This window comes from Flaviaestuariibacter terrae (assembly GCF_054777635.1).
This window is the reverse complement of record NZ_BAAHAL010000008.1, coordinates 1,873,450-1,921,422: the sequence shown is the minus strand read 5'-3', so window position 1 is coordinate 1,921,422 and position 47,973 is coordinate 1,873,450. Positions and strand designations below refer to the sequence as shown.

At 54.6% G+C, this 47,973-nt stretch carries 43 protein-coding genes and 1 tRNA gene (1 of these 44 only partly in view); 14 read left to right on the top strand and 30 right to left on the bottom strand.

Going from position 1 to position 47,973, the window contains the following annotated elements:
• From ACYU7Z_RS16355 to ACYU7Z_RS16345, 3 genes are all read right to left on the bottom strand, one after another.
• The coding region (locus ACYU7Z_RS16355) for a DUF7948 domain-containing protein (protein ID WP_460572402.1) at positions 1-2,713 on the bottom strand (2,713 nt) is incomplete at its 3' end.
• A gap of 52 nt (positions 2,714-2,765) precedes the next feature.
• Positions 2,766-4,850, bottom strand: a complete 2,085-nt coding sequence (gene recG, locus ACYU7Z_RS16350) for an ATP-dependent DNA helicase RecG (protein ID WP_460572416.1) — start codon at positions 4,848-4,850, stop codon at positions 2,766-2,768.
• 498 nt (positions 4,851-5,348) lie between these two features.
• Positions 5,349-6,491: a glycosyltransferase family 2 protein gene (locus ACYU7Z_RS16345; protein WP_460572400.1), complete on the bottom strand. Its 1,143-nt coding sequence runs from the start codon at positions 6,489-6,491 to the stop codon at positions 5,349-5,351.
• A 69-nt stretch (positions 6,492-6,560) separates the two neighbouring features.
• On the opposite strand from ACYU7Z_RS16345, the gene ACYU7Z_RS16340 reads away from it, so the two are divergent.
• The 3 genes from ACYU7Z_RS16340 to ACYU7Z_RS16330 all read left to right on the top strand — a co-directional run bounded on the left by ACYU7Z_RS16340 (position 6,561) and on the right by ACYU7Z_RS16330 (position 7,800).
• Positions 6,561-6,633, top strand: a tRNA-Thr gene (locus tag ACYU7Z_RS16340).
• 213 nt (positions 6,634-6,846) lie between these two features.
• Positions 6,847-7,254: a response regulator gene (locus ACYU7Z_RS16335; RefSeq protein ID WP_460572398.1), complete on the top strand. Its 408-nt coding sequence runs from the start codon at positions 6,847-6,849 to the stop codon at positions 7,252-7,254.
• A 225-nt stretch (positions 7,255-7,479) separates the two neighbouring features.
• Positions 7,480-7,800: a hypothetical protein gene (locus tag ACYU7Z_RS16330; protein WP_460572396.1), complete on the top strand. Its 321-nt coding sequence runs from the start codon at positions 7,480-7,482 to the stop codon at positions 7,798-7,800.
• A gap of 2 nt (positions 7,801-7,802) precedes the next feature.
• Here the strand turns inward: ACYU7Z_RS16330 and ACYU7Z_RS16325 are convergent, their stop codons facing one another.
• Positions 7,803-8,369 carry an HD domain-containing protein gene (locus ACYU7Z_RS16325; RefSeq protein WP_460572394.1) on the bottom strand — a complete coding sequence of 189 codons (567 nt, stop codon included), beginning with the start codon at positions 8,367-8,369 and terminating at the stop codon, positions 7,803-7,805.
• A gap of 215 nt (positions 8,370-8,584) precedes the next feature.
• On the opposite strand from ACYU7Z_RS16325, the gene ACYU7Z_RS16320 reads away from it, so the two are divergent.
• Together ACYU7Z_RS16320 and ACYU7Z_RS16315 are read left to right on the top strand one after the other, a co-directional pair.
• Positions 8,585-10,279, top strand: coding sequence for a sensor histidine kinase (locus ACYU7Z_RS16320; protein WP_460572392.1), 1,695 nt, complete (start codon positions 8,585-8,587; stop codon positions 10,277-10,279).
• A gap of 108 nt (positions 10,280-10,387) precedes the next feature.
• Entirely contained in the window at positions 10,388-11,320 is a 933-nt protein-coding gene (locus tag ACYU7Z_RS16315) for a hydrogen peroxide-inducible genes activator (RefSeq protein ID WP_460572390.1), read from the top strand.
• Positions 11,321-11,332: 12 nt separating this feature from the next.
• Here ACYU7Z_RS16315 and ACYU7Z_RS16310 read toward each other — a convergent pair whose 3' ends face one another.
• From ACYU7Z_RS16310 to ACYU7Z_RS16300, 3 genes are read right to left on the bottom strand one after another with little or no spacing between them, the layout of a single operon-like run.
• Positions 11,333-12,769 carry an MATE family efflux transporter gene (locus tag ACYU7Z_RS16310; RefSeq protein ID WP_460572388.1) on the bottom strand — a complete coding sequence of 479 codons (1,437 nt, stop codon included), beginning with the start codon at positions 12,767-12,769 and terminating at the stop codon, positions 11,333-11,335.
• A gap of 29 nt (positions 12,770-12,798) precedes the next feature.
• On the bottom strand, positions 12,799-13,740 hold the full coding sequence (locus tag ACYU7Z_RS16305) for an NADP-dependent oxidoreductase (protein WP_460572386.1): 942 nt from the start codon (positions 13,738-13,740) through the stop codon (positions 12,799-12,801).
• Complete coding sequence (locus tag ACYU7Z_RS16300) at positions 13,737-14,756, bottom strand: LLM class flavin-dependent oxidoreductase (protein ID WP_460572384.1); 1,020 nt, start codon at positions 14,754-14,756, stop codon at positions 13,737-13,739. Before ACYU7Z_RS16300 ends, ACYU7Z_RS16305 begins: the two co-directional genes overlap by 4 nt.
• A gap of 180 nt (positions 14,757-14,936) precedes the next feature.
• Here ACYU7Z_RS16300 and ACYU7Z_RS16295 point away from each other — a divergent pair, with 180 nt between their 5' ends.
• Positions 14,937-15,392, top strand: coding sequence for a hypothetical protein (locus tag ACYU7Z_RS16295; protein WP_460572382.1), 456 nt, complete (start codon positions 14,937-14,939; stop codon positions 15,390-15,392).
• A gap of 1,028 nt (positions 15,393-16,420) precedes the next feature.
• On the opposite strand, the gene ACYU7Z_RS16290 is transcribed toward ACYU7Z_RS16295, so the two are convergent.
• From ACYU7Z_RS16290 to ACYU7Z_RS16280, 3 genes are read right to left on the bottom strand one after another with little or no spacing between them, the layout of a single operon-like run.
• Positions 16,421-16,699: a hypothetical protein gene (locus tag ACYU7Z_RS16290; RefSeq protein WP_460572380.1), complete on the bottom strand. Its 279-nt coding sequence runs from the start codon at positions 16,697-16,699 to the stop codon at positions 16,421-16,423.
• 33 nt (positions 16,700-16,732) lie between these two features.
• The gene (locus ACYU7Z_RS16285) at positions 16,733-17,350 is read right to left on the bottom strand and encodes a hypothetical protein (protein ID WP_460572378.1); all 618 of its coding nucleotides are present in this window, start codon (positions 17,348-17,350) and stop codon (positions 16,733-16,735) included.
• Positions 17,347-17,970 (bottom strand): hypothetical protein, encoded by a 624-nt coding sequence (locus ACYU7Z_RS16280; RefSeq protein WP_460572377.1) that lies wholly within the window; start codon positions 17,968-17,970, stop codon positions 17,347-17,349. The genes ACYU7Z_RS16285 and ACYU7Z_RS16280 overlap by 4 nt, the downstream gene beginning before the upstream one ends.
• 326 nt (positions 17,971-18,296) lie before the next feature.
• On the opposite strand from ACYU7Z_RS16280, the gene ACYU7Z_RS16275 reads away from it, so the two are divergent.
• The 3 genes from ACYU7Z_RS16275 (at position 18,297) to ACYU7Z_RS16265 (ending at position 22,061) form a co-directional block, all read left to right on the top strand.
• Complete coding sequence (locus ACYU7Z_RS16275) at positions 18,297-19,625, top strand: DEAD/DEAH box helicase (RefSeq protein ID WP_460572375.1); 1,329 nt, start codon at positions 18,297-18,299, stop codon at positions 19,623-19,625.
• Between the two features lie 394 nt (positions 19,626-20,019).
• Complete coding sequence (locus ACYU7Z_RS16270) at positions 20,020-21,009, top strand: aldo/keto reductase (RefSeq protein WP_460572373.1); 990 nt, start codon at positions 20,020-20,022, stop codon at positions 21,007-21,009.
• Between the two features lie 23 nt (positions 21,010-21,032).
• On the top strand, positions 21,033-22,061 hold the full coding sequence (locus tag ACYU7Z_RS16265; protein WP_460572371.1) for an LLM class flavin-dependent oxidoreductase: 1,029 nt from the start codon (positions 21,033-21,035) through the stop codon (positions 22,059-22,061).
• Between the two features lie 37 nt (positions 22,062-22,098).
• On the opposite strand, the gene ACYU7Z_RS16260 is transcribed toward ACYU7Z_RS16265, so the two are convergent.
• Positions 22,099-24,588, bottom strand: a complete 2,490-nt coding sequence (locus ACYU7Z_RS16260; RefSeq protein ID WP_460572369.1) for an ATP-binding protein — start codon at positions 24,586-24,588, stop codon at positions 22,099-22,101.
• A gap of 127 nt (positions 24,589-24,715) precedes the next feature.
• Here ACYU7Z_RS16260 and ACYU7Z_RS16255 point away from each other — a divergent pair, with 127 nt between their 5' ends.
• The 3 genes from ACYU7Z_RS16255 (at position 24,716) to ACYU7Z_RS16245 (ending at position 27,174) form a co-directional block, all read left to right on the top strand.
• Complete coding sequence (locus ACYU7Z_RS16255) at positions 24,716-25,522, top strand: alpha/beta fold hydrolase (protein ID WP_460572367.1); 807 nt, start codon at positions 24,716-24,718, stop codon at positions 25,520-25,522.
• Complete coding sequence (locus ACYU7Z_RS16250; RefSeq protein WP_460572366.1) at positions 25,522-26,766, top strand: ATP-binding protein; 1,245 nt, start codon at positions 25,522-25,524, stop codon at positions 26,764-26,766. Before ACYU7Z_RS16255 ends, ACYU7Z_RS16250 begins: the two co-directional genes overlap by 1 nt.
• Before the next feature lie 261 nt (positions 26,767-27,027).
• Complete coding sequence (locus tag ACYU7Z_RS16245; RefSeq protein WP_460572365.1) at positions 27,028-27,174, top strand: hypothetical protein; 147 nt, start codon at positions 27,028-27,030, stop codon at positions 27,172-27,174.
• A gap of 176 nt (positions 27,175-27,350) precedes the next feature.
• Here ACYU7Z_RS16245 and ACYU7Z_RS16240 read toward each other — a convergent pair whose 3' ends face one another.
• The 4 genes from ACYU7Z_RS16240 to ACYU7Z_RS16225 form a co-directional block, all read right to left on the bottom strand.
• Positions 27,351-28,469, bottom strand: a complete 1,119-nt coding sequence (locus tag ACYU7Z_RS16240) for an acyltransferase family protein (RefSeq protein WP_460572364.1) — start codon at positions 28,467-28,469, stop codon at positions 27,351-27,353.
• 418 nt (positions 28,470-28,887) lie between these two features.
• Positions 28,888-30,189, bottom strand: coding sequence for a PIN-like domain-containing protein (locus ACYU7Z_RS16235; protein ID WP_460572363.1), 1,302 nt, complete (start codon positions 30,187-30,189; stop codon positions 28,888-28,890).
• Positions 30,190-30,222: 33 nt separating this feature from the next.
• Complete coding sequence (locus tag ACYU7Z_RS16230; RefSeq protein WP_460572362.1) at positions 30,223-30,969, bottom strand: DUF6602 domain-containing protein; 747 nt, start codon at positions 30,967-30,969, stop codon at positions 30,223-30,225.
• A gap of 166 nt (positions 30,970-31,135) precedes the next feature.
• Positions 31,136-32,785, bottom strand: coding sequence for a class I SAM-dependent methyltransferase (locus ACYU7Z_RS16225; protein WP_460572361.1), 1,650 nt, complete (start codon positions 32,783-32,785; stop codon positions 31,136-31,138).
• Between the two features lie 289 nt (positions 32,786-33,074).
• On the opposite strand from ACYU7Z_RS16225, the gene ACYU7Z_RS16220 reads away from it, so the two are divergent.
• Positions 33,075-33,791, top strand: coding sequence for a hypothetical protein (locus tag ACYU7Z_RS16220; RefSeq protein WP_460572360.1), 717 nt, complete (start codon positions 33,075-33,077; stop codon positions 33,789-33,791).
• A gap of 60 nt (positions 33,792-33,851) precedes the next feature.
• Here the strand turns inward: ACYU7Z_RS16220 and ACYU7Z_RS16215 are convergent, their stop codons facing one another.
• Complete coding sequence (locus ACYU7Z_RS16215) at positions 33,852-34,985, bottom strand: hypothetical protein (RefSeq protein ID WP_460572359.1); 1,134 nt, start codon at positions 34,983-34,985, stop codon at positions 33,852-33,854.
• Positions 34,986-35,033: 48 nt separating this feature from the next.
• Here ACYU7Z_RS16215 and ACYU7Z_RS16210 point away from each other — a divergent pair, with 48 nt between their 5' ends.
• On the top strand, positions 35,034-35,258 hold the full coding sequence (locus ACYU7Z_RS16210) for a helix-turn-helix domain-containing protein (RefSeq protein WP_460572358.1): 225 nt from the start codon (positions 35,034-35,036) through the stop codon (positions 35,256-35,258).
• A gap of 5 nt (positions 35,259-35,263) precedes the next feature.
• Here ACYU7Z_RS16210 and ACYU7Z_RS16205 read toward each other — a convergent pair whose 3' ends face one another.
• The 14 genes from ACYU7Z_RS16205 to ACYU7Z_RS16140 all read right to left on the bottom strand — a co-directional run.
• A complete protein-coding gene (locus tag ACYU7Z_RS16205; RefSeq protein WP_460572357.1) occupies positions 35,264-36,334 on the bottom strand; it encodes a hypothetical protein in 1,071 nt (356 codons plus the stop codon).
• Positions 36,335-36,344: 10 nt separating this feature from the next.
• The gene (locus tag ACYU7Z_RS16200; protein WP_460572356.1) at positions 36,345-36,587 is read right to left on the bottom strand and encodes a helix-turn-helix domain-containing protein; all 243 of its coding nucleotides are present in this window, start codon (positions 36,585-36,587) and stop codon (positions 36,345-36,347) included.
• Positions 36,588-36,944: 357 nt separating this feature from the next.
• On the bottom strand, positions 36,945-38,087 hold the full coding sequence (locus ACYU7Z_RS16195) for a tyrosine-type recombinase/integrase (protein WP_460572355.1): 1,143 nt from the start codon (positions 38,085-38,087) through the stop codon (positions 36,945-36,947).
• Positions 38,088-38,279: 192 nt separating this feature from the next.
• Positions 38,280-39,134, bottom strand: a complete 855-nt coding sequence (locus tag ACYU7Z_RS16190; RefSeq protein WP_460572354.1) for an SMODS-associated NUDIX domain-containing protein — start codon at positions 39,132-39,134, stop codon at positions 38,280-38,282.
• Positions 39,131-40,021 (bottom strand): AAA family ATPase, encoded by an 891-nt coding sequence (locus tag ACYU7Z_RS16185; protein ID WP_460572353.1) that lies wholly within the window; start codon positions 40,019-40,021, stop codon positions 39,131-39,133. Before ACYU7Z_RS16185 ends, ACYU7Z_RS16190 begins: the two co-directional genes overlap by 4 nt.
• A 2-nt stretch (positions 40,022-40,023) precedes the next feature.
• Positions 40,024-40,530 carry an HORMA-1 domain-containing protein gene (locus tag ACYU7Z_RS16180; protein ID WP_460572352.1) on the bottom strand — a complete coding sequence of 169 codons (507 nt, stop codon included), beginning with the start codon at positions 40,528-40,530 and terminating at the stop codon, positions 40,024-40,026.
• Complete coding sequence (locus ACYU7Z_RS16175) at positions 40,530-41,504, bottom strand: CBASS oligonucleotide cyclase (protein ID WP_460572351.1); 975 nt, start codon at positions 41,502-41,504, stop codon at positions 40,530-40,532. Before ACYU7Z_RS16175 ends, ACYU7Z_RS16180 begins: the two co-directional genes overlap by 1 nt.
• A gap of 169 nt (positions 41,505-41,673) precedes the next feature.
• Positions 41,674-42,072, bottom strand: coding sequence for a MerR family transcriptional regulator (locus ACYU7Z_RS16170; protein ID WP_460572350.1), 399 nt, complete (start codon positions 42,070-42,072; stop codon positions 41,674-41,676).
• 242 nt (positions 42,073-42,314) lie between these two features.
• Positions 42,315-43,700, bottom strand: coding sequence for a tRNA modification GTPase (gene mnmE / locus ACYU7Z_RS16165; protein WP_460572349.1), 1,386 nt, complete (start codon positions 43,698-43,700; stop codon positions 42,315-42,317).
• A 331-nt stretch (positions 43,701-44,031) separates the two neighbouring features.
• On the bottom strand, positions 44,032-44,838 hold the full coding sequence (locus ACYU7Z_RS16160; protein ID WP_460572347.1) for an energy transducer TonB: 807 nt from the start codon (positions 44,836-44,838) through the stop codon (positions 44,032-44,034).
• A 63-nt stretch (positions 44,839-44,901) separates the two neighbouring features.
• Positions 44,902-45,462, bottom strand: a complete 561-nt coding sequence (locus tag ACYU7Z_RS16155; RefSeq protein ID WP_460572345.1) for an ExbD/TolR family protein — start codon at positions 45,460-45,462, stop codon at positions 44,902-44,904.
• 33 nt (positions 45,463-45,495) lie between these two features.
• On the bottom strand, positions 45,496-46,155 hold the full coding sequence (locus ACYU7Z_RS16150; protein WP_460572343.1) for an ExbD/TolR family protein: 660 nt from the start codon (positions 46,153-46,155) through the stop codon (positions 45,496-45,498).
• Positions 46,156-46,218: 63 nt separating this feature from the next.
• Entirely contained in the window at positions 46,219-47,079 is an 861-nt protein-coding gene (locus tag ACYU7Z_RS16145; RefSeq protein ID WP_460572341.1) for a MotA/TolQ/ExbB proton channel family protein, read from the bottom strand.
• 162 nt (positions 47,080-47,241) lie between these two features.
• Positions 47,242-47,973, bottom strand: partial view of an ABC transporter permease gene (locus tag ACYU7Z_RS16140; protein ID WP_460572340.1) — the 3' portion only. Its footprint extends 549 nt past the window's final position; the window shows 732 of its 1,281 coding nt (coding positions 550-1,281); the start codon falls outside the window, past its right edge — the gene reads right to left on this strand; the stop codon is at positions 47,242-47,244.

Genomic DNA, 47,973 nt, shown 5'->3' with positions numbered 1-47,973 from the left:
GCACCCGGTAGCTGCCCGGGCGCGGGAAGGAGTGGGTGAAGGTGCCCGCCCCGGAGGAGAAGCTCAGGTTCTCATCCAGGAACTGCCACAGGAAGGTGCTGCCGGTAAAGGGATGGCCGGGCTGGGGGATGGTGGTATTGGTAAACTCGAACTTGAGCGAGTCGCAGGGATTGAGCTTGCGGAACACGAAGTCGGGTGTGGCCTTCACTACCCCTACACGGATGTTGACGTACGAGGTATCGCGCACGTTGCAGCTGTTGGGGTCTACGGCAATGAGGCGCGCCCGGAAGGTGCCGGCGCTGGTATAGGTATAGCTCGAGCTGGGGTCGGTCGTGGTCTGGTCGGTCACGCCATCGCCGTTGAAGTCCCACTCGTAGGTCACCGCGTTAGCCACCGTGTCGCGGAACTGCACCGTCAGCGGCAGGCAGCCCGCCGTATCGCGCACCACCCCGTTGATCGACGACTGGATCCCCGCCGCAAGGCCCGCCAGGTTCAACGCAATCTTGATCATGCCCAGGTTGCAGCCGCCCGATGGGTTGGTGGGCGACCAGGAGCCGGGCGTTGCGGGCCAGTATGGGTGGGGCGATCCCATGCAATTGGCGCAGGTTGCCTGATAGATAACACCGTTCGCATCGAAGCGGCTCGTTCCGCCATCCACGTGGTCGGGGAAGTTGTTGGGGGCATTCTCACCAAAGAAGGATCCGTAGAGTTGGGCCGTCGCATTCTTCTTCAGTACGAAGAAGTAGAAATCCTTACCGTCCGTTTGGCCGGGCGATGTATAGGGAGGATTCATTACCACGGCATCCGGTGTAACCGGGAGTCCCAATGTACCCGACGAGCCAAAGCCGCCGGCAATACCGCCCCAGCCCGATACATATACGTTTTCGCAGCGATCTACCAGAAAGGCTGTCGGTGAAATGTTGACGTCGCCCGCGTTGGTAGTACCGAATGATGTAGAGTAGACAAAGCCGCTGAGGTCGGGCTGCAGCTTGGCAATGAACTGCCGCGAGTTGGGCACATGGTAAGGAATGTCGCTGGGATAGGGCTCCCAGTTGCCGAGCGTCTGGCCCATCACATAGGGAAAGCCGCCGCGGTCAAACTGCACGCCGTAGATCTGGTCGTACTGCGGCGTCCCGATAAAGGTCGTGCGCACCAGTGTACCGTTGTTATACTGTGCTACGAAGCCATCTGCGTCGCCGTGGTTTGTGGGCGAGAAAGAGTTGCTGCTCTGTGGAAGCGTGCTGCTCTTGGTGCCACCGGCTACGAAAAGGTTGCCGTTGATCGGGCTCAGGGCCAGCACGTAGGCCGCATCATCGGCAGCGCCGCCGAGGTAGGTTGCCCACAGCACGTCGGTCATCGAGGGGTTCACCTTCACCACCACGGCATCCTGCGCGCCGGCGAGGGTCGATCCGTTGGTTACAGGGAAGTTGCTGGAGTGGGTGCAGGTGGCCACGTAGGCATTGCCGGCCCCGTCGAGGATGACCTCGCTGCGGCCATCGTCCCCGTAATTATACTGGAGCGAGTTGCGGCTTCGCACCGAAGAGATATTAACGCAGTCGTCTTCCGACCCGGCAATGCGGATGCCGCCGATAAGGCCGCTGCCGCTGGCATTGAGCTTCACCAGGAACAGGTCGAAGCCACCCGGAGTGCCCTTCGTAACCGAGGCGGGGAAGTTGGCCGAATTGGTGCGGCCTGCCACGACGAGGTTGCCAGCGGGATCGCAAAAAAGGCTATGGGGCTGCTCGTCGGCCGAGCCACCGATGTAGGTGGCATACACGCGGTTCGACCCGTCGGGGGTCAGCTTGATGATGCCGATATCCCAGCGGCCGCCGGCATGCGATTCTTGGAAGGCGCCCGAGTTGGTAGGAAAGCCCGCGCCGTCTACGATACCGCCACCGAAGAAAGACCCGTCGGGGCCATAGGTTGCGGTAAAGCCCCACATGGTGGGCGCACTGCTTCCGGCGAAGGTGGCAAATACAATGGTCGGGTCGATCACCAGCACTTTCTTCTCATCATAGCCACTAACGCGGAAGCTGAGGGTGCTGTCCTTGAGGCGGTAGCTGCAGCTCACCGTTTGCCGGCCGGCATCGCCATACTGGTAGGCGTAGGGCGGCAGCTCCTGCACGGTGCCCACGGAGGTGGCGATGGACAAAGCCTTCTCGCTGAGCGAAAGGCCATTGGTATAGCTGTAGCGGAGCGCAATGACATTCGGGTTGCCGCCGGGTTGCACGATGAAGTCATACTTGAGGCGACCGTTCTCCGAATAGTAGCGCAGGTCGATGTTGGGATAGAGATTGCGGACCGTCACGCCCTGGAACTCGCGGCAGGCGGAGCCCCAGCGGGCCGGGTCGTTGCCCTGGATGAAATTGACAAGGCCGGGCAGCGGCTTATCTGCTTCGAATACAGGCGCCGGGTTGGCACCGAGAAAATCCGCGTGGTATACATGCGATTTTACCAAAACGTTGTCGGCTCCTTTCTCGTTGCGGTGCAGCATGTCGAGTGCGCGCACAAGGTCTGCGTTATCGCGTTGGAGTACTGTGAATCCTCCGTTGCGGAGGAAAAAAGAACCCGCGGGCACCTCGGCGCGGTAACGCACAACGGAGTTCCACTGGCCTTTGTTCTCAGTAAAGGAAAGGGGCCGGTTGTTTTGTGTCCGGGCTGCCAGGGTAAGCAGGAAGCACAAGGCGGACAGTATGGTCTTCTTCAGGTTCAAGTCTCTCGTAAATTAAAACAGAATATACGTATGCAGTATTGCGCGCGAACTGTTAAGAAATGCGGCTCCACGGAGTTTTTCCCATCAGGGACAAAAGGTACTGTTTCAATCGCACATGTTCGGCCGACTCCAGTTCCGGATCTTCTTCCACCAACTGTTCGGCAAAGGCCTTGGCCGCGTCGAGAACGGTTTTGTCTTTGACAAGGTCTGCCAGCCGAAAGTTTAACGAACCGCTCTGACGGGTTCCTTCAATCTCTCCCGGACCGCGTAGCTCCAGATCTTTTTCTGCAATTTCAAAACCACTGTTCGTGGCGCACATGATCTTGATGCGTTCCCGCGCGTCATTGCTCAACTTGGGGCCTGTCATCAGGACACAGTAGCTTTTTTCGGCGCCCCGGCCCACCCGGCCACGCAGCTGGTGAAGCTGGGAAAGTCCAAATTTTTCCGCACTTTCAATAACCATCACCGAGGCATTCGGTACGTTCACGCCCACCTCGATCACCGTGGTGCTCACTATGATGTGCGTATCGCCCTGGACGAAGCGCTGCATGTTGGCGTCCTTCACCTCGGGTGTCTGCCGGCCATGCACCATGCTGATGCGGTAGCGCGGCTCGGGAAAGAAGGCCTTTACATTTTCATAGCCCTGCATCAGGCTTTCGTAGTCCACCTTTTCGCTTTCTTCGATGAGCGGGAAGATCACATATGCCTGCCGTCCCTTTTCGAGCTCGGAGCGGATGAACTCCATCACGCGCGAGCGCTGGTCGTCGAGGCGGTGCACCGTATGTACGGGCAGGCGCCCCGGCGGGAGTTCGTCCATCACGCTGCAATCGAGATCGCCGTAAGCCGTCATCGCCAGCGTCCGCGGAATCGGTGTTGCAGTCATCACGAGCACATGCGGCGGCAGCGCCGCTTTCTTCCAGAGACGCGCGCGCTGAGCCACACCGAAGCGGTGCTGCTCGTCGACGATCGCGAGCCCGAGGTTCTGGAACTGCACCACCTCCTCGATCAGCGCATGGGTCCCGATCAAGATACGTACAGAGCCCCCTGCCAGTTCGCTCAGGATCTTTTTTCTTTCGGCGGTCTTTGTGCTACCCGTAAGAATACGGACCGGCAGACCCATAGGCGCCAGCAATTCGGTGAGGCCCTTGTAGTGTTGCTGGGCGAGGATCTCGGTGGGCGCCATCAGGCAGGCCTGGTAGCCATTGTCGTTGGCCAGCAGCATCGCCAGCAGGGCCACGATGGTCTTGCCCGAGCCGACGTCGCCCTGCAGCAGGCGGTTCATCTGGTGGCCCGAGGCGGTATCGGTGCGGATCTCCTTGAGCACGCGCTTCTGGGCACCGGTAAGCGAGAAGGGAAGATGCTCCCGGTAAAACGTATTGAACAGCTCACCCACCTGGTCGAACACGACCCCGCGCGACAGGCGGTGCCGCTCCGAGCGTGTGCGGGCAAGACGTACCTGTGCGATAAAGAGCTCCTCGAACTTGAGGCGCCGCAGTGCGTGGGTGCATTCCTTCGGGTTGCGGGGAAAGTGGATGCCGCGGTAGGCCGCGTAGCGTCCGAGCAGCTTTCCTTTTTCGAGGATGTAATCCGGAATATTTTCGGGAAGCTCCGATGGAGGCAGGATATCGATCAGGGCCTGCACCAGCTTGCCGATGGGCCGCGCGCCAAGGCCGCGGCTTTTGAGTTTTTCGGTGGTGGAGTATACGGGCTCCAGTGTGTCGGGGACGGCGCCGGGGTTAAAGGCTTCGATCTCGGGGTGCACGAGCTGGGGCTTACCCATGAAGAACGACAGCTTGCCGAACACCGAGTACTGCGCGCCCTCGCGGAGCAGCTTCTCCACCCAGCTGAGTCCCTTGAACCAGGTGAGCTCGATGGTCCCGGTCTCGTCGCGGAGATAGGCCTGTAGGCGGCGGCCCGACTTCTCCCCTGTTGTTTCTTTATAGGTCAGGAACCCGCGCACCTGCACATAGTCGAGTGAGGGGTTGAGATCGATGACGGAGGTAAAACGCGTGCGGTCGACATGACGATACGGGAAATGATGCAGCAGGTCGCCGAAGGTGAAGATGCCCAGCTCTTTTTTGAGCAGGTCGGCCTTCTGCGGTCCCACGCCCTTCAGGTATTCGATAGGGCTTCCCAGTATGTTCGTGATGGTGGCGATGGCGGCGGTGTTTTCGTAAAATTAAGGCAGAGCAGTGTTCGGGAACCTCGCGCAGACCAAGTTTAAGCAGGTTTTTGGGAACGCAAAGACAATAAGAAAACACTTGGAGCGCGAAGAAAGCAGTGGGCGCGACGGTAGCTATCTATGGACGGCCAAGCCTCTATTGCATCGACGAGACTACCCTTCGTAGACAAAGCGTCTCGCGTGGCGAGACATCCGCGAAGGGCGAACTAACGAATCTGGAATCGCACCGATCGGCGCCTGCGTAAACTTTTCAATTGAGTCCTGTATGTCATCTTTCAGCAACGCTTCGCTATGTTCCGCGCAGCGGAACGCTTGACTTACGATGAGGCCATCGAGGAAAGGACCCGGAAATCCGGGACATCCGGCCCATCGGCCACTCCTCTGCGCCCTTCCCAAAACTCCGCGCCCAGCTATTTTCTTCTGGTCTTGGCGTAAAAAAGTATCGAACGAACCTCAGCGCGCTTTTTCCCAGAGGACGCTCTGCTTCCCCTTTTTGTAGCGCCACCAGCCGGCGAGCAGGCAGGCATTCATGAACAGGAAATAAAAGGGCACGGTGCTGAGAAAAAACGCGCGGTTGTATCGGAGCAGCAATGCACCGGTGGCGGCGAGGCCGTAAGCCAGCAGCTGTCCGTACCAGAGCCAGTCGTAGATCGGGGCCGGCTGCGTCCAGGCAAGCAGCGCGTTGAGAACAAAAAGCAGCGGCAGCGCCGGCGGGCAGAAGGCCCAGCGAAGCCAGCGGCGCACCAGGAACTGGAAGGCAAGCGCCGGGTAGCGGAACAGCCGGCGCCACGAAAGCCGATCGAGCAATTGGAAGGCACCGGCGCCGATACGCACCTTGCGCCGGCGCTCGTCGGCGAGGGAGGCCGAGGGTGCCTCAAGCGCGTAGGCGGCGGGCTCGTAGGCAATCCGGTAACCCTGCATCCCTACGTGCAGCGACAGGGCGAGGTCGTCGAGGATGCTATCTTCGGGAAGCGCCGTGAAGAGCGAGCGCCGGAGCGCAAACAACTCGCCGGCGGCTCCCACCACGCTATAGAAAGCGGCGTCGAGGCGCTTCAGGAACGATTCGTAGTGCCAGTACCAGCCTTCGGCGAAACCCATTCCCGAACTATGCTGCACACGCTTCTCCCCTGCCACCGCGCCCACGCGCGCGTCGGCAAAGTGACGCAGCAGGAGCTTTAATGCCTGGGGCGCGAGCTCGGTGTTGGCATCGCTGAAAACCACGAGGGGCGTTTGTACTGAAAGCATCGCCCGGTTGAGCGCCGCGGTCTTGCCGCGCCGCGCGGGATCGTGCAGAACGCTGATGCCGGGATAGTTGCGCCATGCTTCGTCCGAGCCGTCGTCGGAGCCGTCGGTAACGAGGAGTACATGGAGCCGCCCCGGCGGGTAATCGAGGGCGAGGCTGTTTTGGATCTTGGCCGGAAGCTGGCGGCCTTCGTTGTAGGCGGCAATCACAAGCGTAACATCGGGCCAGTCGGAAAGCTGCGGCGAACGCCTTCGGCGAAGCAACAGAAAGGGCCACAGCAACAGGGGATAGCCCACGTAGGCGAAGAAGACTCCCGCGAGCAGGAGCCAGAAAAGAGCCACGGCCAATCCCATACGCCGACGAAGATAGTTTACGGTTTACAGTTTGCCATTTTCCGGAAAATCCTACATTTGCAATCCCACGCCAACTTAGCTCAGCTGGTAGAGCGATTCATTCGTAATGAATAGGTCGTCAGTTCGAATCTGATAGTTGGCTCGCAGGACCCCAGGCAACCGGGGTCCTTCTTTTTTCCGGTCGGTTTGGAATACGGGTACCCTCACGGAAATCGGGTCCTGCCATCGATCCGACCTCGCCCGCGCAAATCCATTCCGACGATTTACCCGTACCTCCCGACGCAGTGAAAAGAAGGAGAAACTTTTTTTACCCGCAAGTACCCGAACCTATATTAGCAGCTCAAATCCTCAGCCCTTGAACAAGCCTACCCTGATCTTGTATGCCGATGATGACGTGGATGACCGGGAAATGCTTCAGCAGGTTTTCGCGGAGTGCTCCGGCAACCCGTTTCTTGCGTTTTCAACCGGTGATGACCTTATCGAATACCTGCAGGGCCATGTAAACGACGTGTGCGTGGTGATCCTCGACATAAACATGCCGCCGAAATCAGGGACCGAAACGCTGGCCGAAATACGGCAGGATCCGAAATTCAGCAGGCTGCCCATTGTTATTTATACAACTGCCAGCTCGCCGCTCGCGAAGAAATCCATCGACGCGCTGGATGCGTTGACGATGACAAAAGCGAGCTCACACCAGGGCATGGTCGAATCCGCCAGGAAAATACTGGCCTATTGCGAATCGTTCCGGCCGACGAGGCTGTAAGCAGGAAAAGCCTGCAGGACTTCCTGTTTTGCGCGTTGTTAGCCGTGCATCCGCCGCCCCATTGTGGTTGATGGCGATTCCCATTTGTTGCAGCTTGCTCGCATTAGAGGCAGGGCGTGTTAAACGTTACCCGGCAAGCCGATTGGAGACCGAACCGACTATGATGGCGACGGCGGAACGTGGGGCCAGCCCGGGCTTCCGGGCCGCAACCGCTATGCGGCGCACGTGCAGCGCAGCACCACGGCTACCAATAATCCCAACCGCCAATTCATTGCAGAAAAAAAAGCAGCCCCCAGCGCTGCCTTTTCTATGCGCTTTGTTCACTGGAATACTATTTGCCCCTTAGGATGCCGAATGAATTACCAGCACATGAAAGCCAGGATTCGCTTTAAGACGAAAGAAGAACTGCGGGAATACCTGAATGAGATCGGAGTTCCGGAACACACGTTTGGCCGCATTGATACGGACGCCACCTTTGGCGAATTCACCGAAGCACAGCTCGAACTGGCGCGCAACGCCTTCAACGCCGAGATCGAAGAGGATTAGCTTTAGCCACGCCCGCGCTTCGGCAGGGCATCGATTCCCCGGCGCACGAATTCCTGCGCCTCCTTCCGCAACGCCGGGTCGCCCGCGCCCATCAGGGCCAGCAGCTTGCGGCACTCGCGCAGGTACCTGGGCGCAAAGCCGGGATCGTCGGCCACGATCTCACGGGTATTGTCCAGGATGTCGGCATACTTGACTGTTTGTGCTTCCGCGCTGATGCTGCTCATCCGCTCAGCCTCGGCTTCCTTACGGCGCCTGCGGTTCCACTTGGGAAAGGCGGCGTGGGTATACACATCGGTAAGCTCCACGACCAGTTCCAGGATATGGCCGGCCTCTTCGGGAGAAAAGAGCGACCGTAGAAATACAAGCAGCTCCTCCGGTATAACGGGCGTGTCCTCCAGCACGTCGTGGAGCAGCGCAGCAGCCAGTATGGCACGAGGCGCCCCGACACCGGCGAGCCGCTCCATAACGCGCAGCGGGTGCACGATGTAGCGGTCAGCGCCGTACTTGCGTAGCTGCGTTCCGTGCGCCCTGTCGGCGAAGTCGCGAACCTGTTCCAGCAGTGTATCCATTTCCGGTTCCGTATTTCTACGGGCGAACACCTGCCCCACCGGGGATATAGGGGGGCTGTGTGCGCCGGTTTCTTTGCCGGAATGCGCCGAAATACCATGCCAGCCCGTCCGTGGCGGCCGGAGGCGCGGGGAGCATGGCCGGAAAAAAGAGGAGCTGGGAATGACCCGGCCGTAGTAACTTACGCAATAACTCTGCTACCCTTAACACACACGACTTGGAAACATCGACCCCCCATTCCATCTTCGAACTGCTGCTCGAATCCGGGAAAACCATTTCCTCCGAGATCGAGCTGGAAACGGTAGTTCAACGTGTCACCGACATCGGCACCGAGCTTTCGGGCGCCCAGTTCGGTGCTTTCTTTTATAACGTCGTTGACGCCTCCGGCGAGTCGCTGGTGCTGTATACGATATCCGGGGCGCCCCGGGAAGCCTTTTCCCGCTTCCCGATGCCGCGCAACACCAAGATCTTCGAGCCGACCTTCCTCGCCCGCGGTACCGTTCGCTTCGACGACGTCACCAAAGTGCCCCAATACGGCCAGAACCCGCCCTACCACGGCATGCCCGAGGGACATCTACCGGTTCGGAGCTACCTGGCCGTTCCGGTTGTAAACCCGTTTACCCGCGAAGCCATCGGCGGCCTTTTCTTCGGACATCCAGAGGTGGGTGTATTCACCGAAGCTTCGGAAAAGCTCATCGAAGGCATGGCCATCCAGGCCGCCATCGCCATGAGCAATGCGCGCCTCTTCGAGGAGAAGCGGCGCATGGAGCGCAACCTCCAGGAAGAGCGCGACCAGTACCGTGCCATCTTCGACGCGAGCTCCGACTCGATGATCATCTACAACGAAAGCGGGATCATCGTCGAGGCCAACCCCTCGGCCTGCCGGATCTTCGGCTACAGCTACGAGGACCTCATCGGGCAACCGGCCGAGCGGCTTTTTGCCAACCCCCATGATTTCACGCAACTGAAAAATACGGCCCTCGCCGGCCACCGCTATTCGGGCCGCAATACGCGGATCCGCCGCGACGGTTCCTTCTTCGACGTTGAATACCATGGCTCCCGCTTTATCTACCGCGGCCGCCCGCACGTGCTTTCCGTATCCCGCGACATCACCGAGCAACTGCGGCACCAGGAAGAATTGCGCCAGCAGGAACTGAAAACGCTCGCCCTTCTTGAAAGCAAAGTGCAGGAGCGCACCTCCGAGCTCGAGCAACGCAACTACGATCTGCTCCAGTTCGCCTCGATCGCTTCGCACGACCTGAAGGAGCCGGTGCGGAAGATCTCGATGTTCAGCCAGATGCTCGAGGAAAAGCTCGGCGAAACGCTCGAGCCAGGCACCGCGCGCTACCTCGCGAGCATCGTTACCTCGTCGCGGCGCATGCTGCGCCTTATCGACGACCTGCTGGCCTTCTCGCGCCTGTCGCACGCCGAGCTCGCCTTCGAGCCCGTCGACCTCAACGCGTTGCTGACCCGCATCCAGGAAGACCTCGAGCTGCCCATCCGGGAGAAGGCGGCGCAGCTGCATATCGGCAAGCTTCCCACGATCGATGGCATCCCGCTGCAACTCGGACAGGTGTTCCAGAACCTCATCGCCAACTCGCTCAAATTCGTGCCCGAGGGGCGACATCCGGAGATCCGCCTCGAAGCCGGGCGCCGCTCCGGAATCCGCGGCCCGGAATGGGTGCTCCACTACTCCGACAACGGCATCGGCTTCCGCCCCGACCAGGCCGTAAAGATCTTCGAGGTATTCCAGCGGCTGCATACCCGCGAGAAATACGAAGGCACCGGCGTTGGCCTCGCCATCGTCAAGCGGATCATCGACCGGCACCACGGGCATATCAGCGCCACCGGCGCCCAAGGAGCGGGGGCGCAGTTCGAGATCGTGCTGCCGGAAAAACAGGCGGAGCAATAACCGAAAGGTTCAGCTGGTTCAGGAGATTCAGGACGTTTAGCGGGTCACGGAGTTATTGACAGGACCGATATACCCGCCTGCGCAATCGACATGGGTTATATTTGCGCTATGACCCTGCAGCAACTCGAATACATTGTCGCCGTGGATACGCACCGCCATTTCGTGACGGCCGCGGAGCATTGCCATGTCACGCAGGCAACGCTCAGCATGATGATCAAGAAGCTGGAAGAGGAGCTCGGCGTGAAGATCTTCGACCGGAGCCGGCAGCCGGTGACACCAACCCCGCTCGGCACCGAGATACTGGCCGGCGCGCGCCGCACGCTCGACGAGGCCCGCCAGGTGCAGGAACTCGTACACGCGGTGCGCGACGAGGTGAGCGGCACGGTGCGCATCGGCGTTATTCCCACGCTCGCTCCCTTTCTTACCCCGCGCTTTCTGCCGGCGCTGCTCAGCGCGCACAGCGGACTGCAGGTGAAGATGGCCGAGGCGCACACCGACGAGCTCGTGGCGCGTTTGCAGGCGAACACCATCGACATTGCCATCCTCGCAACACCACTCGGCGTTGACGGGCTCAGGGAGCAGCCGTTGTTTTACGAGCGCTTCTACCTCTACGCCGGCAGCGACGAGCCCATCCTGAAAAAGCCGTCGGTATCGCCGGCCGACATCGGGCGGAGCCGCCTGTGGCTACTGGAGAAGGGCCACTGCCTCCGCGCCCAGGCCCTGCAGCTTTGCGCGCTGCAGCAGCACGACGACGAGCGCCTCGCGTTTGAAACCGGCAGCCTCGAGATGCTGCTCCGCCTCGTCGACGCGCAGGGTGGCCTGACGATCGTACCCGAGCTGGCCATCGACGGCCTGACGCCCCAGCAACAAAAGAACATTCGCCCCTTCCGCAACCCCGCACCCGTGCGCGAGATCAGCCTTGTAACGGCGCAGCACTATGCCCGCCGCAAAATCGTATCGGTATTAGCGGCGCTCGTAAAAGCCCACCTCCCGGAAAGCCTGCACGAGCGCTACCGCAAGCAGGTGCTGGCACCCGTATAACTACGGGATGGGCTAGCGCCCCCCTTCCTCTGCGTAGATCTCGTTCACCACGCGCCGCTCCAGCTCCGCATCCCCGTTCGTCAGGCGCTTGTTCTTCCAGCTGCCGCGCGCAAACACGGCGAGGCTTACCAGGGCAATGACCACGTTGGCCGCCGGGAATGCATACCACAGGCCATGCAGCCCCAGCGTTGAATGCTTCGACAGCACGTAGGCCAGCGGGAACTGCAGCACCCACTGCGAAGCCATGGTAAGCAGCATGGGAATGATCATGTTGCCCGAGGCGCGGAACACACCCGAGATACAAAGCTGCAGCCCCAGGAAGCCCCAGGCCGGCGCCATGGTGCGCAGGAAGACGCTCGCTTCGCGGATCACGTTTTGGTCTTCGGGAACGAAAAATGTAGCGAAGGAGCGCGCGAGAAGAAATACAAGCACGCCGAAGACCGTCATCCCGATAAAGCCCATCTTCGCGCCGAGCCGCGCCGCCTGGGCGGCGCGCTCCACGCGCCCGGCGCCGATGTTTTGACCCACCAGGGTGGAGATCGCCATCGATAGTCCCATCGCCGGGATCATCACGAGCTGCAACACGTTGGAGCCGACACCATAAGCCGCCATGGCCAGTGTGCCGAAGGAGGCCAGCAGGAAGGTCATCATCATGATCCCAAGCGCCCGCATCGACTGCTCGATCGAAGCCGGGAAGCCAAGCGCGAAGGCGCGCCGTATGTACGACCACTCGGGGCGGAAGTCGCGCCAGCGCAGGTGAATGCCCTGCTTCCCGCGAAAGAGGATCGCGATGCCGATCAGGGCGGCCAGTGTTTGGGTGATGAAGGTCGCTACGGCCGCGCCCATAACACCGAGCGCGGGTATCGGCCCCCAGCCGAAGATCAGCGGCGGGTCGAGCGCGAAGTTGAGTACGACGGTGCCCAGCACGATCCACACGGGAAGCCCGGGCCGCCCGACGCCGCGCATAAAGGACTGGAACACGAAGAAGGTAAAGTTGAAGGCAAGCCCCGCGAAGGATACGCGCATAAAGCCGAGCGCGCCGTCGTACACATCGGGCGCCACGCCCATCAGCCGGAGCAGGTACGGTGCCCCGGCGAAGCCGATGCCACCGAGCAGTGCCGAAACAAGGAGCACCATGAGCAGCGTTTGCGCCGCCACGTGGTTGACCATCGCAGCGTTGCCGGCGCCGGCATACTGCGCGATCAGCGTGGAGCCGGCGATCGCGAGACCGGCGCCCAGGGCAATGAGGAGAAACGACACCGGTGTGCTCACCGACACCGCGGCCACGGCAGCGCCGCCAATGCGGCCTACCCAGAAAGCATCGATCAGCTGGTAGGCAGCCTGCAGCACGTTGGCCAGCACGATCGGCACGGCCAGCCGCAGCAGCACGGGCGCAATGGGGCCTTCGAGCAAATGACGCGTCGGGCCGGAGGCGGGTGGAGTGTCCATGCCGCAGGAAGCAAAAAAACAGGACCAGCCTAAAACGTCAGCACCACTTTGCCCCGCGTGTGCCCCGTTTCCACTTGGGCATGTGCGGCCGCCATCGCATCAAACGGGAAGCGGTGCTCGATCACCGGGCGGAGGTGCCCCGCTTCGAGAAGACGCGCCAGGTCGCGCATATCGGCACCGCTTGATTGCACTAGGTAGTTCTCGGCGCGCAGCCCGCGTCTTTCGGCTTCGGAGGCTACGGGTTCCTTGGCGCCGCCCACGATCGATACGAGCAGGCCACCGGGCCGCAGCACGTCGAGCGAGCGAAGGGCCGTATCGCCGCCAATGGGGTCGAGCACGAGGTCAATATCGGTAACGGCCTTGCTGAAATCCCGGGCATGGTAGTCGATGACTTCTGCGGCGCCGAGCTGCCGTACAAGCGTATGGTTGGCACCCGAGGCGGTGCCGATAACATAGGCCCCGATCTGCTTCGCGATCTGCACGGCAAAATGCCCGACGCCGCCGGCGGCCGCATGCACGAGCACCCGTTGTCCGGCGCGAAGCCCGCCGCGGTGCACAAGCACCTGCCAGGCTGTAAGCGCGGCCAGCGTGGTCGCCGCAGCTTCTTCCGTAGAAATACCGTCCGGGATCCTGGCGAGCTGGTCGGCGGGTGCGGTGACATGTTCCGCATAGGCGCGTCCGGAGCCGGGAAAGTTGACCATCCCGAACACGCGGTCGCCCTTCGCCCAATCGGTTACGCCGGGCCCGACTTCTTCGACGGTGCCGGCTACGTCCCAGCCGAGTATCGCCGGCGGCGCCTCCTGGAGCTTGCTGAAAAAGGCGCCCCCCTTGCGGGTCTTGATATCAACCGGGTTGACGCTTATCGCTTCTGCGCGGATCAACACTTCCCCCGCGGCAGGCCGGGGCCGGTTGATTTCCTTGTAGTGCAGCACGCTGGCATCGCCGGGCTGCCCGAGAACGATTGCTTTCATATATCGGCAAATGTTTTTGTTTGAAACAGGGGCGCGACCAGCTCGAGGGAATGAGCGCGCGCATCGAGATCATAAATATGCGCCGTCAGCATCAGCTCGTCGACGCCGGTTTCCGAAACGAAGTCGGCCAACCCGCCGGCAACCGTATTTCTACTGCCCACAAACGAATAGTGCGCGAACTGCCGCACGGCCGCTTCCTCGGCAGGCGTCCACAAGCCTTCCATTGAGTCCACGGGTGGCGACAGCGGGCGGCGCTTGTTGCGGATAAGCCCGAGCACGAGCTCGTAGTAGGAAGTGGCGAGTCGCCCCGCTTCCTCGTCGCTGTCGGCCGCAATGACCGACACGCAGGCAAGCGTGTAGGGCTCCTGCAGGTATTGCGAGGGCTGGAAGCGCGCGCGGTACACGGCAAGCGCCTCGTGCAGGTAGGTCGGCGCGAAGTGAGACGCGAAGGCAAAGGGAAGTCCCAGCATGGCCGCCAGCTGCGCGCTGTAGGTGCTCGATCCAAGTAGCCATACGGGCACCTCTGCGCCTTCGCCCGGGATAGCGCGAACGCGTGCTTCCGGATCGCGCGGGGCGAGGTAGCGGAGCAGCTCCACAACGTCGTTGGGAAAATCATCCGCGTTCTGAAGAGAGCGACGCAGGGCGCCCGAGGTAAGCGGATCGGTGCCGGGCGCGCGTCCAAGGCCAAGGTCGATGCGACGGGGATAAAGTGCTTCGAGGGTTCCGAACTGCTCGGCGATAATAAGCGGCGCATGGTTGGGCAGCATGATACCGCCGGCGCCAACGCGGATATGCTTTGTATGCCCGGCCACGTGCCCGATCAACACGGCGGTTGCTGCCGATGCGACGCTCTCCATATTATGGTGCTCGGCAAACCAGTAGCGTGTGCAGCCGAGCCGCTCCGCCAGCTGCGCGCCGGCCACGCAACGCGCGAAGGCGCTGGTAACGGAGCCGCCTTCGACAACGGTGGCAAGGTCGAGTACGGAAAGTGGTATCTGCGAAAGGGTTTTGGCCATAGGTTTTCGTTAACAGGAAGCTGCAAGGTAGGACGCGGCCAGCCACGCATTTGCCGGCCAAGCGCTGCAATCTGCCGGTAAACCGGCAGCCCTTCCATTAAACAGTAGAGCCCGTGCAGAGTCTTAGTACTACGAGGCAGCATTGCCCCGGATACACTAACCTCAAAAATGAAAAACAGCATGAAAAAGATTCTCCTCTCCTGCCTGCTCCTGGCAGGTGTACTCGGTGCTTCGGCCCAGGGCCGCGACAGCCGCCAGCGCTCCGCCGACATCATCCTCGGTGGTAGCAACAGCAACGGCAGCAACAACGGCAAAGACGGCTATGGCTATCCCGCTTCCGGCCGCGACGATCGCAACGACCGCGACTGGGACAAGGATCATGACGATCACAACCGCGGCTACGCGAATGGCTCGAATGGCGCCAACGACCGCTACCGCCTCGAAGAGGCCGCGCGTCGCATCAACGCCGACTACGACTACCGCATCAACCAGGTACGTGCCGACCGCCGCCTGCGCAACAAAGACCGCAAGCGCCAGGTAGCCGCCCTTGAGCAGGAGCGCGAGGACCGCCTCCGCTCGCTCTACGACCAGGGCCGCTACGCCCGCAACGATAACAGCCGCGGACGCAACTATTAAGTCGCACACCTCTCCGATTCGCTACTCGAAAAGACAAGCCGTTGCCGATACGGATCCCTATGAACAAATGGCCGCCTACGGGCGGTCATTTTTTGTACAGATGAAGCAAACGATTTCGATACCATCCTTGGGGTTCTGAAGGCTCTTAGGGTTCTAAAGGTTTTAAAGGCTCTCCGAGGTTCTTATGGTTGTTAGGGTTGTTAGATTTTTGTAGGCAGTCGAAAATTTGCTTTAAATGATTCCGTAACAACCGAGTTTCCTATAGGCAGGACTTGGCAGACCCAGGTTTCAAAAGAGCACGCCCTGTAAGGTTACCCTGTCCCTGGCTCCACGGCTCAGACACAGGGCTTTGAAACGGCGTGACAAGTTAGCGTCCTATAAGGGGCCATGTCTCTGGCCCCGCGTCGCAGGCCCAGGGTTTCGAAAAGGCGTGACAAGATAGCGCCCTATAACGGCGCCGTGTCTGTAGCCGCCAGCCGCAGCTCCTCGGCAATCGAGTGTTGTGAAACGCGCCCTGTAGGGGCGCCCTATCTCTATCCCCGGGGTCAGAGACTCGGGGTGTTCGAAACGGCGTGACGAGAGATAGCGCCCTGTAGGGGCGTCCTATCTCTAGCCCCGGGTCAAAGACTCGGGGTGCTCGAAACGGCGTGACGAGATAGCGCCCTGTAGGGGCGTCCTATCTCTAGCCCCGGGTCAAAGACTCGGGGTGCTCGAAACGGCGTGACAAGATAGCGCCCTGTAGGGGCGTCCTATCTCTAGCCCCGGGTCGCAGACCCGGGGTAAATCGCAAGGCAGTGGCAATCATGCGCCCTATAGGGGCGCCATGTCTCTAGCCCCGGGTCGCAGACCCGGGGTAAATCGACGGTAGTGCACCCGTGCGCCCTGTAGGGGCGCCGTGTTTATTCCGGGGGCTTAAGCCCCCGGGCCTACTGCACCAATTAAAAACCGCTGAATATTCCTGGCAATAAATCAAACGGGCTATACCGAATCCGTATTTATACGGAAAACGAAATCGGCTATCACCCGCATCAACATACATGCCCCGACATCATCGCCAGCACGAAGAGCAACAACCCGACCGGCAGCAGGGCAATGAAAAATGCCAGGGTGCTCAGCCAGCGCGGGTTCTCCGACCTGGGCGCCGACACGAGCAGCAGACCCAGGAAGAACAGGTAGAAAACCGAAAACCCTACCGCCATCCAGGTTCCCCCGTTGCCGGAACGAAACGCATCGGGCAGCAGCGACAGGAGCGCAAAGAGGCTATAGAGCGCAAAGAGCAGCCAGGTAAGGGAGCGCAGCACGATCATGCTCCAAATGTACGGAGCCCGGTGCAGCGGCGGTCAGTGCGTGGGCCCGTTGGCGGCCTGCACAAAGGCATCGAGGTCGCGGAAGGCCTTCACCTCGCGGGCGGCCTGCGCGCGAAGCGCTTCATCCGCCGCAAAGAACGACCGCAGTGCGGCCCGTAGCTCGGAGCGCGGCATCGTGTTTTCAAGGAGAACGATGTTGCCAGAGCGATCCTGCAGCAGCAGCGCCGACAGCGGCAGGTCGCCGATGTGACCGAGCATCGGGCGATCGGTGGCCAGGGTCCGGCCATGCGTATGTGGTACGAAATACAGGTTGAGGCTCCGGCCCAGGCGCAGCGCACGCGCGAGGAGCACAGTGGTCGTTCCGGGAAGCACGAGGCTGCGGTAGTGCGCTTCGATCCGGCGTTGCCGCAAACCGAAGCCAAGCATCTCGTTAGGGTTATAGTGATGACTGGTACCACCGGCTTCGACCGTGACACCGTCGGCAAAGGACTTGTCGCTTTCGCTGAACGAAAAGCTGTTGGGGAGCAGGATATGGCAGCGAAGCGTGTCGCCGGCGGGGAGCAGCACGTAGCCATCGGCCGACGAAGTCTGTGCGCCCGCGCGACTGGCGAACAGGAAGAGCAACAGTATTAATACGGAAAATATTCTCACAGCCGGTTCGCCTCCTCCGCCAGCACCTGCACGTCGTTGAACGAATCGATGGAGCGCTCCACCAGCGCCAGCAGGTCGGGCTGTCCTTCGAAGAAGCGCCGGAGCTCGCGCTGCAGCTGCTTGCGCGTCTGCACATAGGATAGCAGCAGGAAGCGGCCCTGGCGGTCCTGCAGCAGCATCCCCGCGAAGCTCCAGTGCGCGGCCCGGTCGGGTGGCGGCAGCTGGCTGGCCACGGGCGGCTTCCAGCGAACGATCCAGGGCGACACCGGGTACAGCGTGATCCGCGGGCCCATCACCAGCACGCGGGCAAAGAAGGGCCGCGCGTCGGGGCTCGGCTGCAGGCTGCGGTAGTGGGCTTCGAGGAGGCGCTGGCGCACACCGAAGGCCTTCAGCTCGCGGGCCGTGTAGTGCACGATCCCGCTGTCGCTGAGCACGTCCAGTCCGCTGCTGCCGAAGCCGTCGTAGCGGCTCTGGAAACGGTAGTCCTCGGGGAGCAGCACCGTGCGTCCGCGGAGCGTGTCGCCGCCGGGCAGCACCAGGTAGGCCTGGGCACGCATCCGTTGCTGCGCGGGGGCAGCGGCGGGAAGCAACAGGAGGAGGAAAAGCAGCTGACGGTACATAACAGCGATGGGTAAGCGGAAGATAGCTAAAAAAGATCGTTGCCGCGATCTTCCGGCTGCAGCTTGAGGTTCGGGAGGGCAGCTCCCTCGCCCGAAAAAGATTGCTTCGCTGCGCGCGCAATGACGTTCGAAAAATGGGCTATCAACTCAAAGCTCCCCATAACCCTCGAGCCAAGGTGCCTGTCCCACGCCAGCCCCAACTACAAACTCCCACCTTCGCTAAAAGCTTCGGCGGGCAGAGCCAAACTCCAAACTCCAACCTGGAAACCGGCAACCCGAAACCGGAAACCGGGCACCCCAAACTCCCGCCTCGTACCTTCGCCGCTATGGCCTCAAACTTCGAACTCTCCTCCTACCTCGAAAACCTCCGCATTCCCGCCCTCAACCCCATGCAGGAGGCGACACTCTTTGCCGCCCAGGAGCACGACAACCTGCTGCTGCTCTCCCCTACCGGGTCGGGCAAGACGCTGGCCTTCCTGCTGCCGCTGGTGCGGAGCATGAACGATGAGCCGGGCACGCAGGCCGTGATCGTGACGCCCTCGCGCGAGCTGGCGCTGCAGATCGAGGAGGTATGGCGCAAGATGAAGACGGGCCGCAAGGTGCTCGCCACTTACGGCGGACACAAGCGCGAGATCGAAGAGGCCTCCCTCGCCGGTGAAGCCCCCGCCCTGCTGGTGGGTACGCCCGGCCGCCTCGCCGACCACCTCCGCCGCGGCAACATCACGAAGGAAAAGGTGCGCTTCCTGGTGCTCGACGAGTTCGACAAGTCGCTCGAGCTTGGCTTCCAGGACGAGCTGCAGGAAGTACTCAGCCTCCTCCCCAACATCGAAAAACGCTTTCTCACCTCGGCCACCCATGCCGATAGCATCCCTGCCTTCGTGGGGATGACCGACGCCCATACCCTCGACTACCTGGCCGAAGAAGGTGCCGAGCCCGACACGGGCCTCGAGCTCAAGGCCCTCCGCGCCTCGGAGAAAGACAAGCTCGAAACGGTGTTCCGCCTCCTCTGCTACCTCGGCCGCGGCCCGGTGATCATCTTCCTCAACCACCGCGAAAGCGTGGAGCGCACCGCCTCCTACCTCAAGGAGCACGGTCTCTCCGTAGGCTGGTACCACGGCGCCCTCGAGCAGCGCGACCGCGAGATGGCCCTCGCGCGCTTCCGCAACGGGTCGTTCTCCTTCCTCGTCACCACCGACCTCGCCGCCCGCGGCCTCGATATCCCGTTCGTGCGCGCCATCGTGCACTACCACATCCCGACAACCGAGTCGGAGTTCACCCACCGCAACGGCCGCACGGCCCGCGCCGAGGCCTCCGGCACCGCCATCCTCCTCATCGCCCCCGGCGAAGAGCTCCCCGATTACGTGAAGGAGCCCGTGCCCTTCATCGAGCTCCCCGAAGAAACCGAGCTTCCCGAGAAGCCCAAGTGGGCCACGCTCTACATCGGCGCCGGTAAAAAAGACAAGATCAACAAGGTCGACATCGTGGGCTTCCTCTCCAAGGTCGGCAACCTCAAGCCGGAAGACATCGGGCTCATCGAGGTCAAGGACTTCCTCGCCTTCGCCGCCGTACGCCGCTCCAAGGCCAGCACCGTACTCCAGGCCATCAAGCAGCAGAAGCTGAAAGGGAAGAAGATCAAGATTGATATGGCGAAATAAGAAGGTTTTGGAAGGTTTTGGAGGGTTTTGAGGGTTTTGGAAGGTTCAAGGAAAAAGGGTTCAGGAAGGTTTAGAGAGGTTAGAGAGGTTGGGTTGAAACGTCTTTGCAAAGCGCTCCGCGCGGGCGGGGCAACGAAGCAGACGGTTGATCTATGTGGAGCATGCCTTAGCCCCGTCGCATTTCCGACACTTCCCATATTGCGAGGCCGGTTGCTTCGCTGCGCTCGCAATGACGTACAAATCCAGCTTCCGCAATGACGGGCTCGAAAACGTGGCCGCGCTTCGCGCAACTACAAACTCCCAAACTACAAACCACAAACTTCCCTCGCGTTCCGGCGCTAGGTTTGCTATGCAACCTTAGGAACCCCAAGAACCTTAAGAACCTTTCTTTTTTATGCGCACGAAACAACTGGGAAACTCAACGTTATTCGCATCCCGCCTCGGCCTTGGCTGCATGGGGATGAGCGAGTTTTATGGAACTCCCGACGACGCTACGTCGGAGCAGGTGATCCGCAGTGCCTACGAGCAGGGCATTACCTTTTTCGATACGGCCGATATGTATGGCCCCTACACCAACGAGGAGCTCGTGGGCCGCGCCGTAAAGCCCTTCCGGCAAAACATCGTGCTGGCCACCAAGTTCGGCATCGTGCGCGATGCCAACGACCCGTCGAAGCGCGGTGTCAACGGGCGCCCCGAGTACGTGCGGCAAAGCCTCGAGGGCTCGCTGCAGCGACTCGGCACGACCGTCATCGACCTCTACTACCTCCACCGCCGCGACCCGGCCGTGCCTATTGAAGAAACAGTGGGTGAGCTTGCCCGTCTTAAAGAAGAAGGAAAGATCCGCGCCATCGGTCTCAGCGAGGTCAGCGCCGACACGCTGCGCCGCGCTCACGACACGCATCCCATCGCGGCCCTGCAAAGCGAGTACTCCCTGTGGACCCGCGACCCCGAGGACGAGATCCTGCCCCTCTGCCGCGAGCTCGGCATCGCCTTCGTTGCGTACAGCCCGCTTGGACGCGGCTTTCTCACGGGCCAGCTCAAAAGCTACGACGACTTCGCCCCCGATGATTACCGCCGCCACTCGCCGCGCTTCCAGGGCGCCAACTTCCAGAAGAACCTCGACCTCGTAAGCAGGATCGGCGAGCTGGCCACCGCCAAGGGCTGCACGACCGCCCAGCTCGCGCTGGCCTGGGTGCTCGCGCAGGGCGACGACGTATTTGCCATTCCCGGCACCAAGAAGCTCAACTACCTAACTGAGAACGTCGGCGCGATGGATGTGACGCTCACGCCCGAGGAGCTCGAGCTGCTCGACCAGGTGGTTCCGAAAGGCGCTGCCGCCGGCGAGCGGTATCCCGAGGGGATGATGAAGAGCGTGAATCAGTAAAGGCCCACGCCTAGATTTGTTGGATGCAATTCGGTCTATTCAGCTTCGGCGACATTGGCAGCAACCCGGCCAGCAACGAAACCATCACGGCGCAGCAGCGCCTGCTGTATTTACTGGACGAAGCGGAGCTCGCCGAGTCGGTGGGCTTCGACGTGTTTGGTGTCGGGGAGCACCACCGCGTCGACTATGCCGTGTCGGCGCCGGCCGTCGTGCTGGGCGCCATTGCTGCCCGCACGAAGCGCATCCGCCTTAGCAGCGCTGTGACGGTGCTGTCGTCGGAAGACCCGGTGCGTGCCTACGAGCAGTTCGCTACCGTAGATCTACTGTCGGGCGGGCGTGCCGAGCTCATGGCCGGCCGCGGCTCCTTTATCGAATCGTTCCCGCTCTTCGGCTACGACCTGAAGGATTACGACACACTCTTTGAGGAAAAGCTCGAGCTCCTACTGCGCATCCGCGACTCAGTAATCGTCAACTGGCAGGGCAGGCACACGCAGACCATCAGCCAGCGTCCCGTATTTCCACGGTCGCTGCAGGAGCCGCTCCCCGTGTGGATCGCCGTCGGCGGCACCCCCGAAAGCGTTGTACGCGCCGCCCAATACAAGCTGCCGCTGGCGCTGGCCATTATCGGCGGACAGCCCGCGCAGTTTGTGCCGCTGATCAACCTGTACAAGGAAGCCTGGGCAAAAAGCGGCCACGATGCGGCGGCACTGCAACTGGCCGTCAACGGGCATTGCTTCGTAGCATCCACTACGCAGGAAGCACGCGATACGTTCTGGCCACCCTATGCATCGGTAATGACGCGGATCGGCCGTGAGCGCGGCTGGCCGCCGATGACGCGCGCTCAGTTCGACGCGGCCTGCGGCCCCAATGGCGCGTTGCTGGTAGGATCGCCGCAGGAAGTGGCCGACAAGATCGGGCGCTACCGGGAGCTGTTTGGCAATACCCGCTTCGCCGCGCAAATGAGCATCGGCGCGGTGCCGCAGGGCGCCCTCATGCGCTCCATCGAATTGTTTGGAAAGGAAGTGATCCCCAGGCTCGCGACGAAGCTGTGAGCCACAAAATAACAGGAGGATACCGTAGAAATACAGGCTAGCGCGCAGCGGTATCTACCGGGAGCAGCACGATAAACGTCGCACCTTCGTCCGGCCGCCCCTCGGCGCGGATGCTGCCGCCATGGTTCTCGGCCACCTTCTTGCAGAGGGCGAGCCCGATACCGGATCCGCCATAGGAGGCACGGTCGTGGAGCCGCTGGAAGATCGTGAAGATCTTCTGGGCGTGCACCGGCGAAAAGCCGATGCCGTTGTCGGACACTCGGATCTCGTAAAAGTCCTTTGCTTCCTCGCGCACAATGCGGCAGCTGATATCGATCCGCGGCGGCCGGTCGGCGCGCGAGAATTTCAGCGCGTTATTTACCAGGTTATACAGCAGCTGGTGCATCTGCAGCGGTATCGCCCGGATCACGGGCAACTTGCCGGAGCTGATGACGGCACCCTTCTGGGTAATGAGCAACTCGAGGTCCTGGCGCACCTGCAGCAGCACTTCGTTGAGGTCCACTTCCTCGCGCTGCTCCACGCGGTCGAGCGAGGCATACTCGAGGAGGTCGCGAAGCGAGCGGCTCATACGCTCGGCGGAGGCGGTGATCTTTTCAAAACGGCTGCGCGACAGTTCGCTCAGCTGGTCGTATTCATGCTCGCGGATATAATCGGCAAACATGCGGATCTTCCGCAATGGCTCCTGAAGGTCGTGGCTCGACACGTAGGCAAACTGCTCAAGTTCGGCATTGCGCCGTTCTAGGGCCTGCGTGCGCTCTTCCACCTGCCGCGTGAGCTCGGCGGCGAATTCCTTTATCTCGGTGATATCCTGCACCACGCCCAGCAGCTGCACCGGTTTTGCGTCTTCGAAGAATACACGTCCGCGGAAGCGGCACCAGCGGGTACTGCCGTCGTCGCGCAGCACGCGGCCTTCGTAATTGAGATAGCCATCCTTGTACGCACGTTCGTAGGCGGCGGCACGCACGGGGCGGTCATCGGGGTGAATGCTGCGTACATAGGCTTCGCGCTCGGCCGAGTGGGCCACACCCATGATATCGGACATCCGCGGCGAGGCCACGATCTCGTTGGTCTCGAGGTTGACGTCGAAGGTGCCGAGATCCGCCGACTCAATAGCAAGCCTTGCCCGCTCGCCGGCAACCTCAATGGCGTGCCGCGCAAGCACCTTGTCGGTTACGTCGATCACCAGCGCCAGCAGGCGGGTAAAGGTGCCGTCCTGCTCGCGCAGCGGCTCGTATACAAAGTCTACGTAGATCGTTTCTTCGATACCATTGCGGTGAATGCTGACTGATGTTTCGCGGCCGATATACGGCTTCCCGCTTCGCAATACGTTTTTCAGGATCTCGTCGAAGCCCTGGTTGCGTACTTCGGGAAGGCCCTCCCAGAGAGGCCGGTGCTCGAAGGCTTCGCGGCTCCGCTGCACAATGGCGAGGTACGCATCGTTGACCAGCTCCACGTAAAAATCTTCGCCGCTGAGAATGCAAATGCCCATCGGCGCCTGCATGAAGAGCCGGCGCAGGTTATCCTCGCTTCGCGCCAGCCGCACCCGGGCGAGTTCCTCTTTTTCGAGGGCTGCCGTATGGGTCAGCGCGCCGCCGATATGCATGGCGATGCTGCCGAGAAACTGCCGGTACCCGTCATCAAAGGGACGGCGCGGGCTGGATGCGCAGAGCAGGAAGCCGCAGATGTCCTCGCCGCCACGCGTAAGCGGAAGCAGGAAGGCTTCGCGGCTCGGCTCGGGCCAATAGCCGGGCCAGCTGCGGATCTCTTCGCTGTCGAGCAGGAGCTCCTGTGGCTTGCCGTTTTGCAGCACGGCATCGAAGGGCCAGAGCCCCTCCGGGATGACTGCGCCTTCGGGAACACCGGTGCTGCGTTCCAGCTTCGGTGCCGCACCCGGCTGCAGCGAATACACCAGGGCAAATGGAACGGAGATGGGAATGGTCGCCAGCACGGCGATCGCACGGTCGTAGACGTCGCTTTCGGTGCGCGCCGTTGCGAGCTGGTGCACGAGGTCGTGGAGGAAGCGGTTGCGCCGCTCGTTGATGATACGGTAGGTCGTCTCGATGCCCGCATTGAACACACCGGCTACGGTGCCGTCGGGTTGCAGGATCGGCGAAAGGCTATACTCGAAATAGGTTTCTTCCGTAAACCCGAAGCGGTGCATCGGCAGAAACGCGTCGACAGCGCGGAAGGAGCGGCCTTCGGAAAGGACCGCCTCGAACTGCGGGCCCACGGTGTCCCAGATGTCGGGCCATACCTCGCGCGCCGGCCGTCCGAGCGACCAGGGATGCTTGTCGCCGGGAATAGAGCTCCAGGCATCGTTGTAAAGCAGGAGGAGGTCTGGACCCCAGTAGATCGCAATAGGAAAGCTGGCGTTGAGACAGATGCTTAGCGAGGTGCGGAGCAGCAGCGGCCACTCGTCTACCGGGCCTAGCGGGTGACCGGACCAATCGAAGTCGCGGATACGCTCAGCCATACGGCCGCCGGCCTGTAGGAAGCGAAACGATGTGGCGGGCTGGGTGAGATCCATGTGCAATTGGTTCCGAAGGGATTCCGGCTATTTCGGTAAAGTTACGGAATGGCAAATCCCGAAGCTGTTTGCCGGCCAATGTTTAACTTAGCAAGGTACTATACCACCCTTACCCTTAACAATCCCAATGAATACGTCCGTAATAAAACGTAACAACGTCCATGTATTTGGCGAAGGCAGCCAGCCGATGCTTTTTGCCCATGGCTTCGGCTGCGACCAGAATATGTGGCGCTACCTCACTCCGGAGTTCGAAAAAGAATACAAGATCATCCTGTTCGATTATGTAGGCGCGGGCAAGTCCGACATCTCGGCCTACAACCCGGAGCGCTACGCCAGCCTGCAGGGCTATGCGCAGGACGTGCTCGACATCTGCGAGACGCTCAACCTGCGCGACGTCATCTTTGTCGGGCATTCCGTATCGTCGATGATCGGCCTGCTCGCGGCCAATACCGATGCGCGCTACTTCGAGCGGCTGATCATGGTCGGCCCCTCGCCCTGCTATATCAACGACGCAGGCTACACCGGTGGCTTTGAGCGCAAGGACATCGAAGGCCTGCTGCGGACCATGGACCAGAATTATATCGGCTGGGCCAACTTCCTGGCGCCCGCCATCATGGGCCACAGCGATCGCCCCGAGCTCGGCACCGAGCTTGCCGAAAGCTTCTGCTCCACCGACCCCGGCATTGCCCGCCGCTTCGCCGAGGCCACCTTTTTTTCCGATAACCGCAAAGACCTGAAGCAGGCGCCCGTTCCGTCGCTGCTGCTGCAATGCACCGACGACATCATCGCACCGCTTGAGGTCGGCGACTACCTGGCGGCAACACTCCCCAACAGCACGCTGCGGGTTATGAAGGCCACCGGGCACTGCCCCCATATGAGCGAGCCCGCCGAAACCATTCATCTCATCAGGGAATACCTGTCAACCGCCGTCTGATGGAAACGCAGCTGCCCGAAGGTCCCTGCCTCAACTTTGTCACGAGCGACGACGGTACAGTCCTTGCCGTAAATGGAGCGCTGTGCCGGCGGCTTGGCTATGCGGCAACCGATCTGGTAGGCCGCCGCTGCGACCACTTTCTCCCGCTCGCATCGCGCATCTTCCAGCAAACGCATCTGTACCCGCTGCTGAAAATGCAGGGATATGCCGAAGAGATCTTCCTGCACCTGCGCACCCAAAGCGGTGAAGACCTCCCGGTGCTGCTGAATGCGGAGCGTCACGACGGCGCATCGCCGGTGATCCATTATGCCGGTATCGTGGTGCGGCACCGCAAGGAATTCGAAGAGGAGCTTATCGCCGCACGCAAAACCGCGGAGGCGGCGCTGCGCGAAAACACGATGCTGCTCGAAGCGAAGCAATCACTGCAGGAGCAAAGCACCGAGCTCGATCGCCAGATCGAGCGGGTGAAGCAGCAGAACAGCGAGCTCCGCCAATTCAGCCGCGTCGTTACGCACGACCTGCAGGAGCCGATGCGCAAGCTGCTGGTATTTGCCGACATGCTCCTCGACGAAAGCGCCGACGCTGTCCGGAGCCCGATCCTCGAGAAGGTGCGCCGCGTATCGGGCCAGCTGCGCGATATCATTCACGGACTGCAGCAATACGTGTGGCTCAGTGAGGCCACGCTGCGCTGCCAGCCCATCGAATTTGAGCCGATGCTCCGCGCCGCGGCCGCGCGTGTTGAAAGCGATCACGAAGGCGTCAGCCTGCGTGTTGAGTCCATCCCCAGTGTTCGCTTCGAAGCCGACCGCGAGCAGGCCAGCTGGATGCTCTACGAGATCCTCAACAACGCCGTCCGCTTTCGGTCGCAGCCCGATTCGGCACGGGTGGAAGTGTTTGCCGAAGTGCTGCAGCAAAACCGCTTCCGGCATATGGAAGATCGCTATGACTATATCGACTACCTGCGGCTCCGCTTCCGCGATGATGGCCGCGGCTTCGACCCTGCGTATGCCGGCCAGGCCTCGGAGCTGTTCCGCCGCCTGCACAACGACAGCGGCCGCGGTATCGGGCTGGCTCTGTGCCACAAGATCATGGATCACCACGGCGGCACGATACGCCTCGACAGCCAGCCCGGTGTAGGCACGACCGTTACGCTGCTCTTCCCCCTCTCCGGCAGCGCCAAAATGGACGGCGAGCAAGCCCCGATGGCCGTGCACGTGCCCCTGCAAACAGGAGGCGACAGCTAGCGACGGCAGCGAAGACCGGGCTCAGCGGTTTAACGTTCTTTATCTGCAGCGGTGGGTAACTTTAGTAGCTAAAAGCAAACCCTATGAACAAGCAACTCAATTGCTGGAAATGCGTGGCGCTCCTCGCCACCCTGTACACGGTCTCCCACGCCATGCTCGGCTAGTAACTGCGAAACCGCGCCGTATGCGCGGTTCGTTTCTTAAGAATTTACGGAAGACAAAATGGAGGCAGGTCATCGCCTGTGTTACAACACTGCGACGATGCAGGATCCTGTTGCCCGGGCTTACGCCGATGAGGCCACCGGCAGGACGATCACTGACGCCGTCGCTGGCTTCGGCCATCTGCAACAAGCCACTTCAGCAAGTACTGAAGCGCTGAAGCCGGGAAGAAAAAAGAAGGTGTTTTAAATAGGTTAGCAACAACAGATATTCGATTACCGTGCCAAAAGACCGGAGCCTCGTATTTCCGGCTCTGTGGCCCGCGTAGGGCAAAGTATACGGCCCCGTTGCCCTATCAAACAGGGAGCATTGCAGGAGTCCGACCGGCTCATTCGTACGTTGGAAATACCGGCAATCATTCCGCCTTAGGCGGCAACCGACGCCAGTGGCTGCTCTGCGCCCGGTGGCTCGGGCTTGGGCTTGAGCAGCGAGTAGCGGGCCGGTCGCACAAAGAGGAAGGACAGGAAGTTGTTGCGCACGAGTTGCCGGAGAACAAGTGGGCCCACCACACCCGCGGTCGTTACGGCGATGGCCAGCAGGTCTACATTGTTGGCGATGCCACTGTGAACGAGCAGAAGTCGCGTAGCGTGCGCGGGGAGGAAAAATCCGAGGTAGACGATGATCGAATTGCGCCCGCAATACCGCAAGGGGTTAGCCAGCGTTACCCGCGACAGGAGCGCCGATATGGTTACCACCGCAGCAGCACCCACGAAGCCGAGGAGCAGTGATACAAAGGGCTTGTCGCCATACCCGGCAAAGACAACCGCCCCATTGCCAACGGCCCAGACGACCAACAGGATCATGGCGATACGGGGCTTTGCCTGAACGGCAGCGGCGAGGGCAAAGATCTTCGGCGCCAGCAAATAGCCGGTAAAGAAGAAAACAAAACGCTCGGCGGTTTGGTCAATGATGATGGAGCCTGTTTCGATCGGTAACACCTGGAGCACCGCCGCCACTGTAAAAACGAGTACCGGGCGAACCCGGCGCAGGAGCTTGCCAATGACGAAGAATACCGCGAGGAGGTAGATGAACCATAGCGTTCCCAGCGGCTGGATAAACGTCTGCAGGTACAGGAAGAACGTGCCGCGCGCACCTGCCTGGGCCATTGTTTCGGGCGCTTTCACCAGGAAGTGTATCGTGACCCATATCGCGTAGAAGTAAGCGAAGTGAACCACTTTCTTGTCGAGGTAATATCGCCAGTTGCGATCGATAACACGCGCGAGGAAGAGCCCCGAGATCAGGAAAAAGTCGGGCATGCGAAAGGGTTTCGCGAAGGCCACGAGGTAATCGATGTAGCCCTGCCGGCCCATCGATTCTTCAACAGCATGCGTGGAGTGAAACATCACCACGAGAATGATACAGATGCCCTTGGCACAGTCGACCCAGTCGAGGCGTCGTACCGGATTGTCTTGAACGGAATCGGTTTTCGCATGGCTGACAAATAGCCTGTTGAAGACTCCTGCAGCTTGTTTGTTGAGGTACATCGCCTGGGGTTTAGGGTGAAACGATAGTTTCGTTAACCAGGGTCCAGACCATTAAAGTGCGTTGCTGTTGTGCGCTGAATGCTGTTGCATCGATTGCCGAAGCTCTTGTAGTATCTCTGCTAGTAAGCTGTTCTTTCGGCGTTCATGTAGTCGGGTGTCTGGTTAGCAAGGATAGTAAGGCAAAAGAATCGTGCCATCGAAAGCCTCCGGAAATCAAAAGGGACAGCGCGTGAACACATCCGGAATTCCGGGGAAGTCGTTGCTTATTTCCCGATACAGAAAGTAAAACTCAGCGAAAAATGGTGGCTTCTATCCAAAATTGTGACCAATTAGTAACAAACTTCGCGATAGAAACGATTTATCGGCTTTCTAAACAGTCTTTCTAATTTGAAAAGATCTTTAAGTTTTCACTCCAAACCTACTGAACTGCTGTATAGCCGTACAATGAGTCAAAATCCGGCAAATGGGAAGGATTAATGCGATCTCTATTAGGAACGATAATATCAGAAATCATTTCCCTGATATCAGTATCGAAACGAATCCAATAAATCTGATTGTTATTATAGCAAGCAGCAACTAAATCATTTATTTGCTGATCAGTAAAAGTATCATAATTAGACAACTGAACTAATAAAGCTCGGGCATCAGCAAAAGTTTCACACCTAGACAACTCATCGATCAATTCATCCTTAATTTCATTTTCAATCGTTTCACGAGTCTTAGGCTGAGTTACGTTTTTGACATCTTCAATGACGCCAGCCTCTATCATGGCTTGCAAATACAAACCGGCCTTGTGAATAAACGTACTAATATTATACATCCAAAAGAGTTGCCCCGCTTCATCATTAACCTCTTTAACTAATTCATATCTAGGAGTCTTTACGTTATCGTTGCCATCTAAGTTCCACCAATCACCTTTCATGTCATTGATAACAAGCACCACATCCTTCTTATCTTCTTTACACTTTGACAACAACTGCTTCCAAGAAATCAAATCGCCGAATTTTTGAAACCCTTCCTTGTTATCATAGTCAAGATATCCTGGGGGAATAGAGTTTCGAAACCTTATTTCACCCTCTTCGACAATTGTCATTATTTCGGTGTAAGAAGATGGCTTCGTAGAATTAAAGGCATGCCCTAATAATGACAGCAAAGTATCATTTGATAACGTTTGTTGAAGTAGACTTTTCTGACTTTCTATTTTCTCTTCAACAGTTTTTCTGAAATTACTAACCACGTTACAATAGCTAGCTAATGTCTGATCTACACTCTTTGTCTCTTTCTCAAATGAATCAAAATCAACACCTTCTAAAAATGGATGTTTATCACTTTTAGAAGTCTTTTCCTTTAGTGTTTTCAATTGTCCTAGCATATCACCTCTTAAAGCCTTAGTGAGCATTTTTGTAATACCTTCGATTTCCTCAAGATGGCCGCCATCCTTACTGCCTTTCGTCTTACTCTTTAAGCTCTCATAAGTATCGATTGGCTTGCTAAACACCTTCTCTCTATTTTTCAAGAATTCGAACTCAGTTTGCTGAGTTATCCACAAACGGCCAGCTAAAGCCTTGAATATCTTCTCAAAAATCTCGTTCCTTGAGTGTTCCGAAAAATAGTAGAAGTCAAGTAATGATGAAGTGTCGAAAAACACATACGCTGACTTGAAAAGTTGGCTCTCTTTCTCTTCATCAATCTTATACAGATCAAAACTTTGCACGTTCATAACATTCTATTACAAAAGAATCTAACTAGTTTCTCAAAAGGTGTTTCTTACCTGAATGGCTTTATCGACTGGAAACCACAGATTACTATTTTCAATAACTGACGTCCCACTTATCCAATCAATTAAGTTCGATATAAAGAAAGAGAACGAAAGTTCATTTATCTCGTAAATAAAATGCGGATGTTGATTATTCTGCAATTCTTGACCCCAAAATTTGTAAAACCAATCTTGATTCAATGCAATATGATTAACGCAAAAGTTCTGACGATTTTCACCAAGCCGTTCCCAAGGCTCCTTGATTGCATTTACAATAGGATCCAACTCATTAACTGTCGAGTTATAGGAAAATACCCCGTTAAACAAAGGCTTGTCATCATTTACTCGTGCTTGATAAATGAATCGCCCATTTTCATTAGCTTGGCTAATAACCTTTTGTAGCCCTTGATTTGTAGCATTTGCCTTTACCTCTATAATACCCAGAACAGAGTCAGCCGTTAAAATCACAAAATCATTCTCTTTAAATAGTACCGGATAGGCGCTATCGTATATAATTAGATCAATCTGTTTAGAAGGCTCATGATTGCCTCTTTCTCTCGTCTGCCTAATCACGAATCCACTTCCAATCCTAAGCCTCTCTGGCAAGAAGCGTTGAATCATCGTTTTTAGAACGGCTTCTTTATACCTACCGTCTTCTCCCCAATGCTTTATCAGATTCCGAACTCTGTCCTTGATTGCTAATAATTCTCTAGCAGTAGATTTATGGAATTCAATGGTGTCCATACAATTAGTTTAGGTCATTTGCAAATAGCAAAATTCGAAACGCAAAATATGAAAGTTGCCTTAGAAACTGACACCCTATTGCTCCCAAACTTGTTGAAGACATATAAAAATGCAGGCATTATACATGCCTGCATCTGTGACAGCAAAAAGCATATAGTATGCCTGCTTATAACTTCCTTCCATTTCGCCTGTCAGACAACTTCTTCCAAATACTTCGCAATAGAAGCACATCTTTCTTTTTAAATCCAAGCCTCTCAACTAAAATAGCTTGGTCGTTCAAATCCAGCACCTCGTCAATACGTTTTTCCCTTAACATCTTATCTACTTCCCCGAAGTCTACCATTGGTCCCTCAAAAAATGGCAAAGGGATTTCTTCAATCTCAGTTGGCTCGAACGTTAAAACCCCTCCGCCATAACTCCTACCAAGAATTTCAGAAAAAGCAAATGTCATCGAGTTCAAAAAAGAAAGTGCTACGCTTTTTTGACAATAACCTTTATTGATCGATGCTCGATGAATAGTATCAGTAGAAGAAGCATCGGTTTCATTAACTATAAGCTTTGGATAATCACCTACTTGGCGTAGTGCAAATGCATTGGGCCTACGAAGCGAGGGTGTTATATACCAACGTTTCCGAATTCGGCACTTATATCCGGTATTATACCCTTGTGCTTCACCAAAAAGGATATACTTCTTACAAGCCTCCGGAAGTTCTTCAAAATCAACATTAGGAGGAATGAAAAGATAACAAGTCAAATCAGCTTCTAAGTTGGACGTAAAGTCGGCTTCAGTGAATAACAAGCCTTTTAGGTGTGCGGACCGACTTACGACTTTCTGTGTATACTGTTCGAGGCCCCACTGCTCTACTTGATGCCTTGAGAGCATGAAAAAGTCGTTCCTTCCAGTGACAATCCCAACGTCAACACTCATAAAGTCTTTACAAGCACCAATCCTTGAATCTCCTTTTACGCGCCGTAGAAGATCAATTTCCTCCTCCTCCAAAAAGTATTTAGTCCACTTCTCAGAGCTATGGTCTAATGTTTTCACCTTCGAACGGTGTATTTCCTCCACCTTTAATTTGGATAAATCATCGAGAGTATCAAGTTCCACAACTCGTATTCCACGACTTTGTTCCACATCCTTCTCACAAAGAAGCAAAACTACCTCTTGCTGTATATCACTGAACACTAGTTTCTTGAATGTTATGATAGTGATACGCGGAAAAAACTTTGAAAGGAAGACTCTTGTTTCTGCCGCATATTTCACCTGAAAAAGTTCTGCAGGAATAACCATTCCTAACTTCCCGCTTTTATTTAGAGCGTTGGCAGAAAGCACAAGAAATGGCACCCAGATATTAGTAAGCTTATTGGGATTCAATCCCATCTCCTTCATCATAGAGAACGCCCGTTCTCTATGCTCCGGCGGGAAGTTTTGATAGCGGATAAATGGAGGGTTACCCAGGATCACATCGTACGCATTCTGACCACTAGCACTTTCTAGAAACTCAAAAAAATCAGAGTTAATAATCGTATCAGAATTTACGCCAAAGGAACCAGCTCGCATTTTCGCCTTAGCTGCTTCGCTTTCAAGAAACTCTACCCCCTTTATGTGTCCATAAATAAGCTCCCTTTGAGCCCCCAATTCAAGAAATCGTTTGATTGCTGCCTCAATAAAGTTCCCATCCCCACAACTGGGCTCTAATACACGCTCGGCAATACTCGTAATGCCCCATTTGCAAATGAATTCTGCAATAGGCTTAGGAGTATAATAACCACCACGTAGCTTATCTGCAACTTTTTTATCAACTTTCGTTTGCATGCACTATTCTTCGTTTTAATAAATTGATAATAAAGCTACTAGCTCTATTCGGACCGTCTCATCCCTTTTTACTGCTTTCATCTTAACACACTAATCCCAATAAGCAACACACAACAAATGTCAGCTAATTTTTTTAGTATTGATAGTAATTTAGTAACAAAATGTTAGAAATTATTACGGTGTCAATTATTGTTTTTTCAGAAAAGGCGATTCATTTGCACTCAACTAGAATTCGTTACCCTGTAATTTCTTCAGAGGTAGCCGGTTAAAAATGAATTCGGAATAAAATATGGCAGCACTTCAGCCGATGCCTCCTATTAATATTTTGGACGAAACGTTACATGCGTTTGGTCAAGCCTGGTTAGCTAATGGCCAAAGCCTTAGCCGCACACCTCCAAATTCTTCAGGCCAATTAGGTCAAGTTTTTGATTTAGCAGTCGGCCGAGCGCTGGCGGCAATGTTGGGAAATATCCCAGTGGTTACACAAGTAAATTCTAATGCTCTAAAACCCGATCTGCCTGATAGTGTAGAAGTGGGACCTGTACGCATAGTAGGCGGCGTGCGTCCACAAAACTTTGATGTTGGTTATCGACCAGATGGAATTCGTTTCGCTTTTGATTCTAAGACCTTAAATGACTCTAAAAGCGTTGGAAAGAACTGGCAGAACATGATCAATGACCTTGCTACGGAAGCCACTACAGTACACAGCAGGTTTCCACATGCCGTGGTTGCTTTCCTTGTGGCTATCCCAAGCCCCTGCATTAACGGAAACCGTTTAGCAGCTATCATTCAAACACTTGAGCGACTAACGCGTCGAACAAGCGTCGAAGATCCCGTTTACAAGGCGGAAGCGATTAGCTTAGTTATTTGGGATCCGGCGACAGGGCTAATCAACACTGAAATACCAAATCCCAACTCACCTCTTAGGCTTGACACTTTCGCAGCGCAGATAGAAGCAGCTTATGTGTCCAGATACAAAGGCCTACCGCCGCATGCGAGTGAGTAGATTTTTACGACTATCTGCTTTCCTGGTAGACCAGTCTTGCTTTTAGATAAAACCAAGAACTCAATTAGTGAGCGGATTACTAATAGTTATTTCCTTGATAACCAAACCCAATTTTTTGATCCGTACATCACTGCTCTCCATTTCAGACAAGGCAACATCATAATCGTCATTTGATAATGATTTGCCAGTGGCGGCAAATTGAACAGATATGTTGCAGTTTTCAAGTTTTCCTCCCTTCCAATTTAGCACCAAACCATCTGCATCTGTTTCTAAGCTATTTATCAAAAACTCTCGCTCATTGATTTTCTGTACATCTGCGGGACTCATGCCGATTTTCAAATTATAAGGAAGTACCCAAAATGACGCCTTCCTTTTGATCCTGATAATATCCAAACGATCCCCCGCAAAATAAAATACAGATTCTTTAATTGTTCCTTCAAAAGCACAATACTCATAGCCCATATTTTGCCCTTCAAAGCCTCCAGCAGCACGTTTCTTTACGTTTTCCTGTCCGAAATGTTCTATGAGCTCACTTGGTGTATTTAAACCAAATAAAGCAGAAGCCGAAGAATTATATTCAGTCGACCGGCTTGAAGCCGGTTGGGCGCTATCCGTATTGAAGATTAAACGATCGCCCCTTTTCTCTATAAGCCCCTGTGGAGCCTTATTATTTAAGATTCGCAGAAATACTCTAACTAATGCAGAATTCCCTTGCAATACATCCATCAGTCGCTTCTTTTTTTCGTCTTGTGTTGCTCCGGCTACCGAACTGTTGTAAATTATAAAGCCGTCACCCGTTTTTGCCTCACCAGATTCCCCCAATTCTAATTTATAACCTTCGGAAGCGCCTTCAAGTTGCAAGATGTCATTCGAATAGGTGTAATGTTTTACGATAGACTTAGTTCCACTCTTGGCTTCGACACATTCAAATGAATTGCAATAAACAGTTTGTGTGAGTTGCACTTGCTCCCCTGAAATAAAATCCAACTCATATTCTTCAACCGTTCCTCTGTCCAGGTTAGCATTTAGAGTGTATAGCTTCTTACCTAAAAGTGGGCTAGAAGTACAAGAACAAAAGATAACGACGAGAATTACAGCAGTTAACTTCTTTAACGAATGCTTCATTTTCTGATTTAGGTTTAGTTTGGTTGCATTATTACTTACCCCGACTAAAAATACTTTCTTTCTCGACATAACATACATGTTATGTTCACATACATGTTATAATTTTTCCTTGCGGATGTGAACAACATTCGCGATGAGCAATTCATCAAGGCATTTGGTGAAAACCTAAAAAAGCTAAGGCTTCAGCGGAAATATTCCCGCGAAACCCTAGCTGCCTATGCGAATATTGAGGCTATGCAAGTCTACCGAATTGAGACTGGGAAAGTAAATACTACGATTTCTACCGTGAAAGCACTAGCAACTGCATTGGAAATTACCCCGGCGGCACTCTTAAATTTTTGATTTTCTTATGCCACGTAATATTCTAGCAACTCGAGATCTTCAAAGGGAATTTGCCTCACCGCAGATTTTTTCCCTTCATATTGAAAAGAGAGATCGAATTGCAGGTGATTAAAGATTCGGTCTAGTGCATCAGATTCAATTAGAAATTTGCCAAGTTCAGGATAGCGAGATCTTATTGGCTCGAATCCTGAGTAAGCTAAAGAACTGTATTGCTCGCGGTTCTTGCTTGTATAATCGCCTAAGAGATGATAATTCTCAAAATTTGGCATTACCGCTTCTGCAACTGCTTGATTCGGCAATTCTTCTCCGAATAGAAACCCGATGCAAGCGAAATGGTTTTCCTGCAAAAACAAAAGCCCATCAATTGTATTTGTGGCAATAAGACTCTTGCGAAGACAGATATTTTCTGAAAGAACACCATTATACAAATGCTCTTGCCCATAGAAATAGAATTCTGGCTCATAACCCCATTTATGAAGTTTTTTTGTCCAAGGATTATACAATAGATAAAATTGTCCTTTCCGAATTTCCAGTGAATAAAAGGCTTCCATAGGATTTGTTACGTCAAACTGAAAGAAAGCATCCCGTTCTGGAATATTGAATGAGTGAACTAGTTGAACTGGGTATTTTGGCTTCTCAGTCAAAAATGGGAGCGCTGCTAGAAAGAAGTGCTCATACTTACCGGATGTTCTCTCATTGAAAAGCGTTAGGTAAGATTTTTGAACATCGCACACATAGGTCTCAATTGAATTGTCCTCAACAACGCTTGTGCCGTTTTGCAGATTTTCGATCATAGCTATAATAGAAGGAAAGTCTGCCTTTTCGTCAAGTTTATACAGGGTAGCGACGAATCTAAAGATATCGCCCCACTCCTTGGTATGATGGTCGTAAAAAAGATACCGCTTCTTCTTCTCGTTGAAGTAAACGCTAAAACAACCTTCCCCAGGACTAATAGGGCTGTCTACATTCCGGACGTTTTTCTTTTTGACCGGATCCATTTCAAGGTAAGGCACTAAAATTTGAAAAATTTCCAGTCCTCCATTTGTCTTCTGCAAAATCTCTGGTACGCTTGGCATAAGTCAATTTTTAAGCAGCCTTCTTTGTTGGCTTGACCGGATTTTGCATTAAGAATTCATTCACTTCGTCCAATCGGAAATAAATCATTTTACCTGACGGCCTGTAAAATTTGATTTTCCCGTTGCTCGTCAAGTGGTAGGCGTGTTGCTTTGAAAAGCCTGTATAGCTACAGAACTCTTCAAGATTAAGCATCTCCTTTTGGCAGGTTAGCAGCAATTGGATTCGCCTCAGCTCTTCAATAATCTTGTTCATATTTTGAATTTGAATGCAAAATATTTGAGAAAGAAGGTCCTTAGCTGTTTAGTATAATGAGCAACCATATATGTTGTGATTATGAGATCAAAGCTGTATTTTCTATATAGTATATACAGTAATACAAGATCATCTAGATATTTTGACTTTAAGGAGGGTTAACTTAAATTATATTGGATATCACTGTATTTAGTAATACATCTGAATGCTCTTTATTTAGCTTACGCTTCTCAATAGAGCGCTTCAAAATGAAAATGGTGTCGAGTTACAGAATATTGCCTATAGCCGCTATATAGGAAAGCGTAACATAAAAAAAGGAGCATTTCTGCTCCTTACACATCTACATATTTAGACTCTTTAGATCAAAGCCGGCATTTTGCTTACTGCATCCTTCTTCGTTTTGTCAACAATGTGCAAGTAGTGCATAGTTGTCTTGATATTCTGATGTCCCAATAGCTTCGATACGGTAAAGACATCTGTGCCGAGAGACAATTGCATTACTGCTTGAGTGTGTCGGGAGCAATGGAAGGATATCTTCTTGTCAATGCCTGCCTTTTTCACCCACTCTTGAAGCATTTTGTTTCGATGTGCACTGTATTGCAGGTTGCTGAACACCAAATCCTCCTGCTCACCCCGCATTCCTATCAGCTTCAGTGCATTCTCCGAAACAGGCAGAATTTCCGGCTTCTTGGTCTTCTTCTGTATGTATTGAATGTAAAGTCCATGCTCTTTCGATTCTCTAATCTGTCCCCATTTCAGGTTCTTTATATCAGAAAACCTTAATCCAGTAAGCGATCCAAAAAGAAAGGCTTTGGCCAAAATCGGATCCTCACAACTTGTATTCGCCAAAACCTTCAACTCCTCCACTGTCAGAAATTCCCGGTGAACCTGCTGCCCTTTTATACATTTAACCCGCAAAGCCGGATTTTCCTTTATCAGTTTGTTGATATATGCTTCTCTCAGAGCAGCTCTTAATTTGTTGAAATACGACAATGCTGTATTGCGATTCAGCCGTTGAAACTTAATCCCTTTTCTAACTTTACAAGCAAGCAGATATTCTTTGAATGCTTCGAGGAACTTTTCATCTATTTGATCCAGCCGAACATCTTTCCCATTCACAAAATCTGACAAATGTTGGTAGGTGCTCAGCCAGTTCCCATGATTGCCAATAGAGTCGAACTTCTTATCAACAAGCTGCTTGAAATAAACCAACACGCCAACCTTTCCCTTATCCTGGCTTACAAAACCATAATTAGCGTTCTGGCTATCGAGTATCCGTTGGGCTTGAATTGACTTGGCCAGAGACTCCGTTTGCTTGTTATGATCCTTTTCGATCTGATTCTTTGGCTTATCGTAGAGGAATAGATCAAGGAACTGATATTCCCGCTTTTGATCCGGCCCGAAATAATAGACAAGATAGAGGCTGATTTTCCGAGCACGCCCGGATGCGGCGTTTTCCTTTGACAGTTGGCCTTTGCGTTTTAAGAGATATACTTTCATAGTGTCACTTTTTATTTTGTTACTAATTGTGACACTAACATTCCGACCGAAAATTACTCTAGGCAACAGTTTACCTTAAAAAATATGTTGAAATAATAATAGAATGACTATTCAATTTCACTTGAAAACATCCAAGCTTTAGCATCTTAATAATGAAGGTGTTAGCTGGAAAAAACCGAACAGAACTTCATACTACTTTTCAGCAGAATATTTCTTATTGATGGCCCATTTAGTATGGGGGCCGATCTCATATTCTATTTCCATGGTACGCTCATCGAACCCTAGCGTTTGGATTAACTTTTCATCTGCCCATTTAATCAATTCAGTATCACCTTTAACACACAAATCTTCAAGAACCTTCGCCTGCTCGTCATTAGGCACTAGATCGAAAATCTCGAAAATCAAAATTTCTTGACAATCAATGTTTCGCGCTTTTTGAATAGGAGTCTGTATCGTAGTAACATACAAGTAGTCAATGTATCTAAATGCATGCTTATCGTCGATAATATTTGTTGTAAGTAATTCCTCGCAAAACTCTCTCCATTGGGATATTTCTCTATTTTCCTTTGAGTTAAACCAACGGATCATATTTAAAACATTACGTCCAGGAACACGAAATCGCAAATCGTTCTTAGCAATTCCATGGTCCGTATGGAATCTTCTATCTGGCTTAACGTCATATTTATAAAAAGTGGCTTGGGCTCCTTCCAAAGCCTTGTAAGCTCCTCCTACCAATTGATAAAAATTTCCTTTACGGTTTTTTACAAGAAGATACTTGCCACAACTTTTTATCCGAAACAGATACGAGATTGACATACGAACGTCTTGATTTCGGTATCTGATTTTGGTTTTATAAATTAAATCGAAGTTTTTTAACGCGAAAAGCGTCTCAACTAAAACAACATACAGTGGAGTTGTAATGATATTTACAAGTACTGCGACAAATACTGCAGGCCACGGATTTGCCGTATCTTGTGTTAGCAGCAAATAGGTAATTAATCCAATACCACTAGCCACAACAAATATCTCCGCTAATCTCCGTCTCATAGAATCTTAGGACTTGGTTTAACCTGCGCAATTACTTCTTTTACCGTTTGGAATGTAATCGGATTATCAGGAAAGCTCTTTGCGACGGCTTCCGGCAAGATCCTAAGCGATATATCAGAAAATGAAAATCCCAGTCCATTGTTTGCATCTGATCCAGTCAGCTCCGCTAGTTTCCTTATTTCGTTATCACTAATCGAAGAACCTTTAAGCGCCTTTGCCAATAACTCTGTGCGCTCCTCTAGGTCTGGGCGCTCAAACTCCATTATTATTGTCGCTCGCCTCAGGATTGCCTCGTCTATAAAATGCAGCCGATTAGTAGCCATGAACACGACAGCGCGCCCTTTTAGCCCACGCACCTCATCAATCTTTTGTATCAAAGTATTGACAGCAGCTTTCTCCTCTTGATGCATTTGCAGAGTTGAGCGAGTAGTTGCAATTGCATCTGCCTCATCGATAAACAAGAAAGCAAGACGCTTTTTACCTGCTTCGTGCTTCAAACGTTCAAATGCTGAATTAACCAGCCCACCCATTTGCCCATGCAACCCTTCGCCCCGAACTTTCGTACTTAGTTTTAGAAAGAAGCCCTGTTTGCCTAATTCTTTCACCATACGATTGGCAATTGCCTCTGCCGATGCCGTTTTACCTGTTCCAGCGTCACCAACCAGCAGTATCAATGGATAGCGATCTGCTATTACCTCCAATAAAGGCAATTCGACTCCGTGCTTCCTCTTGCTCCACGCAGTTAGTCCGTCTTGATCAAGTAATAATTTTAGATTATTATGTACTCGATTGAATCTACTTTCAAAACCTATCAGGTTCTTAGTCCTGTTCTCTACATCAGTACTGGGCAACTCTACGATGTTATCGAAAATGCTATCTTGATTCATGCTCATTTAAAATTATCTTTCTCCAATTGATACCCGTTACTCGCGTAGGTTTGGGCGCTTTGTTTTGCTAAATGCGGAAATTCGGTATTTAGACTACTTGGAGACCAATTAATCTTGAAGCTATTGTTCCTTCTGAAGGATGTTCGAGCATCCTCTGACAATGAAAACCAAGCAGAAGTATATTCCAATGTTACGGTTAATGAAGTATTGGGTTGACATGGCCAGTCGTTGCCACCAGCACGAGCACCTGAAATTGCGGTTCCAGAGTCATTTACAGTAAATCGCGTCGCTTGAATTACAACGCCGTCAGCATCTTGTAATGAAATACTTACGCGGCGCAGATATTTGCTTTCTGCAAGCTTAATTATGTCATGAAAAACATCTTCAACATAAGATTGCGTCCATTTTTCCGTCCTCCTTGCGATCATCCGCAAATCTGCTTCGAATCCTTCAAAAGCTTTCCGAATATCAACGACTGTAAAGGTTGATGTGAATGTTCCGTATGACATTATTCCTCCTCGTTTATGTTAAAATAAGGACCGAAAACACTCTTCCACTCGGCAATCGTGTCTCCTGTATAATTTTTTGATTGAGCGATACTCAAAGTCTCAAATGCGTCGTTAGCCTCGGATTTAACTTCGGGCCAATTAATATCGTCTATTTTCTTTGCAGCATTGTTTTCCTTGTTTGTGGGATCAGCAACGAAGATGTTTGGCGTTGGATAGGGAATGTAGCCTATACTATTCTTAAAGCTGATAGTAGGAAAGCTTGGATCGCTTACTAACTTGAAAAAGCGGATAATGCCTTCTTCTATGTTTTTCTCGACACCTTTTTCAATCTCCAAATACGAAACTATAAGTTCAATTACAAATGAAGAGAGTTGGTCAAGCTCTTTATAGTTTCTCCACCATTTTAGCGCACGTACAATAGCTGTATAGCTTGTATTTCCGGCCCGCCTATCTCTGGCAAAATCTAACTGCTTGGTCACGCTAGTAATATATTTACCACCGCCACCACCCCGCTGAGGTTGCCATACGTACTCAGACTGACCATCAACTGGGACTACCGGTACGATATCTACTTCAAGTCCCGTTCCGGTAAACTTGATTTTGATAGACCGCGTTTTACCAGAGGCATCTACATCTCTGGAGATATCTTTTGTTGGATATATCTTCTCTAGGTATTCGACAACTTTATCATGAAGACCCTCGAGGTCATCTTGAAGATTCTCACCACCTTCAACATATAGCACCAAATCGATATCGATTGGATTTGCGCCTGTCGCACGAAGGATGGTACCCTTTTTCCAGGAACCGGCTATTATTACTTTGGTAACTTTAATACCAGTTGACTGATCTTCATTGATATGTTTTTCAAGATCTTCTTGAAGATTCGTGACCTGTGTACGGAACTTTGGCATATTGTCCCGCTTGAGTTTTATCCTGTTGACAAAGTTCGTTAAGTCAGTGTTTGTTAGTTTCATAGTTGATAGATGCCCACTTTTCATGCACGCCCTAGGTAATTATACTTGGCGCATCATACCCGAAGGCACCTACGCAATTTAATAATAAATGCTTTTCCGCTAAATATTTTAGGAGTATTCTTTCTCCACAATATGTGGAAAAGCCAAACATTTTAGCATCCGACTGTTACTATGATCCTGAAAATGAAATCGTTGTAGCTTGAACCAAACTTTTTATGTGCAATTGTAAGAAAACGTGCTTTTTGCCAACTTTCTGTGAAGCCACTTTACCTGAAAGCGTCCAACGCCTAAGCGTAAGCGGCGAGACATTTAATAGAAACGCGGCCTCCCTAAGATTCAAGTTTTCCTTTGCTTGGATTGCAAGAATTTCTCCTTCGCTGGTGAAACGATTCGGCTTTCTCCTAGCTTCTTCTTGTAATTGAACCGACTGTATCTTCTCTCCCCTTTGTTTTAGCTTGTATAATCGCTTTGCGCAAGCGTCAGAACATGTTTTTGAAGTAGTCTTCCTAGCGATGAACTCCGTTTTACAGAATTCGCAGGTCTTTGCAATCCGAATGTTGCTGCTCATACTTGTCTTAATGTATCATTTTGTATCAATCCGTATCATACTGTATCATTCCGTATCATTTCGTCTCTGGATTGACGCTATAAAGTCCCGACTTTTTCAAGTAGTAACCAACATCACAACAAGAATTTGGATACTAAAAGCCGTGATAAGTATAAAAAAAGCAAGTCATACACGTATAACTTGCTGATAATAAGAGAAAAAGCAACTATCTAACTACTATAACCAACTATCGGAAATCCCGGTTACTTCCCGATACAGAATTTGCTGAAGATATAATCGAGCTGGTCCTCGTTCGTGATCTCACCGGTGATCTCCCCGAGGAAGTGCAGGCAGCGACGGATGTCGAGCGCGATGAGGTCGCCGGGAAGGCCACTGTCGAGGCCGTCGAGCACCTCCTGCACGGAGCGCTGCACCTCAAGAAGGGCTGCGTGGTGCCGTGCATTGGTAACAACCACGTTCTCTGTTTGCGTCGAGCCGGCCAGCACGCGATCGACCATTGCCTTCTTGAGTGTATCGAGACCGCGCCGGTCTCTTGCCGACAGGAAAATCAAGTCACTACGCTCCTGCCAGCGCGCCCGCAGGCTCGCTTCATCGGCCGCATCAACCTTGTTGGCTACCGACAGCCAGGCCTTCCCCTCGTGCGGCAGCTCGCTTTCAAGCTCCCGTAGTTCTACGGGCGACGTCTGCAGCGCATCGAACAGGAACAGAACGAGATCGGCTCCCTGCAGTTTCTGCCGGCTCTTCTCAATACCCGCGCTTTCGATCACGTCGGCCGTATGACTGCGGATACCGGCGGTATCGATGAGGCGGAAGATGATCCCGTCGATATTGAGCTCCTCTTCGATCGTATCGCGGGTGGTACCGGCGATCTCGCTTACGATGGCGCGCTCTTCGTTGAGCAGCGCGTTGAGCAGTGTACTCTTGCCGGCATTGGGCCGCCCGATGATGGCCACCGACACACCGTTGCGCACGACGTTGCCGAGACGGAATGATTCGATAAGCTGTCCCGTAAGTACGCGCGCGTCCTGGAGCAGCGTCCGGAGGCGCGAGCGGTCGGCAAACTCTACATCTTCCTGCGAAAAATCCAGCTCGAGCTCAATGAGCGCGGAGAATTGCAGCAGGTGCTCACGCAGCTCGGAGAGCGCTCGGGAAAAGCCGCCGCGGATATGCTGCAGCGCAGTGCGGGCTGATGCCGCCGTGTTGGCCGCAATGAGGTCGGCGACCGACTCTGCCTGCGCGAGATCGAGCTTGCCGTTGAGAAAGGCCCGCTGCGTGAACTCACCCGGCTTGGCGAGACGCGCGCCCTCGGCGATACAGGCTTCGATGATGCGGCCCTGCACAAAAGGCGACCCGTGGCAGGACAGCTCCACCACGTGCTCCCCCGTGTACGAGCGCGGGGCCTTGAACAGCGATACGACGGCCTCGTCGAGGTCTTCGTCGTTGCGCCGCAGGATGCCCACGTGGAGGCTGTGGGAGCGCTGGGCTTCGAGGTCCTTGGCAGGAAACAACCGGTTGGCGATCGCCAGGGCCTGCGGGCCACTGAGGCGGATAACACCGATGGCACCGATGCCGGGCGGTGTAGCCAGGGCTACGATGGTGTCGGACCAACCGGAAAGCTTGTTGAGCATGGCGCAAATTTACGCCGCGAAGGTTTAGCAGTCGGAAGTGCGAAGTCAAAACCATTGGTTCGTCATTGCGAGGAGCCGGACGCTGAAAGCGGAAGGCTCCGAAGCAATCTCTTGCCGGCTGGCTCTGCGGCTCCAAATGACTGGAGACTAAACTTGTAAGAGATTGCTTCGTCAGTCGGCGCTTCACGCCGCCTTCCTCGCAATGACGGTAAAGGTGGGCAAGCTCGCAGCCACAGAGCAACCCGTTTCCGATTTCCCACTTCCGACTTCACTACTTGAACGAAAAAACCCCATCCAATGGACGGGGCTTTATTATTTCCTGGAGAGTGATTTACTCGGAGATGAGGAACGTGATCGGCTGCGTGCGATAGGCTTTTACCTGGCGGCCGTTCTGGATGGCGGGCGTCCATTTCGGACCCTTTTTCACGGCGCGGACTGCTTCTTCAGCCATACCGTAACCGGGGTCGTTGAGGGCTTCCACATCGCTAACGTTACCTTCCTTGTCTACCACGAAGCGCACCTTGATGGTGTACTGTCCCGGAGGCGCATCGCCCGGGGCCTGCAGGGTACGCTGGAGGTAAGAGCTCCAGTTGCCCGGCTGACCGGCATCCACTTCCACCTTGGTGAAGGTCTGGTCGTAGTTCGTCTCGTCTTTGGGAGCGGCTACTACACCTTTGTTATCATCCACGGGCGGAACGGCTACGTCGTTCTTCACGCCTTCCTGGTTGACCACGTCGATCTTGGTGTCCTGCAGCTTTTCCACTTCCGGCGGAATGTCTTCCTTCTTCACCTCTTCGTCTTTCACGATCTTGGGCGGGGTGAACTTGGTCATTTCCACTTTCGGGGGCGGCTCGGTCTTCGGCGGCGGCGGCGGGGGGGGCTCCGGCTTTTTCTCTTCCGGCTGCTCTACCTTGGCCAGCTCCACTTCTTTCACCTCGATCTCGGCGGGGCCGGAATTGAGCTGCTTGGAGATGAACGAAGCCAAGAGGCCCAGGATGAGCAGCGCAGCCGTGGCCAGCAAGGCCGTGGTGATGCGCTTGTTGTAAGCCCGGCGCAGCTCATAGGCTCCGTACTCCTTGTTCCGGTTCTCAAAGACAATGTCCAGGAGATCGGCACTCAGAATTTTATTTGCTTCCATTAGTTGTTTTTGTTTTTAGTGAGATGCGCGTCCGAAGCGCATTCCACAACATTGGTACCATAATTATTGGCCGGCCGGCGGCATCGGGGTGCCTTCGGTGGCGTGCACCAGCTGGTTTTCCTGGGGGGTGATGTCGATCAGCGCGAATCGCTTGATGTTGGCGATCGTCATCTCATCCAGGATATCCACGGTATTCTTGTACGAGGCTTGCTCGTTGGGCTTGATCACGATCACGATGTCCTCGGGAGGCGTCGTGCGCTTCTTGTGCATGATCACCGAACGGATCCCTTTCTCCGGGTCGAAGGAAGAGGTCTTGAAGTTCGAGGCCGTGTTGTCGAGCTGGCCCTCGTAGTAGTACACGTGGTTGTTGGTGCCCAGCAGGATGGTCAGCGCACCGGATTCCTTGGCCTTGTTCTGCTCCTCGGGCTTATCGGTATCCTTGGGCATGAACAGCGACATGGCGGCGGGCGTGCTCATCGTCGTGGTGAAGATGAAGAACGTGATCAGCAGGAAGCCCAGGTCCACCATCGGCGTCATGTCTACGCGGGTAGACAGCTTCTTCGCTTTCTTGACGCCTGGGCCTTTCTTATGGCCACTATCTCCACCGGTATCTACACTTGCCATATTGTTTGCGTTTAAAAGATGATTGTTTCGGGTTTACTCGGCCTTACCAGAGGTACGCTCCGTAGCCAGCGGGCTGCCGGGGGGCGCTTCCTCGGGCATCGTCACGAGTTTGAACTTGTAGATGTCGTTGCGCTTGAACGCCTCGAGTACGTGCTTGAAGTCGGGGTACTTGGAGGAGTTGTCGCCTTTGATCATGTAGTCCACCTGCTTGCCGGCGAGGAGGGTCACGGCGTCGCGGATCCAGAACTGGAGCTCGTTGTTGGCCGAGTCTTTCACCGGGATGCCGGGCCAGGTGGCCGGGTTCGGGGCCTGGCCGGACAGCACCTGCTTTACGTTGGCAAAGGGAACGCCGATGGGGCCGGGCTTGGCAAACTCGCGCATCTCGGCCTCGGTCAGGCCCAGGTTGCGGGCGTTGTTGAGGTTTTTGATGAGGTCGTATTTTTTGCTTTCACCGGGGGAGTCCTTCGGCTGGAAGTCGAAGAAAACGCGTCCCTTAGGGTCCATCTCCACCAGGATCGCATCGTGCTCGCCGATCTTGACCGTCGACACCGAGTTGGGCGTCGTGATCTCTACCGGCTCCGGCGGCTTGAATTTGGTCGCCAGCATGAAGAACGACAGGATCAGGAACGCCACATCCACGAAGGGCGTCATGTCCGTATCGGTACTTTTTCTGGGAAGTTTAACACTTGGCATTTTCGAAGAAAATTTGATTGATAAGATGCTGGTTGCTCACGATTTCCACAAAACCGGCTCCGCTTATTTGTAAAGCGAAGCGAAGCTTTGCGTCAGGGTGAAGCCAGACTCATCGATGCCGTAGGTGATGCTGTCGATCTTGGTCGTGAACACGTTGTACATGATCAGTGCGAGGGCCGATGTACCGATACCGAGGGCGGTGTTGTACAGGGCTTCCGAGATACCAACAGCGAGGTCGGCTGCGTTACCGCCACCCGATTCACCGAGGGCCGAGAACGAGCGGATCATACCGATTACCGTACCGAGCAGGGCCACCAGGGTACCTACCGAGGTAATCGTGGAGAGGAACACCAGGTTCTTCTGCAGCATGGGCAGCTCGAGGGCCGTGGCTTCTTCTACTTCCTTCTGGATGGAGAGCACTTTCTGCTCCGTGTCCAGGCCGGGCTCGTTGATCATTTCCTTGTAGCGGCGGAGACCCGACTTCATTACGTTGGCTACCGAGCCACGCTGCTTGTCGCACTCGGCGATGGCGGCGTCTACGTTGCGGTTGGCGAGGTGATACTGCACCTTGCGGATAAAGTCGGCGATGTTGCCGGAACCGAGGGCGCGGCTGATGGTGAGGAAGCGCTCGATCGAGAAGGTAATTACCATCAGGAGCATACCGATCAGCAGCGGAACGATGATACCACCTTCATAGATACGGTTGAAGGCTGTCTTGGGATCCTTATGGTGAGGCCAGAATCCACCGGCAGCGTCGGGCGTACGGAAACCGTCTGCATTACCCATGCCATAGCGCCAGATGATATAACCTACGATGATACAAACGACGGGCGCCAGCCACGAGATGATGTTGCTGCTTCTTTTCGGCTGCACCGAAGTAGCCTTGGTGGATGTTGCAGTTGCAGCGGGTCTTTGTTCTGCCATGATTCTGTTTTTAGATTTTTTGAGATGAATATTGAACTAACGATTAAGAGGTCACAATTCTAACGAAAAATCAAATCAATTGTGAACCGTGGTTGCATTTTTTTTGACGTGCTTTCAAAACAGGTCGTTAAAGTGCGGCTGCGGGCAAACCCGCGTCCCGCCTCATTCGTAGCGAAGTGCCTGTATCGGGTTGAGCCGTCCCGCCTTGAAGGCCGGGTAGAGACCGGCCAGCAATCCGACAGCCGTGCACAGCACAATGCCGCCGAATACCCAGTTCCAGGGCACCACGAAACCCGTGCCCATGGCGTACGCCACGAGGTTGCCGGTACCGATGCCGATGACGATGCCGATGACGGCACCGAGCACGCTGATGATCATCGACTCAAAAAGAAACTGCAGGCGCACTGTGCTGCTCTTGCCGCCGATGGCCTTCACCAGCCCTACTTCCTTCGTCCGCTCCGTGACGGCTACAAGCATGATGTTCATGAGGCCGATGGCGGCACCGATCAGCGTGATGAGGCCGATCACCGTGGCCGACACGGTCAGGAAACCAAGGCTGTTCATCGCCTTCTCCGCCACGCTGTCGCTGCGGTCGATCACGAAGTTGCTTTCCTCCGTTGTATTGAGCCGGCGCACCGAGCGGAACACGCCCTCCGCCTCCCCCATGGCTTCTTCCACCTGCGGCAGGTCGTTGACGAGCACGCCGATAGCAAAGGAGCCGTTGGGATCAAAGTAGCGGCGCACGGATTTGTAGCTCACGATCACGATGTTGTCGCGGCTGAACCCGAACGAAGAACCGCGGCTGCCGAGCACACCCACCACGCGGAAAGGAATGCCGTTTACGCGGACAACCGAATTGACCGCACGCTCCATATTGGGCTTGAACAGGCGGCG

Excerpts from the sequence above, each read along its gene's own strand:
- ACYU7Z_RS16345 (WP_460572400.1), bottom strand. The coding sequence starts at position 6,491 with ATGGGATTGGCCGTGGCTCTTTTCTGGCTCCTGCTCGCGGGAGTCTTC.
- ACYU7Z_RS16325 (WP_460572394.1), bottom strand. The coding sequence starts at position 8,369 with ATGGATACACTGCTGGAACAGGTTCGCGACTTCGCCGACAGGGCGCAC.
- ACYU7Z_RS16315 (WP_460572390.1), top strand. The coding sequence starts at position 10,388 with ATGACCCTGCAGCAACTCGAATACATTGTCGCCGTGGATACGCACCGC.
- ACYU7Z_RS16310 (WP_460572388.1), bottom strand. The coding sequence starts at position 12,769 with ATGGACACTCCACCCGCCTCCGGCCCGACGCGTCATTTGCTCGAAGGC.
- ACYU7Z_RS16305 (WP_460572386.1), bottom strand. The coding sequence starts at position 13,740 with ATGAAAGCAATCGTTCTCGGGCAGCCCGGCGATGCCAGCGTGCTGCAC.
- ACYU7Z_RS16300 (WP_460572384.1), bottom strand. The coding sequence starts at position 14,756 with ATGGCCAAAACCCTTTCGCAGATACCACTTTCCGTACTCGACCTTGCC.
- ACYU7Z_RS16295 (WP_460572382.1), top strand. The coding sequence starts at position 14,937 with ATGAAAAAGATTCTCCTCTCCTGCCTGCTCCTGGCAGGTGTACTCGGT.
- ACYU7Z_RS16290 (WP_460572380.1), bottom strand. The coding sequence starts at position 16,699 with ATGATCGTGCTGCGCTCCCTTACCTGGCTGCTCTTTGCGCTCTATAGC.
- ACYU7Z_RS16280 (WP_460572377.1), bottom strand. The coding sequence starts at position 17,970 with ATGTACCGTCAGCTGCTTTTCCTCCTCCTGTTGCTTCCCGCCGCTGCC.
- ACYU7Z_RS16275 (WP_460572375.1), top strand. The coding sequence starts at position 18,297 with ATGGCCTCAAACTTCGAACTCTCCTCCTACCTCGAAAACCTCCGCATT.
- ACYU7Z_RS16270 (WP_460572373.1), top strand. The coding sequence starts at position 20,020 with ATGCGCACGAAACAACTGGGAAACTCAACGTTATTCGCATCCCGCCTC.
- ACYU7Z_RS16265 (WP_460572371.1), top strand. The coding sequence starts at position 21,033 with ATGCAATTCGGTCTATTCAGCTTCGGCGACATTGGCAGCAACCCGGCC.
- ACYU7Z_RS16260 (WP_460572369.1), bottom strand. The coding sequence starts at position 24,588 with ATGGATCTCACCCAGCCCGCCACATCGTTTCGCTTCCTACAGGCCGGC.
- ACYU7Z_RS16255 (WP_460572367.1), top strand. The coding sequence starts at position 24,716 with ATGAATACGTCCGTAATAAAACGTAACAACGTCCATGTATTTGGCGAA.
- ACYU7Z_RS16250 (WP_460572366.1), top strand. The coding sequence starts at position 25,522 with ATGGAAACGCAGCTGCCCGAAGGTCCCTGCCTCAACTTTGTCACGAGC.
- ACYU7Z_RS16245 (WP_460572365.1), top strand. The coding sequence starts at position 27,028 with ATGCAGGATCCTGTTGCCCGGGCTTACGCCGATGAGGCCACCGGCAGG.
- ACYU7Z_RS16240 (WP_460572364.1), bottom strand. The coding sequence starts at position 28,469 with ATGTACCTCAACAAACAAGCTGCAGGAGTCTTCAACAGGCTATTTGTC.
- ACYU7Z_RS16235 (WP_460572363.1), bottom strand. The coding sequence starts at position 30,189 with ATGAACGTGCAAAGTTTTGATCTGTATAAGATTGATGAAGAGAAAGAG.
- ACYU7Z_RS16230 (WP_460572362.1), bottom strand. The coding sequence starts at position 30,969 with ATGGACACCATTGAATTCCATAAATCTACTGCTAGAGAATTATTAGCA.
- ACYU7Z_RS16225 (WP_460572361.1), bottom strand. The coding sequence starts at position 32,785 with ATGCAAACGAAAGTTGATAAAAAAGTTGCAGATAAGCTACGTGGTGGT.
- ACYU7Z_RS16220 (WP_460572360.1), top strand. The coding sequence starts at position 33,075 with ATGGCAGCACTTCAGCCGATGCCTCCTATTAATATTTTGGACGAAACG.
- ACYU7Z_RS16215 (WP_460572359.1), bottom strand. The coding sequence starts at position 34,985 with ATGTCGAGAAAGAAAGTATTTTTAGTCGGGGTAAGTAATAATGCAACC.
- ACYU7Z_RS16205 (WP_460572357.1), bottom strand. The coding sequence starts at position 36,334 with ATGCCAAGCGTACCAGAGATTTTGCAGAAGACAAATGGAGGACTGGAA.
- ACYU7Z_RS16200 (WP_460572356.1), bottom strand. The coding sequence starts at position 36,587 with ATGAACAAGATTATTGAAGAGCTGAGGCGAATCCAATTGCTGCTAACC.
- ACYU7Z_RS16195 (WP_460572355.1), bottom strand. The coding sequence starts at position 38,087 with ATGAAAGTATATCTCTTAAAACGCAAAGGCCAACTGTCAAAGGAAAAC.
- ACYU7Z_RS16190 (WP_460572354.1), bottom strand. The coding sequence starts at position 39,134 with ATGAGACGGAGATTAGCGGAGATATTTGTTGTGGCTAGTGGTATTGGA.
- ACYU7Z_RS16185 (WP_460572353.1), bottom strand. The coding sequence starts at position 40,021 with ATGAATCAAGATAGCATTTTCGATAACATCGTAGAGTTGCCCAGTACT.
- ACYU7Z_RS16180 (WP_460572352.1), bottom strand. The coding sequence starts at position 40,530 with ATGTCATACGGAACATTCACATCAACCTTTACAGTCGTTGATATTCGG.
- ACYU7Z_RS16175 (WP_460572351.1), bottom strand. The coding sequence starts at position 41,504 with ATGAAACTAACAAACACTGACTTAACGAACTTTGTCAACAGGATAAAA.
- ACYU7Z_RS16170 (WP_460572350.1), bottom strand. The coding sequence starts at position 42,072 with ATGAGCAGCAACATTCGGATTGCAAAGACCTGCGAATTCTGTAAAACG.
- mnmE (WP_460572349.1), bottom strand. The coding sequence starts at position 43,700 with ATGCTCAACAAGCTTTCCGGTTGGTCCGACACCATCGTAGCCCTGGCT.
- ACYU7Z_RS16160 (WP_460572347.1), bottom strand. The coding sequence starts at position 44,838 with ATGGAAGCAAATAAAATTCTGAGTGCCGATCTCCTGGACATTGTCTTT.
- ACYU7Z_RS16155 (WP_460572345.1), bottom strand. The coding sequence starts at position 45,462 with ATGGCAAGTGTAGATACCGGTGGAGATAGTGGCCATAAGAAAGGCCCA.
- ACYU7Z_RS16150 (WP_460572343.1), bottom strand. The coding sequence starts at position 46,155 with ATGCCAAGTGTTAAACTTCCCAGAAAAAGTACCGATACGGACATGACG.
- ACYU7Z_RS16145 (WP_460572341.1), bottom strand. The coding sequence starts at position 47,079 with ATGGCAGAACAAAGACCCGCTGCAACTGCAACATCCACCAAGGCTACT.